A 57,671-nucleotide genomic window follows, 5' to 3' on the forward strand; every position below is an offset into this window, starting at 1 on the left:
AGTCGCCTGCACATTGGTTCGTCTTGTTCAGTTTTCAAAGGTCTTTGTCGCCCCTCAAGCGACAACTATCTTAGTATATCATCTCCTTTGACTCTTGTCAATACCTTTTTTCATCTTTTTTTATTTTCTTAAACTTTTTCTTCCAATTTGAAAGTTCTAAAATGAAGTTGGCCACTCCGAGTGTATGAAAAACATCTCAAAGAGATATACTTGTAGTTCACCACAAACACAAGGAGATTCTTTAAGATGCCTACTCATTATACCCAAAAAGGCAAGCGCTTAACAATAGCTGAGCGCCGTTTAATTGAAAAATGGAAGGACGAGGGAAAATCAAATCGTCAAATCGCTCTCTTGCTTGGAAAAGCACCTCAAACTATTCATAATGACATCAAGCGTGAGCTGGTTCGCCAACAAGTACGCAAGGGAAAGTTTGAACTGCTCTATTCTGCAGATACTGCTCAAAGTCGTTACGAATCAGCTAGAAAGAAGTCTGTCCGAAAGTGTCGACTTGATAAGGCTACCAAGGAGAAAATCTTGCACTATATCAAGCAGAAATACTCTCCCGAAATGATGATCAATGCAAAAAAAGTCAATGTCCCCATATCTACCATCTACTACTGGATTCATCATGGACAGCTAGGACTGACCTACAAGGACTTGATTTACCCCAGAAAGCCAAAAACTGAAAAGAAGAGAGCTAGTCCACGGTTTAAACCTGCTGGGAAATAGTCTATTGAGGAACGACCTGAAATCATCAACCAACGTCTTGAAAATGGGCATTATGAGATTGATACCGTCATTCTGAACAAGCAGAAAAATCAGTGCCTTCTCACCCTCACTGACCTCAGAAGTCGGCACCAGTTCATCCAACTAATCTCTGACAAAACCGCTCCATCGGTCAATCAAGCTATCACTGCACTTATGGAAACTAATACCATCAAATTCATCACGGCTGATAATGGAACGGAGTTTAATAGACTAGCTGAGGTATTTCCACAGGACAACATCTATTACGCGCACCCTTACTCCTCACGGGAAATAGGAACAAACGAGAATCAGTACAGACTTATCAGACGATGGCTTCCTAAGGGAGTTAAGAAAATAACCTACAAACAAGTCACTTTCATCGAAAATTGGATTAATAACGATCCTAAGAAAGTTTTAAACTACAAGTCACCTCAGATTTTTTTGTTGACTCGCTAACTTCTACTTGAATTTTAGCCTTTTTATAACCTTTGAAAAGGGAAAATCCTGACTTATCTTAATCGCTATAGTCCTTTAAGTGGGCTCTTAATTCTCGAATCATGGCTTGGCGGCCTTTGAACCGTTCATCGGCTAGTAAGCGCTCGTACTGCTCCTGTTTCTCTAGGCTCAGTTGAGCTTGATAGCTCTTTAGCTGGTCTCGGAGAATCACCAATTCATCCAGATATAGTTCTTTTAGGCTGAGCTTGTGACCAATCTCGCTCACTTCTTCATAAGCTTGACGATCAAGTTTGCGTTTTTGACTTTCCTGCTTACGGAGGATGCCCAAGATATGATTACGAAACTTGGTCTTATAGTAAACATAAAGCTGATGATCTTCTTCTACTAGCTGCGGATAGCGACTCACCAACTGATAAAGCACCAACATGCCCTCTTGTTCCCAATCGCTTAATTCCCACAGGTGGACATAATATTCCCTCCGACACTTCAGCACAATTCCTCTCACCTTGGCATATAACTCCTTGAACTCCATTTCCTTCTCCTTCCTTTTACTTACCTTTTAAGGATAACATGAAGGAGAACCCTTTGGTTTTCTTCTATCTATTTTTTATCTTAGTGCATCTCTTTTGGGTCTCGTGAACAGCATCCCTGTCACTTCAGATGTCTTCTGAGGCTGTTCAGCGGATAAAATTAAAGAGTTTGGGACAAAAAGATTTCAATTTTTAAAAATCTTAATTATTTCCCAATTGTCAAGTCAAGTGCAACAAAGTTGTTCCTCTGATTAAGTAAGTATCTTTCAAACTGTTTGAGTTAGCTCAAACAACTTTTTTGCGGACTGATAGCCATGGATTCGTCTAGGTCTTTCATTGATAGCCTTTGTATAGTCCTCTAAAAGTGTCGGATTTAGTTTTTTTAGTGAGGATCCTTTGGGAATGAACTCTCTTAATAATCCATTGAAATTCTCATTTGTGCCTCGTTCATAAGATGAATAGGCATGTGCAAAATAAACATCTAATCCCTCTATCTTACTCAATGATGAAAATTCGTTTCCATTATCTGCAGTTATGGACTTAATGGGATAAAGTTTCATACACTCTAAGACTGCTTGATTGACATACTCTGCTTTCTTTTCCACGAGTTTCTTTGTGACAGCATAGCGTGTTTGTCGTTCTACCAATGTTAAAATAGAAGGTTCTCCTGTTGTCTTTCCACCCAGAACAGAATCGATTTCCCAATCTCCAAAACGGGAACGATTATTAATCTCTTCTGGTCTTTCTTCAATTGATTTTCCTAGATGTTTCTTGGTAGAGGGACGCTTGTTAAATTTCTTACGGATCCGCACTGCTCTTGGTAAATCAATAACCTTAATCTCTAACAAACCTTGATGGATATAGTTATAGAGCGTCTTGGTTGAAGGAACAACTGCATCTACATGTTGGAATCTATAGGTATGAACAAAGGTATCCACGCTATGCACCCTTGGTTTCTCTAGCATTCCGATAACGGTTATGGGCAGCATCTGCATAATAGTGTTGGTAGTAGACCTTCTGCCCATTGACTTTTTTCAATTGTGTTATGGAACCACGATTAATTTCACGAGTAATAGTAGAGCGATTTCTCCCCAGTCTACGAGCAATTTCAGCAGGTTTGAGTCCTACGCTTAAATAAGCTTCAATTTCTCCTCGCTCAGCTTCAGATAAGTGCTTGTAGGATTGATTTGTGGTAGAATAATTTGTGGACATGTTCATCTTCCTTTATACTGTTTTTCGCAACTCTAGTATATCAGATGAACATGTCTTCTGTGTTGCACTTCATTTTACAACAGGGCAATCTTAATTATTAAGCCCTTCAAATCTATAATTAAATGCGAAAAGCGAACAAAGCAGAATTCTGATTACCAGAAAACTAGTTTTGTTCGCTTTTTATATTTGAGGTTGGACTTTTGTCCCAGCCTCTTTAACATTTTAATTTATTCTGGTTTTTGCTCTTCCATTTGAGATTTCACTTCATCATAGCTCAAAGCATGTGAAGAACTTGCATTTGGTTCATCAGGCATTTCGCCAGTTTCATATAATGATTTGATTTGATGACTATCAAGTGTTTCGTATTTAAGAAGAGCTTCCGCAATTAATTTATGCTTTTCGCGATTTGATTGGATAATTTCTGCTGCTTTGTTGCGCGCTTCATTAAGCAAATTACGAACTTCTTCATCAATTTCATATGCAGTTTGCTCTGAAATTGATTTTTGTGGGCTCGCAGCGCCAAACATCGCATGGTTTCCTTCATATTGAACCGGACCGAGTTTTTCACTCATACCATACTCTGTTACCATCGCACGTGCCATTTGTGTAGCTTGTTCAAAGTCATTTGAAGCACCTGTAGTTTGGACGTTAAAAATAATTTCTTCAGCAACACGTCCCCCCATAAGTCCTGCCAATTGCTCTTTCATATCTTCTTTAGATAAAAGAGTCTGATCTTCTTTCGGAAGAGCAATCATATATCCACCTGCACGACCACGAGGTACAATGGTTACCTTGTGAACGACACGTGCATTTGATAAAACAAGACCAACAATCGTATGTCCTGCCTCATGATAAGCGACAATTTGCCGATCACGTTGTGAAACTGTCTTATCTTTTTTAGACGGTCCTGCAATAACACGATCTTCTGCTTCATCTATATCGGAAGCATCAATAACTTTCTTATTTCGACGCGCTGCGACAAGAGCCGCTTCATTTAACACATTTTCCAAATCAGCACCAACAAAACCAGGCGTTTGTTGAGCAACTAGTTTTAAGTCAACATCTTCAGCAAGAGGTTTATTTCTAGCATGAACACGAAGGATAGCTTCACGACCTTTTACATCTGGTTGCCCAACAAGAACTTTACGGTCAAATCGACCAGGACGCAGAAGCGCCGGATCTAGCACATCACTACGGTTTGTTGCTGCAATAACAATAATTCCCTCATTACCTTCAAAACCATCCATCTCAATCAGAAGTTGATTAAGGGTTTGTTCGCGTTCATCGTTTCCTCCGCCAAGTCCAACTCCACGTTGACGACCAACAGCATCAATTTCATCAATAAAAATAATCGCTGGGGCTGCTTTTTTTGCATCTTCAAAAAGAGAGCGAACACGGCTAGCACCGACACCGACAAACATTTCAACGAAATCTGAACCTGAAATACTAAAGAATGGAACTCCTGCTTCTCCAGCAACAGCTTTAGCAAGAAGGGTTTTACCAGTTCCTGGAGGACCTTCAAGAAGAACACCAGCTGGTATACGAGCTCCTAGTTTTGTATAACGTTTAGGATCTTTTAAAAATTCAACAACTTCAACTAATTCTTGTTTTTCTTCTTCCGCACCTGCTACATCAGAAAAACGTACTTTTATATCTTCTTTGTTTGTCGCACGCGCTTTATTACGTCCAAAGCTCATGGCTCCACGCGCTCCACCGCCTCCACCTTGATTCATCATAGAGAACAGGAAGAAAGCAAAGATGGCAAATGGCACCAGAGTTGTCAGCACTTGAATCCAAACACCACTTGAACTTTCACGTTTAATGGTGATTTCAGTTCCTTTATCTGAAGCTAATTTTTGTAATTCAGCTACCGTTAAGTCTGAAGGTAGAATAACACTAGTAAAGCGACTTACAGAGGTAGAAGAAGGAGTAAAAAACTGAATACCACTATTATCCTTTACCTTCTTTTCTTTCTTATAAGTACCTGCAACTTCAATAACACTACCATTTGGCTGATAGCTAATATCCTTTACATTTCCATTTCTAATTTCTTTAACTAACTCAGTATAGTTAATTTGTTGACTGCGACCTACAGAACTTCCAGCTGAAAAATACTGAAAACCTGTAATAACAACAACAATGATTAAAATATATAGGAAAGGATTTTTTATAAAACCATTATTTTGTTTATTTTTCATCTATCTATCAATATACCTTTTTATTTTGTATAAACTTCTTCTTTTAAAACCCCTACATATGGTAGATTTCGATAGTTTTCATCAAAATCTAGACCATAACCAACTACAAATTCATTTGGAATTGTAAAACATGTGTAATCCGCTTCAATATCAACTTTTCGTCCTGCCGGCTTGTCTAAAAGTGTAGCAATTTTAACAGATGCAGCATTTTTTTCTTTAAATAATTCACAAAGACTTTTCAATGTTTTTCCCGTATCAATAATATCTTCGACAAAAAGAATATGACGTCCAGCAATATCTTGATCAATATCTTTAATAATATTGATAACACCACTGCTAGATGTTCCACCATGATAGCTTGACACTAACATAAAATCCATTTCAATATGGGTATCAACATGCTTTATCAACTCTGCCATAAAAGGAATGGAACCTTTTAGAATTCCTACAAAAATAGGATTTTTCCCTGCATAATCACTAGTTAATTGAGCTCCTAGATTTTGTGCTGCTGCCACGATCTCATCATGTGAAACCAAAACTTTCTTAATATCTTGTTCTAGCATCTTCTTTACCTATCTAAATTTTGAATATAAAGTTTGTTATACATTATATCATTTTTTTGACTCTTACTCAAATCACATGTTACGATTCCAGCAATTGCTAAGATTTCCCCGTTTTGTTCAATAACAATAGCATTTTTTCTTTGATCTATAGGAATTTTTTGATCAATAAAATACCGACGAAGCTTTTTATGGTGTTGATTCAAAATAATTTCATCTTGTTCTTTTCTATGTCGAAGTAAAATTTCTGTTTCACGTGAAACAAACACTTCTTGGATGTTTTTTCCATGAAGTTCTTTTCCAAAAGAAAAGCGATAATGACCATATTCCACAATATCGTTATATTTTAACAAAATTGAATCCACTTTTAAATCAGACTGTGGACTGATTTTACGAATCTCAAAGGAATCATAATTTTTATAGAGTTCGTAACCCGCTTTAAGTGGTTGCTGATAATTAGATTGCTTGTTCAAGATTGCTAAAATATCAGAAAAATGTGCTTTACTGAGCTGCAAATCAGGAAATTTCTTTAAATAAGCCTGTAGCAAAAAACTTTGCACAGAGTAAGGTTGAGATTGAAATTCCTGCAGATTCGTCGCTACAATATTTTTAGTTAAATATGCTAATGCATCTTGCATTTGAGAAATTTCTGTTCCCAATTCTATTAAATGCTTCCTGAACTGCGGATTTTCTTGTTCTAACAATGGAAAATACTCATTTCGAATTCGATTGCGCAAATAATGGTTCTCTTGATTTGTCCAATCCTCAAAATGAAAAATAGGAGGGAAATTTGATTTTTGAAAAGAAAGCAACGGTCTTATCAATTCTCCATTTGCAAATTTTTGTTTTTCTTTCATTCCTGAAATATGACATAAACGGCTGCCACGAAGAATTCTCATAAAAATCGTTTCTGCTTGGTCATCAGCATGGTGTGCTGTCACCAAAGCTGTGCAATTTTCTTCTAACATAATTTTTTTGAAAAAAGCATAGCGAAAATCACGCGCTTTTTGTTCTGAGAATGGTCCAGAAAAACTTGATGTAAAAATGCTTACACCAAGTTTCGTTGCTATTTTTTTTAGTTCTTCTTCCTCAAAATCAGATTCTTCTCTCACTCCATGATTAACATGAGCAAGGTAAATTTCTATTTCTAGTTTTTCACGATATTTATAAAGCCAGTCAAGCAAAGTCATAGAATCTAGTCCACCAGAAATAGCAAGTAAAACTTTTCTATGATGTCTGAAATAGCCTTTTTTTTGCACCATTTGAAAAAATTGTTGTTCTATCATTTTAAAACCTCATAAATATCATCTGCAATTTTAGAAATGGTGTCATAATCAGCATGATTTGTAAAAATAGACAGAACAAAAGGAGAATTAGCATAAACAATTGCAACATCATGCTTAAAATCATAAGCATCCCCAATTTTATGAGCCACTTTTACATTTATATTTTTAGAAATACGTTGCTCATCAAAATTTGTTTGTGATAGTGCATTGATAATGTCCCCATTTTGTTCATAGATAGCTTCCATCACATTTCCTGCCATCCTTGCTGAAGCATCGCGTTTTTCCACATCCCATTTTTTCCCAGCAATTTGCTCAATTGTTGCTTGATAAGTGCTGTCTGATTGATTAGTAATATAATATCCTAAAATATTTGTAGCTGCATTATCTGATTCTTTTGCAATATGGTTCATCAAATCCTGAATGCTGTAGGACTTATTATCTGATTTTTTAGAAATGCTTCCACTACCTTCTGTATCATAAGCACCTGAATAGTCATTTACAGCAGGAATATATTTTAAACCAGAAGATGATTTGTATTTTCCTTCATTTAATTGCTTCTGAGCGTAATAAAGAATAGGAAGTTTTGCCACACTAGCAGAATACATTTCCAAATCTGGGTTTATACCAGCAGTTTTTCCAGAATCTAATTGTTTTACATAGATCGAATAGTCTGCTTTATTGTACTTGCTTGTTAAAATATCTTGAACTTTATCCATACGATTATCTGTATCAGATAAGTATTCCATATCAATCCAACCTTTGCCTTCAACATAAGCATATTTTCCTGATGTCGTCTCAGCAAGTTGAGTAATTTTCACTGGATGATAAGGTAATAAATTCGTCTTAACTTCTTTTGTTCCATTTATAAAAGGTTGATTGTAAACTACAAATGATGGTCTAAGCCACATTGTTTGAGAAACATCTGCACTAGATTGGACAATATCATCATAAATCATTCGTTTATCGGCAGGAACAAATTGCCCATTTGCGAGTTTAAAAACTGGGAGTCCTTGTTCATTGACTTGTAAGTCAGAAAGTTTAATTGATGTATTCGGAGTTAAACTCCCAGCAACTTTTTCTAAATTTAAGGACGTATAAGTTGAAATTTGCTCATAAACATTTGGATTGGTTGGAAGATCCGTGTAGTAGTTACTGTAGGTCGTACTAGTAATTTCATACTGTTGCTTTGCAGTCAATTCGACATCTTGTTCCGTACTTACTACTACTTTTGCAGTAAAAAATGCTGGCAACAATAATAGAAATAGCAACTTACGCATGCTCTCCCCTTTCCTTTTTAGTCTCTTCTAATTTTAATGCCTGATTCTTTCTGGATAATTCTTCTAATTTTTCATCAGAAAACTCCAAAAATTGTTCAATCGTTTTTAATAAATTTTCCATCCTTACTGTGGCAACAATCCTGGGATTGTATAGATATATTCCCCTTGTTTAGAATAATAATATTTAGCACGTGCATATTTAGCAGCATATTCTTCATCTTTTAATTTATTAGCAAAAGCTTTTTGAGATTCTTTTTCGTTGCTTATTTCTTCGTATCTCTTTTGTAGATGCATCAATTGTGTTCGACGTTCTAATAAATTTCGATAGCTTTGAACCAAATTAAATGTCGGTAAAATAAACAATAAGATGACTAAAATCAACACCCAACCCATAAAGCGATTCTTTTTTCTTCTTTCTTGCTCTAAATAACGGCGATGTTGGTTTTCATCTTGTATATAGCGATTATTTAATTGAACAATATTTCTAGCCATCTACTTCTACCTTTGTTTCTTTTATAATTTCGTACATTTTAGTGGCATCTTCTTTTTTAGTACTGTCTTTCATTTCTAGAACACGAACTAATAAAATTTTATTTCCAAAACGAATCTCTATTTCATCATTGATTTTTAAATCTGTTGAACTTTTAGCTAAAATTCCATTTACTTTAATTCTTCCTTTATCGGCCACCTCTTTAGCAATAGGACGACGTTTTATAATACGGGATACTTTTAAATATTTATCTAATCTCATAAAGTTACCTCAATTTATTATTTTACCATTTTTTAAGAAAATATTATAGATGAAAGCGAAACTTTACAAAATTGTAAAGTTAGCAATTTTTCTTTTGATTTTTAATTTCTACTAATTTTTCTGAAAACTGCAAAAGTCCTTCTAAAATTTCATAATCTTTTTTATTTTTTACATCAAATATAACTTCAATCAATCCCTTATTTTCTGAAATTCTTGCTTTTAAATTTGTCACAGAAAGAGCTTCAAAGTAATCTTGAGTTAAGAAAAACTGTTGAGAAACTTTTTCAAATCGGACAATCACAGATTGTTGCTTTTTTTCAACAAGCTGGACAAAAGCTTGATCTAAATAAGACTTTACAAGGCCAATTTCTAATAAAAAGGCAACAACATCTGGATATTCTCCAAAACGATCTATCAATTCATTCTGTAATTCTTCATAATTTACACGATTGTCAATCTCGCGAATACGTTTGTAAATCTCAATTTTCTGCCTTTCATCAGCAATATAATCACTAGGAAGATAGGCATCAATCTGCAAATTAATTTCAGCATTTCCTTTTTGCCGTCTTTTTTCTTTGCCTTGTTTTTTAGCAATAGCCTCTTCTAATAATTGAGAATACATCTCAAATCCAACAGAATCAATAAAACCAGATTGTGAACTTCCTAAAATATTTCCAGCACCACGAATAGATAAATCTCGCATAGCAATTTTAAAACCAGAGCCTAATTCTGTAAATCCTTTTATAGTTTCCAAACGTTTTTCAGAAATTTCTGTTAAAACCTTGTCTGGACGATACATGAGATAGGCATAAGCAATACGATTATTACGACCAATACGCCCTCTTAATTGATATAAAGTTGACAATCCCATATGATCTGCATTTTCAATAAAAAGAGTATTAACATTAGGAATATCAACACCAGTTTCAATAATAGTCGTTGTCACCAAAATATCATATTCCCCATTGATAAAATCAAGTAAAGTATTTTCAAGAAGAATTTCACTCATTTGACCATGTACATATCCAATAGAAGCTTCTGGAATCAATTCTTTCAATTCTGAAACTTTTTGCTCCATTGTGTCAACTTTATTGTAAAGATAGTAAACCTGTCCTCCTCGATCCATTTCTCTTAAAACTGCATCTCGAATAACTGTTGCATTATTTTCTAAAACATAAGTTTGAACTGGGTAGCGATTTGTTGGAGGAGTTTCAATAACTGATAAATCACGTATACCTAACATAGACATATGGAGTGTACGAGGAATAGGGGTCGCCGTCAAAGTTAAAACATCAACTTTTGTTTTCAACTCTTTTAATTTTTCTTTATGCTTAACTCCAAAACGTTGCTCCTCATCAATAACAATGAGTCCTAAATCAGCAAATACAATATCTTTTGACAGGAGACGATGCGTTCCAATAATAATATCCACCTGCCCTTTTTTTAATTTTTCTAAAATTATTTTTTGTTCTGATTTACTTTTAAAACGACTTAATACTTCAATGTTGATAGGAAAATCGTTAAAACGCTCCTTAAAGTTCGTATAGTGCTGTTGAGCTAAAACCGTAGTGGGAACTAAAATTACCACTTGTTTATGATCATTTACTGCTTTAAAAGCAGCTCTCATAGCTACTTCCGTCTTCCCAAAACCAACATCCCCAACTAAAAGACGGTCCATAGGATGATCACTTTCCATGTCTTTTTTAACTTCTTTTATAGAACGCAACTGATCTTCTGTTTCTACATAAGGAAAATCATTATCAAATTCTTGCTGATAAGAATCATCACTAGAAAACGCAAATCCCTTTAATTGACTTCTCTCTGCGTAAAGTTTAATTAAATCCTCAGCAATGTCTTCAACTTGATGTTGTACTCTCTGTTTAGTTTTTTGAAAACGTCCATCATTTAATTTATTGATCTTAGGAGCTTTACCATCACTCGCAACATATTTAGAAAGAAGCTGAATCTGATCAACAGGAATAGAAATACGATCTGCATTTTGATATTGAATAGTGAGATAATCACGATGAATTCCTGAAATTTCAATCGTCTCAATTCCTAAATATCGCCCAATTCCATGAACATTATGAACAACATAATCTCCCTTTTCCAGCTCATTATAATTTTTCAAACGTTCAGCGTTAGAAATATTCTGTCTACGAACTTTTCGTTTTACTTTTTTTTGCAGAATTTCATACTCTGTAATCAAAACAATTTTTTCATCTACAAAATTAAATCCTTGAACTAAATGCCCTTCTACTAATTGAACAGCATGTTCATGAATTTTAGTATCATTAACATAATCAAGTGGAATTTCATATTCTTGTAAACTTTTATGTAAACTTTGTAAAGTCAATAAAGAATTTGATTGTATAATAACTGTGTAGTTAGATTTTTTATAGCGACTGATTTCTTCTTTCAAAAGCTGAAATTGACTAAAAAATTCCTGCATAGGATACTGATTAAATTGATAAAGAGAATCAAATTTTAAATTTCCCAGTCCTTTATGAAAATTGGAAAAGAAGGTAGCTGGTTTATACTTTCTAAATATTGAATAAACATCTACAAAATAAGATTGATTTTCAACTGCCTTACTATTTTGTAAATCTTCTGTCAATAAATTTGCTGTTTCTAATTGAAACTGAGCATATCTATTCATAATTTTTTGAAAATCATCAAAGAAAATTGGGCTATGTTTTGGAAGATAATCAAGAATTGTCCATTCATTTTGATAAAAATAAGACAATAATTTTCTAATATCAGTATGTTGAATTTGTTCTTTTGTACTAGCTAAAATCTCCTCTAAATAAGATTTTGAAGTTGAATCTACAGTTTTTTCTATAAGATTTTCTATTTTTTTCTGTGCACTTTTATAATCTGCTTTAGTAAATATGATATCTGTAGCAGGATGAATATGCACATGTTCTACATTTTGAATAGAAATTTGATTTTCAGGATTAAATAGACGAATACCATCAACTTCATCACCAAAAAATTCAACCCGAAAAGGCATTTGACTAGAGCGCTCAAAAATATCTAAAATATCACCACGAAGACTAAACTCCCCTTGTTTCAATACTTGTGATACTTGCTTATAACCTGAATTTAGCAATTGAGAAATCAAATCTTTCAACTCATATTCTTGCCCTATTTTTAAATCAATATAAGCTGAATTGAAATTAACAGGATTGGGTAAAAATAGTTGACTAGCTGCCACATTAACTATCAAAAATCCTGATTGTTGAGAATCTAATAAAAAATCTAGAGCTTCCAAACGAGAAAAAATCTTTTCTTGAGAAGAAAAAACAAACTCAGCTAACGGAGTATCATCTGCAAGAAATGTATAGACCCTCTCTTCTCCCACCAAGCCAATCAGATCACTAGAAAGTCTTTCTGCTTCACTATAAGTAGACGTTAAAATCAAAATTTTGTGATTCTCCTCTACACAAGAGGCCATTGTAATAGCCTTAGTTGAAGATGACAAACCCATTAATAACTGCCGAGTTGATTTATTTAGATTTCTTTGCCAATCAACTATTTGTTTATTTTGATTAAATAACTCAATAATATCCATCTTTTTATCCATTGTATTGTTGCATTGTTTGTTCAAAATTATTAGAATGTAAATAATAATTTACAGCACTGTCAACTTTGTCAAGTATATTTAAAATTATAGCATAGTCTCCTTTTGAAAATTTTCCTAACACATGGTGAATAATGGTTATATTATTTTCGGGACGACCAATACCAATTTTAATTCGTTTAAATTCTTGGGTTCCTATATGTTTTATAATTGATTTGATGCCATTGTGACCACCAGCTGATCCTTTTGCTCTAAGTCGTATTTTTCCTACTTCCATATCTAAGTCATCATAGATAACCACTAAATCTTCAATATCTAGACCATAATAAGATAAAAGAGCATGAACAGCCTTTCCACTCTCATTCATAAAGGTCGTTGGTTTGACAAAATACACTTTCTCACCATAAAAAAATGTAGAAGCTATTTCTGCTTGAAAAATTTTATCAGTTGTAAACTTTAAATTTTGTTCTTTACACATTTTGTCAATTAGCATAAATCCGACATTATGTCTTGTTTCAAAATATTTTTCTCCAGGATTTCCCAAACCTACAATCATCTTTACCATTTTTTACCTCTAAAAAGACCAAAAGGGTTGGAAAAGTTTTTCCAACCTCGTTTATATTTAGTTTACAATGCTTTACACATTAAATCTAAATTCCATAATATCGCCATCTTGAACGATATATTCTTTTCCTTCTTCACGCAGTCGTCCTGCTTCTTTGACTGCTTTTTCACTTCCATATTTCACTAAATCATCATAAGACATGGTTACAGCACGAATGAAGCCTTTCTCAAAGTCTGAGTGAATAATGCCAGCTGCTTGTGGTGCTTTCATGCCACATTTAAATGTCCAAGCTCGAACTTCTTTTTCTCCTGCTGTAAAATAAGTTCCAAGTCCTAATAAATGATAAGCTGCTCTGGTTAATTTGTCAACCCCAGATTCGTTCAAGCCCATTGCTTCAAGAAATTCAGCTTTATCTTCATCATCTAGCTCAGAAATTTCTTCTTCAGCACGCGCAGATATAACCACTACCTCTGCATTTTCAGTTGCTGCAAACTTGCGAATTTGTTGAACATACTCAATATTATCCGGATCTGCTACCTCGTCTTCACCAACATTCGCAACATAAAGCACTGGTTTTGTAGTCAATAAAAATAATTTTTTGACAATCTTTTGTTCTTCCTCATCAAATTCAATGGTACGAGCTGATAAACCATTTTCTAAAACTGGTTTGATTTTTTGCAAAACATGAAACTCAGCTACTGAATCTTTGTCTTTTTGCGTTCGAGCAACTTTTTCTACACGTGTGTAGCGTTTATTGATACTTTCTAAATCTGCTAAAATCAACTCAAGATTAATTGTTTCAATATCAGCCATTGGGTCAACAAAACTTGACTCACGTCCTTGTTCCCGCATAACATTTTCATCATCAAAAGCCCGAACCACATGAACAATGGCATCAACTTCACGAATGTTAGCCAAAAATTTATTTCCAAGACCTTCTCCTTTTGAAGCTCCTTTTACAATCCCTGCAATATCTGTAAACTCAAAAGTTGTTGGCACTTTTTTCTGTGGTTTGATAAGCTCTGTTAATTTATCCAAACGAGCATCTGGAACTTCTACCCGTCCAACATTAGGGTCAATCGTCGCAAAGGGGTAGTTAGCTGCCTCTGCTCCTGCTTTTGTAATTGCATTAAATAAAGTGGATTTTCCAACATTAGGCAATCCCACAATTCCTGCTGTTAAAGCCATTTCGCTCTTCCTTTCACCTTTTCAATTCAATAAACCATTATATCATATTTACCACTATTTGACTTATAACTTAATCATTTTTGTAAAATGTTGTATTTTCCCAATAAAAATATTATAATTTTATTGAGGTATAGGAGGTAATGCCATGAAAAAAAGATATTTAAAACAATTATTGGTTGGTTTTGTTACAGTTTTTTCGCTCATCACTCTCATTGCATGCGGATCTCAAGAAAAAAAGATGTCATTTCAAAGAATTGATCAAAATTTGCAATACGACTTACGTTTAACCTATTATTATAAAGGAGATATTGTAACAAAACAAACTACTAATTCATTTTGGTCTTATAAAACCTTAGGAGCTACTAAAAAAGAAGATGTTAAAGACAGAATTGATAAAGCTTCTCAAATGTATCAAAATATTGAGGGAATTAAAGAAAAAGTCACTTATGAAGAAAAGGGAGTTAAGGAAACTGTAGAAATTAACTTTAATAAAGTAGACTTTGATAAATTAGCAACCTTACCTGGAATGTATACAGATAAGAATACGAGAAAAAGTAAAAAAGTTAGTATGAAAGCTAGTAAAGAACTCTTAACAAGTAAAGGTTTTAAAGAAATTACAGACGGTAAATTTGAAAAATTAAAATAAGATTATGAAAAGGTGCTAAGAAATCAATTTCCTAGCACTTTTTTTAGTTTTCGTTCAAAATCATATCGGCTCATCATCACGATATGTTGGCAATTTGTACAGCGAATTTTAATATCCGCACCCACTCGAATAATTTCCCAACGATTTGCTTTTTTGCCTGTAGATTTAATCGTACAAGCATGTGGTTTTTTCATTTCAACAAAATTTCCTACATCATACATTAGTTTGTTCTCACTGGTGTAATCAATTGAATAAAGTTCTCTGTATCTTCATTTGGAACTAAAGTAAATGGACGTACAGCCGAAATAAAGCTGATTGTAACTTTTTCACTATTAATAGCTTTCAATGAATCAATTAAATACGTTGGATTAAAACTGATGGTTAAATCTTGACCTGATATACTTTCAGTATCAATTTCTTCATTTACACGGCCAACTTCAGGAGAGTTCACATGTGCACTAACTACACCATTTATAATTTCTAATTTAACTGTTCCATTTTGAGTTGCATTTGAAAGAAGGCGTGCGCGTTCCATTGCATAACGAAGGTTATTTTTATCAAATGTTACGATACTAGTAAATTCTGTTGGAATTAAACGGTCGGTATCAGGATAATTTCCCTCTAACAGCCGAGTGTAGAAGCTAATATTTTCACTTCTAAAGAGCAATTGATTATTTGTGAAGTAAATCTCTACTGTTTCAATATCATCCGTAAAAACGGCTGAAAATTCGCGTAGAGAACGACTAGGAATAACAACATCAAAATTATCCCCATTTTTTTCTAAAACAATCTTCTTTTGACTCATCCGATGAGAGTCTGTTGCAACCGTCTTTAAATTTTTATTTTCTGTTAAAACAAAATGAACCCCCGTTAAAATCGGGCGACTTTCTTGTGTACTAGCTGCAAAAGCTGTCTCGTTAATAATATTTTTAAGAACACTTGTTTCAAGCACCAAAGGATTACTTGCTGAAATTTCTTGAATACGAGGGTATTGATCTGCATCTTTTCCTTTTAAGGTAATTTCTGATTTGCCACTAGTTAAAACAATTTGCTTTTGCTCAATTTCTTTAAAATCAAGTGTAACATCAGGAAGACTTGATACAACATTGATAAAAAAAGTTGCTTCAAGCAAAATGGAGCCTGAAGAGGTCACTAAAAGCCCTGCATTTTCGTTTTTAATTGAAATAAAATTTTCAATAGAGATTTGCCCATTTGAACCAATTAATGTAATTCCTTCATTTGTAACATCAATTTTTACTGTAGAAAGAATTGGAATAGCATTTTTAAGACTAATAGCGCGTTTGGTTGTATTTAAAGCTTGTAAAAATAAATTTTTATTGATTGAAAAGTTAATCATAGAAACTCCTTTTATTATTTTATGATTATTAAGTTAATAGTAATAGTAGTTTGTGTGAAACTTGTGGAAAAGCTTCCTAATCAGCGATAGAGCACAAAAATAGGCTTGTTTATAAATTGTGAATAACTTTAACATTTTTTTGCAATTATCCACAGTTATCTGATTTTATTTTTTATATTTTCTATTTCTAATCGAAGATTATCATCCGTTTCGAGCATTGTTTTAATTTTCCCATGAGCATGTATGACCGTTGTATGATCTTTACCGCCAAATTCTCTTCCAATTTTTGGAAGACTATTATCGGTTAATTCACGGGCCAAATACATAGCTACTTGTCTAGCAAGGACAATATTTTGAACCCGACGACTTCCTTTCATTTCTTTAACGCTGACTCCATAGAAATTTCCAACTTCTGTTTGGATTTTATCAATTGGAATAACTAAAATTTGACTTGCATCTTGTTTTCGAGCTCGAATAGCTTCAGCAGCAGCGTCAATTGTAATTTCTTTCAGATTTTTTACTCTAGCCATAAGAGAAATATCATTTAGAGCACCTTCTAAATCTCGCACATTTGAATCAAATTGACCTGCTAGATATTCTAAGGTATCATTTGGAAAAATGTAATCTAAATCTTCTATCTTATTGCGTAAAATGGCGATTCTTGTTTCAAAATCAGGTGGAGTAATGTTTTGAGTTAATCCCCATTTGAAGCGCGTGACTAAACGTTCTTCAAGATTATCCAGATGATCAGGACTTCGGTCGCTTGTTAAAACAATTTGTTTATTATCTCCGTGCAAAGCATTAAAGGTATTGAAAAATTCTTCTTGAGTAGAAACTTTTTTTCCTCCTAAAGATTGAATGTCATCAATCAATAAAAGATCGAGGCTTCGATAAGTTCTCTTAAAGCTTTCCATTTCCCCTAATCGAAGATGTTCTAAAAAGTCGTTGATAAAAGTCTCAGCAGGAATGTATTTCACTCTAGCATCAGGAATATTTTCTAAAATTTGATTTCCAATTGCATTTAGTAAATGGGTTTTTCCTAATCCTGGTCCACCATAGATAAACAATGGATTATAAGTTGTTGCTAAATTTTCAGAAACAGCGAGTGCCGCCGATAGAGCCCAAACATTTCCATCGCCTTGAACAAAATTATCAAATGTATATTTTGCTTTTAACCCGGTTTCAATGGGAGGAAGGCTTGGTTTAACTACTGAATGATTTGTATTTGTTGATTGAGTAACTTCATCATTTTCCTCTTGAAAGATATAGTGTACGGTAATTTGGTCATTATAAATTTCAAACCCTGCAGTAATGATGACATCTGCTAAATTTTGATCCCAAAATAATTGTTTGACAGGACTGTCAAGAAGTACAGTAGCTTGAAAATTTTCAACTTTCATTAACCGAGCTCCTGAAACAAAATAATCATATGTATTTTTTTTGATCTGTTTTTGAGCCAATTCTAAAACACGCGCCCAAAAATTAGCTTCTTGTGACATAAGAAACCTCCTTCCTTGCTAATAAATCTTCGTTATATTTAATTATCCATAGAAGTTATTTTAACATAAAACGCAAAAGTTTTCCACAATCTGTGGAAATAAATTCACATTGTTCTTTGGAGTTTTCCACAAATTGTGAATAAAGCAGTTTTTCTGTGATTTATTAAGGTTTTCTTATAAAATAAGAGTGGATAACTCTGTGACTTGAAAGAATAAAAATAACAGCCTTATTTAAAGCTGTCAATAATTCTTTGATATTCTTCTAGGTTTGAAAAATGAATACAAATTTTCCCTGATTGAGATTGTTTAGAAAATTGAAGAGAAATCTCTGTACCAAATATCTTTTTTAATCTTTTTTCTTCCTCTTTGAGGAAGAGATGATGTTTATTTTTTGTTACAGTTTTTGTCTGTTGGGAATGCAATTGTTTTTCTAACTGCCGAACAGAAAGGCCTTGAGATAATATTTTATCAAACCACTGATTTTGCTCTTTTTCTGAGAGATTGATGAGCAGACGAGCGTGTCCTTGAGAAATATTTCCTTCTTTTATCGCTTCGATAATATTGAGAGGTAAATTTAATAACCGAACAGAATTTGTAATATAAGGACGTGATTTTCCCATAGTCAGAGCGATCTCTTTATGTGTCAACCCTTTGTCAATCAAATATTGATAAGATTGTGCTTCTTCTATAGGATTTAAATCTTCTCGTTGTAAATTTTCAATGATAGCTTGCTTCATCATTTCATCATCTGTTACTTCTTTTATAATAGCTGGTATATTTGTTAAGCCTGCTAATTTAGCAGCTTTAAAACGCCTTTCACCAGCTAGCAATTCATAACCAATTATCGGAGATTTTCGTACAATAATGGGCTGAATAATCCCATGTTCTTTTATAGAATTAGCAAGCTCAGTAATTTTTTCTTCTGAAAATTCTTTTCTTGGTTGATAAGGATTAGTTTGAATGTCCTTAAGTGCAATATATTGATATTTTTCCATGTTTATATAGAATAACACACCTTTACAATTCTGTAAAGATGTGTTAATAAAGTGTCAATTATTTGAATCTAAATCTTTTGTAGATTTTGTAAGCTTAATGGTAGTAGTAGTTTCTTTTCCATCACGATAGAAAGTGATTTTTATGTTGTCACCAATTGAATGTTTGTATAAAGCGGATTGTAAATCACTTGTTGAAGAAATTTCTTTATCATCTACTTTTGTAATCACATCATATTTTTGAAGTTTTCCTTCAGCTGGCATTCCAGATTGAGCTGAACGTACGATAACTCCACTAGTTATTTTTGATGGGAGTTTTAAACGTGATAGATCTGAACTAGACAGATTAGTGATGTCAATCATTTGGATTCCTAGAGCTGGTCGTGTAACAGTTCCATTTGCTTCTAACTGGTTAATAATGTTTATAACATCATTAGATGGAATAGCAAATCCTAATCCTTCAACCGAAGTTCCGCCGTTGTTAGCTATTTTACTTGAAGTAATACCAATTACTTGCCCTTGGATATTCACAAGTGGTCCACCAGAGTTCCCTGGGTTGATAGCTGTGTCTGTTTGAATAGCTTGTGTTGAAATCGTTTGTCCGTCTTCAGATTTTAGAGAAACATTACGATTTAAACTAGAAATAATTCCTTGAGTCACAGTATTAGCATAATTTGAACCAAGTGGACTTCCAATTGCAATAGCTGTCTCACCAACAGTCAATTTGCTAGAATCTCCAAATTCAGCAACTGATTTTACTTTATCAGCACTGATGCGAACAACGGAGATATCAGAATAAGTATCTGACCCTACAATTTCTCCAGGAACTTTATTACCATCTGCTAAACGAATGTCAACTTTTTTAGCACCACTGATAACGTGGGTATTGGTTACTAAGTAAGCGTATTTTCCATCTTTTTTATAAATAACTCCAGATCCTTCGCTAGCTACTTGTTGAGAATTATCATTGTTATTATTTGAATCATCATTTCCAAACACACTGTTTTGTGAATTATTATTAGCATAGGTAATAACGGATACAACAGCATCTTTTACTTTACTCACAGCTTGTGTTGTGGAATTTGTATTTTTATAAGCAGTAGTAACTTGATTAACTTTAGTCGTTGTAGAGCTATTTGTTGATAATTTAGATGAAGTTAAGTTTCCAAGTAAACCACCAATAAAACCTATAGCTAAGACCATGAAAAGCAATAACAATTTTTTTGTGAAATTTGAAGAGTTTTTCATATCTTCCTCCTAGTTATTTCAATTACTGAAAGTATAAAGAATTTAACTTAATTATAGCTTAAATGTTTTATCTTTTCCACAAATTGTGGATAACTTTTAAAATCTGTGATTTTCTAAGTCATTTATAAGGTAATTTATTTTTTATCCTGTGAATAAGGTGTGAAATAATTGTGGATATGGTAGAATAGAGATATGAAAATAAAACTTGTAACTGTTGGAAAATTAAAAGAAAAATACCTTAAAGATGGAATAGCAGAGTATGTAAAACGTTTAGGGCGCTTTACTAAATTTGATATGATTGAACTTCCAGATGAAAAAACACCTGATAAGGCAAGTCACTTAGAAAATCAACAAATTCTTGACAAAGAAGGAACTCGTATCTTATCGAAAATTAATGATAAAGAATTTGTGATTGCTTTAGCTATTGAAGGGCAACAATTTCCGTCAGAAGAATTCAGTAAGAGATTAAGCGATGTGACTGTTCGTGGATTTTCGGATATTACTTTTGTGATTGGTGGGAGTCTTGGTCTGTCTACTGCTGTCAAAAAAAGGGCTAATTTGCTGATGAGTTTTGGAAAATTGACACTTCCTCATCAGTTAATGCGATTAGTTTTAGTAGAACAAATTTATCGATCGTTTATGATTCAACAAGGAAGTCCCTATCATAAGTAATCTTGACGTCATAGGCTTTTTTTGTTAAAATGATAGAGCATTGGTCTCATAGCTCAGCTGGATAGAGCATTCGCCTTCTAAGCGAACGGTCGCAGGTTCGAATCCTGCTGGGATCATATAAGAAAAGGGCACGGGAAAGCGTGCCTTTTTCTATAACTGAATAAAGAAGTCTTTTGAGATGTAAAAATGTGTCGTTTAGAGTTTTTTTCAATTTATTTATGAAGATTTTGTATAATTACCTTGTAAGATTTCTTACAAAAAACAAACATTAAGGAGAAATTATGAAAAAGTTGTTTGCTAAAAAAGAGGTAGTAAAAAAGGAAGTTGTAGAATTTAAAGAACTGAATGATGAGCAGTTAGATAAAATCATTGGTGGGGATAGTCGAATCAGAATGGGATTTGATTTTTCAAAACTTTTTGGTAAATAATTATTTAGGAGAATAATATTGTGAAAATAGAATTTATACATTGGATTATTTTCTCAATTATAGAAGCTGTTTCTGTTGTATACTGCTATAAGAAAATAAGTAGAGTGAATAAAGTGAATATTCACTTTACTTTGTTGTGTTTAGGAATTGTATTTTTAACTGATTTCACTACTTTAATACATTATTCCATTAGATATATGATGTTTTTTATTCAACCATTATTTTTTTATTTATATTTTTTTAAAGTAAAAAAAGTTAAAAAACATCTTTCTGTATTTTTAGCACTATTTTTATCTTTAGCTGTGTCAAGTTCTGAAACCTTCTTTTCAGTCATTATTTCTTCTGTTACAGGTGATAAGTTTGTTGATAGATACTGGGGATTGTTTTATATTTTTATCAATATCATTTCTTTAGTTTTTATTTTAAAAGCAATTGATTATTTTAAGTTTAATTTTAAATATTTTAAAAAGGCGGATTTTAAAGAGAATATTGTGCAGTTAAACTTTTATCTCTTATTTATTCATTTTTTATTAAATTTGTCGCATTGGCTTAGTAATATGAAAAATTTAAATAGTTTTTCTAGTATGATTGCTACAATTTGCTTTTTAATGTTTATGTCAACTTTATTCTACTTACAATCTATTCGCGAAAAGTATGAAAAAGAAGAACAAATTAAACAGAAAGAACGAGAACAACTACAATTACAAAAATATACAGATGAAATAGTGAGTCTGTATAATGAAATTCGAGGCTTTCGGCATGATTATGGCGGAATGTTGGCAAGCTTCCAATCGGCCATTCATACAGGTAATATAAAAGAAGTAGAACGAATTTATCAGGAGGTGCTAGTAAATGCTAATTTACAACTTCGTTCAGATAAATATACGTATTTTGATTTAAATAATGTTGGAGATTCAGCACTTAGAAGTGTTATGACGCAAACATTGTTTAAGGCACGAGATTACAATATAGAATTAACATTTGAAGTAAAAGATTTTGTTAAACCTTTGCCAATTAAATTGTTAGATTTGGTTAGAATGACAAGTGTTCTTTTGAATAATGCCATAGAAGGATCAGCAGAAAGTTATCAAAAAACGATGAATGTTTCTTTGGTGGATTTAGATACAGAAACAATCTTAGTCATTCAAAATTCACGTAAGAAAAGACCGCTAGATTTAGAAGAGATTTACCAAACTGATTTTTCAACAAAGGGTGAAGGACGCGGTTTAGGCTTAAGCAATATCAAAGAAATTATTAACAACTATGAAGGAATTATCCTCGATACTAAAATTGAGGATGAATATTTTACACAAGTAATGAGAGTGCGGAAAGAAGGTTTATAATGAAAGTATTAGTATTAGAAGATGAAATTTCACATCAAGTAAGAATGGAAACAACTTTGGCAGAGATTGCGAAAGAAATGGGAATTACAATAAAGGTTAAAGTAACTGGCAAAGTAAGAGAATTTAAAGAATATGTTGAAAATGATGAGGTGAATCAATTATATTTTTTAGATATTGATATCAAAGGAGAGGAAACAAAAGGTTTAGAAATAGCAAAATTTATACGTCATCACAATCCGTATGCTATTATTGTTTTTGTTACAACGAAATCAGAATTTGCTACTATGACCTTCAAATATAAGGTATCTGCACTGGATTTTGTTGATAAAAATTTGAGTGATGTTGCTTTTAAAAAACATATAAAAGACAGCATTGAGTATACAAAAGCGACATTGATTGAAAATAAAGATATGGTGGATTATTTTGAATATAGCTTTCGTGGCGGAGAGGTTAGAATGCCTTTTAATGACATTTTATATATTGAAACGACAGGTTCTTCTCATAAATTAAGAATTGTCGGTAAAAACTTTTTTAAAGAATTTTATGGTACTATTGCAGATATTCAAGAAAAAGATAAAGAAACAAGACGTTTCTTTTCACCTCATAAATCTTATCTAGTCAATATTGGAAACATCAAAGGTTATGACAAAAAAATGCGAGAAATAATTTTTTATGAAGATCATCGTTGTCCGATTACTCGAATGAAAATTGGAAAGTTAAAGGCTATTTTAGAGGAATTAAAAGGATAAATAGAATAGGCAAATGAAAATCCCAATTGTCAAGTCAAGTGCAACAAAGTTGTTCCTCTGATTAAGTAAGTATCTTTCAAACTGTTTGAGTTAGCTCAAACAACTTTTTTGCGGACTGATAGCCATGGATTCGTCTAGGTCTTTCATTGATAGCCTTTGTATAGTCCTCTAAAAGTGTCGGATTTAGTTTTTTTAGTGAGGATCCTTTGGGAATGAACTCTCTTAATAATCCATTGAAATTCTCATTTGTGCCTCGTTCATAAGATGAATAGGCATGTGCAAAATAAACATCTAATCCCTCTATCTTACTCAATGATGAAAATTCGTTTCCATTATCTGCAGTTATGGACTTAATGGGATAAAGTTTCATACACTCTAAGACTGCTTGATTGACATACTCTGCTTTCTTTTCCACGAGTTTCTTTGTGACAGCATAGCGTGTTTGTCGTTCTACCAATGTTAAAATAGAAGGTTCTCCTGTTGTCTTTCCACCCAGAACAGAATCGATTTCCCAATCTCCAAAACGGGAACGATTATTAATCTCTTCTGGTCTTTCTTCAATTGATTTTCCTAGATGTTTCTTGGTAGAGGGACGCTTGTTAAATTTCTTACGGATCCGCACTGCTCTTGGTAAATCAATAACCTTAATCTCTAACAAACCTTGATGGATATAGTTATAGAGCGTCTTGGTTGAAGGAACAACTGCATCTACATGTTGGAATCTATAGGTATGAACAAAGGTATCCACGCTATGCACCCTTGGTTTCTCTAGCATTCCGATAACGGTTATGGGCAGCATCTGCATAATAGTGTTGGTAGTAGACCTTCTGCCCATTGACTTTTTTCAATTGTGTTATGGAACCACGATTAATTTCACGAGTAATAGTAGAGCGATTTCTCCCCAGTCTACGAGCAATTTCAGCAGGTTTGAGTCCTACGCTTAAATAAGCTTCAATTTCTCCTCGCTCAGCTTCAGATAAGTGCTTGTAGGATTGATTTGTGGTAGAATAATTTGTGGACATGTTCATCTTCCTTTATACTGTTTTTCGCAACTCTAGTATATCAGATGAACATGTCTTCTGTATTGCACTTCATTTTACAACAGGGCAGGCAAATGAAATAGCAAATATAGTTAAATTTTTAAATAAAAACTATTGACAAAGTTTTCCAAACTGGTATAATAGTATATGTTCTGTGAAAGAACATATATGGTCCGTTGGTCAAGGGGTTAAGACACCGCCTTTTCACGGCGGTAACACGGGTTCGAATCCCGTACGGACTATATCATCCGGCATAGCTCAGTTGGTAGTAGCGCATGACTGTTAATCATGATGTCGTAGGTTCGAGTCCTACTGCCGGAGCTACTAAGCATTCTTTAGGAATGCTTTTTTTACATTGTAAAAATATAATAAAAACCAAACTGTTTTCTTGTGCAGTTTGGTTTTTCAATTATAACGATTTTTTCTTACGTATCTTATTGTAAATTATAAATAACGCGATTCCAGATAAAAATGCTATACTACCTTCTTTAAGACCATTTGGGATAAATGTCAGTTTTATTTTTCCAGCGCCTTTTTTGACATCAATTTTCATAAAGCCATTTTGTGCTCTTGAAATTTTAATTGATTTTCCGTTTTGTGTGGCAGTCCAACCTTTATCATAAGGAATTGTGAAGAATAAAGAACTATCTCGTTGAGCTTGATAATGTGCTGTTATTGTATTATGTTTTGTTGTCACAGATACTTTTTGTCGTTGAATCTTGTTTATCGCTTGTTGAAAATGACTGGTGTCAAGCTTATAAAATTCAGGACTATCAAATGAAACTTTTGAATTATCTGGGAAAGATATTTTAACGGTTATGATTTGTTTTTGCTTAAAATAACCAAGATTAAAAAATGGAAAGACATTGTTGGTACCATAATGCATTTTTTGATTGTTATTTACAGTTATGTCAACTGATTTTTGGTTATCATTTGAGAAAGTTAAGTTTGGCAGAGTTAAATAAACTTGACTATTTGCTGGAACTTCTAAAGTGTAAGTGATGCTGGCAAAAGAGTCATAACTTTCTTTATCTACTTCTGCAGCTATTCTATTTCCAACTTTCTTAACATTATGATTACTTGTAGGAGGTAATCTGTGATAGTATTTTAAATTTAATCCAGAAAGCTGATTGAGAAAACGAGTTTGATTATCTAATGTTAAGTGATTAAACTTTACATCTCTGTAAATTGAATTTGTTAAAAATACTAGCGAATTAGCATTCTTATTTTCATAAAGTGTTAAATTATCTTTCGTTTTAATGGAAGTAAAGCCATATTTTTGAGGATTGTTTGTTGAAATATTATATTTTACACCCAATAAACTATCCATAAGGATACTATTGTTTTGGTAACGTAAATTTAAATTAGTTCCAGATGACTTAAAACCTAATTTATCAAGAATAGAACTAGCTGCGGTATTGCGAACAGAAGAAAATTGAGAGATACCATTATAATTGTATTTCATACTGTCATTTCCGGTTTGAATAGCTAATTTTTCAGTTCTAAAGAAATTGGAATTTTTCTTTTTACTGTATTTGACGAGTGAATCAATAGCTGTTAAATCTTGTTCATAAGCATTTCTACTTGCAAAGACCCATTCTTTTGCAATTCCTTCCATTTGATAAAAACTATTTAAACTTAGTTCAAAGCAAACAAACAATAAAGTAGAAATAGTAAATATTTTAACAGAGATATATTTTTTTGTATAAGCCCAAGAAATTAAAAGATAAGCGACTAAAAATTCTAATGTTAAGATGAAATTAACAGAACCTAAAAATTTATAATGCTTCTCAAAAATAAAAGTAGCAATAAAACCAAGTCCTAAGATAGAAAAACTGGCTAGAATGTTTGTCAATTTAATTTCTTTTAGACGCTCCAAGCTTTCAGCAGCTAAGAAAATAATGACAATAGAAAAAGTCCAAGAGTAACGATGTAGGAACATATTTGGCGTGTGCATACCTTGCCAAAGCAGATCCAAAGGCTGTAAGTAAAAACTAGCTACTAAGAATATAATTAAAATAACATAGGAAAGTTTCACGTGAAACTTAATAGACTTTAAAGTGAAGAAGAGAATTGCTAGTAATAATGGAACAAGCCCAACATAAATCATCGGAATAGATCCATATTTAGTTGTGTCAAAAGCTCCAATAAAGTTTTTGGCAAAGATATCCAAATACCAACTTTTTTCAGTCAGTAAGGTTGTTACTTTTGTTAATTTCTCACCATGCGTTTTTAAATCTAGAGAAGTTGGTAGAATCATAATGAGACTAGTTATCCCAGCTGAAATTGACACAACTGTAAAGTCTATGAAAGATTTAATCCTAATTTTAAAATCCCATGAAGTTTGAACAAAGAACCACAATACAAGAAAGATCGCCATCATATACCCAAAATAATAATTTTGAATAAAAAGAATTGACAAAGCTGTAAAGTAAAGAACACGTCTTTTTTGAGTAATCAACTGATGTAAACCAAGTAAAATAAGTGGAATAATAATGAAGACATCTAACCAAGTTTTTATTTCAAGTTGACTAACTGCAAAACTCATTAAAGAATAGGATGTTGACAGTATTAAAATATAATAAGGAAAAATTTTTTTGAATATATTTTTAATGCTTATGAAACAAGTCAATCCCATCAAACCAAACTTTATCAGAGTAAATAAATATACTTCATCTGGCATATTTTTTAGATTGAAAAAATAAACTAAAGGTGATAAAAAACTCCCTAGATAATAGCTAGATAAGGCATAAAAGTTCAAACCGAGTCCACTTGTAAACGTATAAAAGATGTTATCTGTACCATGCAAAATATTCCTTAAAGTGACATCAAAAATAACATATTGATGAAATCCGTCTCCTAATAGCGGAGAAGTGTCACTTTTCCAATAGATTCCATTTATAAGGTAAGTTATAAACAGAATCAAAAATGGAATAAAAAAGGCTATCAAATAATAATTTTTGAAGAGTTTTTTGATTTTTTTCATAAGCTATCGTAAAATACTAAAATTTAAGGAACTGAATCTTTCATCAGCTCCTATTTTTTGAAAAGTTTAATCTTTCCAAAGACTATTGACTTTTTCTTGTACTTCTTGATTTTCTAAAAATTCATCATAGGTTTCGTCAATACGATCAATGACACCATTTTTAGAAAGAACAATAATGTGATTAGCAAGTGTCTGGATAAATTCATGATCGTGGCTAGCAAAAATAATAGATTCTTTAAAGTTTTTCAGACCGTCATTTAGGCTAGAAATAGATTCTAAGTCTAAGTGATTGGTTGGATCATCTAGTACTAAAACGTTTGATTTGAGCAACATGAGCTTTGACAGCATGACACGAACCTTTTCACCACCTGACAAGACGTTGACAGACTTGTTAACCTCATCACCAGAGAAAAGCATGCGACCTAGAAATCCTCGAAGGAAGGTGTTGTCATCTTCTTCTTTACTTGCAAATTGACGGAGCCAGTCAAGAATAGATTCACCGCTGGCAAAATCTTTGCTATTGTCTTTTGGTAAATAAGATTGACTAGTTGTAATACCCCACTTGACAGTTCCTTCATAGTCAATATCTCCCATAATAGCTCGAATCAAAGCGGTTGTTTGAATGTCATTTTGTCCAATCAAGGCTGTCTTGTCACCCGGACGCAAGATAAAGCTGATGTTGTCAAGGATGACTTCGCCGTCAATCTTGACAGAAAGGTTTTCGACTGTCAAGAGGTCATTTCCGATTTCGCGTTCGGCTTTGAAGTTAATAAATGGATATTTACGGCTTGATGGGACAATTTCTTCCAGCTCAATTTTGTCAAGCATTTTTTTACGAGAAGTTGCTTGCTTAGATTTTGAAGCATTAGCAGAGAAGCGAGCAACAAATTCTTGCAGTTGCTTGATTTTTTCTTCAGCTTTAGCATTACGATCTGCTAAGAGTTTAGCAGCTAACTCACTAGATTCTTTCCAGAAATCATAGTTACCAACATAGAGTTTGATTTTACCGAAGTCCAAATCAGCCATGTGTGTACATATTTTATTGAGGAAGTGACGGTCGTGGGATACAACGATAACGGTATTTTCAAAATCAACCAAAAAATCTTCTAACCAAGAGATAGATTGAATGTCAAGACCGTTGGTCGGTTCGTCTAGCAGCAGAACATCTGGTTGACCAAATAGAGCTTTTGCAAGGAGTACTTTTACTTTATCTCCATTGGATAATTCACTCATATTTTGATAGTGAAGATTTTCTGGGATATTCAAGTTCTGGAGGAGTTGAGAGGCTTCACTTTCAGCCTCCCAACCACCTAACTCAGCAAATTCACCTTCTAATTCAGCTGCTCGGACACCGTCTTTATCAGAAAAATCAGGTTTCATGTAAATGGCATCTTTTTCTTTCATAATGTTATAAAGATGCTCATTTCCCATGATAACTACATCAATCACTCGTTCTTCTTCATAATCAAAGTGATTTTGCCGAAGGACTGAGAGACGTTCGTCTGGTCCGAGTGAGATATTTCCAGTCGTTGGTTCGATATCTCCAGCTAGGATTTTTAAAAAAGTTGATTTTCCTGCACCATTAGCACCAATTAAACCATAAGTATTTCCTTTTGTAAATTTGATATTCACATCATCAAATAATTTTCGATCACTAAAGCGTAGTGAGACATCTGATACTGTAAGCAATAATTTTCTCCTAATTCTGTAATTAGTTTCATTTTACTAGAAAATTTGACTTTTTTCAAATGATTCGGGGATAAAATATGACATTTTAGAATATTGATAAGTAAGAGAAATTTCAAAAATTTATAATGAATTTAGAATATTTTTAGGAGGAGAAAAATGAAAATTTTATTGGTAAATGGTTATCAAAAACATGATTTTTGTAAAGGAGAATTAAATTTTAGTTTGTATAATATTATGTTGGATAAATTACGTCACAATCATGATGTGCAATTATCTTCTGTTGAAAATTATAATATTATAGATGAACGAAATAAATTTTTGTGGGCAGATTTGATTATTTTTCAATTTCCTATTTATTGGTTTAATGTACCTGGAAAGTTGAAATTATATATGGATGAAGTCTTTGAATATGGTCAATTTTATTCGTTTGCAGATGTTTATGGTCAAGGTGGTTTGATGAAAGGAAAAGAATATATCCTATCCACTACTTGGAATGCACCAGAAGAAGTTTTTAATAATCCATCTACATTTTTTGATGGAAAAAATGTAGATGATATTTTAATCTCATTTCATAAGACCATGGAATTTTGTGGTTTAAAGAAAAGAAAAACACTATCTTTTCATAATGTTGTAAAAAATCCTCAATTTGAATCTTACAAACAGATAGTGGAAGATTATTTTTTAAAAGAGTTGTAAATAGTGTAAAGGGGGTGTAAAGTGTTAGTTGTTTTTAATTTTAAAAATCAGATGTCAATCAAGCAACAATTAGAATTGTTAGAGAAGTTCAATCAACCAATAAGCAAGCAGCATCAATTGATTATAGCTCCTATCATACCAAATTATAATGATTATCATTTTGACATTGCAGTTCAAAATTTGTCAATTAAAGGAAGAAATGTAGGTGATTTATCGCCTCAACATTTAAAACATTACAATATAAATTATGCTTTTGTAGGTCATTTAGAAAGGCAAAAGTATTTAAATGAAACAACAAGAATGATTCGCTCAAAGATTGACAATGCTTTACAGAAAGATATTATTCCTATTATTTGTGTAGGAAATCATGAAAATCCTATTTTTGAATGCGCAACATATTTAGATGATCTAGATCTTCAGGATAAACATATTATTGTAGCTTACGAAATATTGAGTGCAACATTAAAAGGAAAAAAAGATTATTCCTTTATAGATGTTGAAGAAAGTTTTCAAGATTTAAAAGATTATTTGGATAATTTAAGTGTAAAGTTTGGGTTTACATATCAGTTGATTTTTGGTGGTGGTGTAAACTGTGAAGATATTGAACAGATTTTAACTATTGGATTTGATGGGATTCTTATTGGAGATAGAATTGAAAGTTTGGTTGAAACCTACCAATACTTACTAAAAGATACTCTTGTATTGATGTAGAAAGACAAGGAGAAGAAAAAATGAAATCAATTTTAGTAACAGGTGGAGCTGGATATATTGGATCTCATACTGTAAAGGCACTTTTAGATGCTGATTATGATGTGCATGTTTTGGATAATCTAGCATCAGGTGTCAGGGATGCGGTGGATGTAAGAGCGCACTTTAAAGAACTGGATGTTTATGATGAGCTGGCATTAAAAGATTATTTACAATCTCATAAAATTGATGCTGTATTGCACTGTGCAGGGGAAATCGTTGTTAGTGAAAGTATTGAAAATCCTAGTAAATATTTTGCAGCAAATGTAGCTGGTATGAATCGTGTGTTAAAAGTATTATCAGAAGTAGGAATTGATAAAATTATATTTTCTTCTACAGCTTCAGTTTATGGCAATAATTGTATGGATAAACCTGCAAATGAAGATACGCTATTAAATCCAGTAAATCCTTATGCAGAGACAAAACTGATGGGAGAACGCATGATTTATTGGATGGCCAACCGTTATAGTTGGAAATATGTCATTTTTCGTTATTTTAATGTTGCTGGTGCTGCTATGGATACTTCAAATGGTTTGAGGGTTAAAAATCCGACACATATTATCCCTAATATTAATAAAACGGCTCTTGGACAAAATGATGCTTTAAAAATTTATGGCGATGATTATGAAACGCGAGATGGCTCATGCATTCGTGATTATATTCATGTTTTAGATTTAGCGCAGGCACATGTAAAGGGATTTGACTATTTGTTTACAGATTCGTCAACTTCACAGATTTTCAATTTAGGAACAGAACAAGGTTATACTGTCAAGGAAATTTACAATACTGCAGAGCAAATTTTACAGCAAAAAATTCCTCATGAAATTGTGGCACGTCGTTCTGGTGATCCAGCAAGTGTGTTAGCAAATGCTTCTAAAGCAAAAGAATTTTTAAATTGGCAAGCAACTTATTCTTTGAAAGATATTATATTATCTGATTATAAATGGCGTGTGAAAGCTGGTAATTCAATTGTCAAATAATTTTAAGAAGTGTAGAAATAGTTTCTACACATTTTTCTTGAAAATGGTATAATATTATCAAGAAAATTCAAGGAGAATGTGATGTCAAAACCTATTATTTTAACAGGAGATCGTCCAACAGGAAAATTACATATTGGTCATTATGTAGGAAGTTTGCGAAATCGTGTTTTATTACAAGATGAAGGAAAATATGAATTATTTGTATTTTTAGCTGATCAGCAAGCCTTGACAGATCATGCTAAGGATCCTAAGACAATTGTAGAGTCAATTGGAAATGTAGCATTAGACTATTTAGCTGCTGGATTAGATCCTGAAAAGACAACTATTTTTATTCAAAGTCAAATTCCTGAGTTGTCAGAGTTGTCAATGTATTATATGAATTTGGTGTCATTAGCGCGTTTGGAACGTAACCCAACTGTCAAGTCAGAAATTGCTCAAAAAGGATTCGGTGAAAGTATTCCAACTGGTTTTTTAGTTTATCCAATTGCACAAGCAGCAGATATTACTGCTTTTAAAGCGAATTATGTTCCAGTAGGAAATGATCAGAAACCAATGATTGAACAAACTCGTGAAATTGTACGTTCTTTTAACCATACTTATAATTGTGATGTCTTGGTAGAGCCTGAGGGCATTTATCCTCAAAATGAATTAGCAGGACGTTTGCCGGGGCTTGACGGGAATGCAAAAATGTCTAAATCTTTAAATAATGGCATCTATTTATCTGATGATATGGATACTTTACAAAAGAAAGTGATGAGCATGTATACTGATCCTGACCATATCAAGATTGAAGATCCTGGTAAAATTGAAGGCAATATGGTTTTTCATTATTTAGATGTGTTTAGTCGTCCAGAAGATGCGCAAGAAATTACAGCAATGAAGGAACACTATCAACGAGGTGGACTGGGAGATGTGAAAACAAAACGCTATTTATTGGAAATTTTAGAGCGTGAGTTAGGACCAATTCGTGAACGTCGTGTTGAATTTTCAAAAGATATGGGAGCAGTCTACACTATGCTACAAAAAGGTAGCGAAAAAGCACGTCAAGTAGCTAGTCAGACTCTTTCTGATGTAAAATCTGCTATGGGAATTAATTATTTCAAATAAATTAAGAAAGACTGTCACTAAAAGTGATGGTTTTTTAGATAATAGTGATTGACAAATACAGATAGAATGGTATCATATTAACAATAAATACGAGCTGTGCTCAATCAATAAAGAAAAGAGGAATTGTGGATGTCTAACTGGGACACTAAATTTTTGAAAAAAGGTTTTACTTTTGATGATGTATTACTCATTCCTGCAGAGAGTCATGTTTTGCCAAATGATGCGAATTTACAAACAAAATTGGCTAAAAATTTGACACTCAATATTCCAATTATCACCGCAGCAATGGATACTGTTACAGAAAGTAAAATGGCCATTGCTATTGCTCGTGCTGGAGGTCTTGGTGTTATTCACAAAAATATGTCTATTGAGCAACAAGCAGATGAAGTTCGGAAAGTTAAACGATCAGAAAATGGGGTTATCATTGATCCATTCTTCTTGACTCCGACTCATACGGTATCAGATGCAGAAGAATTGATGGAACGTTATCGTATCAGTGGTGTTCCTGTTGTTGAAACGCTTGAAAATCGCAAATTAGTTGGGATTATTACAAATCGTGATATGCGATTTATTACGGATTATAATCAACCTATCTCAGCGCATATGACGAGTAAAAATCTAGTAACTGCTCCTGTTGGGACAGACCTTAAAACGGCAGAGCGGATACTTCATGAGCATCGTATTGAAAAATTGCCATTGGTTGATGACTACGGTCGTTTATCTGGTCTGATTACAATTAAAGATATTGAAAAAGTAATTGAATTTCCAAATGCAGCTAAAGATGAATATGGTCGTCTTTTGGTTGCTGGTGCAGTAGGAGTTACTTCTGATACATTTGAGCGTGCAGAAGCTTTATTTGAAGCAGGTGCAGATGCTATTGTCATTGATACAGCACATGGACATTCAGCGGGAGTACTTCGGAAGATTGCTGAGATTCGTGAACATTTTCCAGAACGAACGTTGATTGCAGGAAATATTGCTACTGCAGAAGGTGCACGTGCGTTATACGATGCTGGAGTTGATGTTGTGAAAGTCGGAATCGGTCCAGGGTCAATTTGTACCACTCGTGTCATTGCTGGAGTTGGTGTACCTCAAGTGACGGCAATTTATGATGCTGCACAAGTTGCGCGTGAATACGGGAAAACAATTATTGCAGACGGAGGTATTCAGTATTCAGGAGATATTGTGAAGGCACTGGCTGCGGGAGGAAATGCGGTCATGCTCGGTTCAATGTTTGCTGGTACAGATGAGGCGCCAGGTGAAACGGAAATTTTCCAGGGTCGTAAGTTTAAAACTTATCGCGGAATGGGTTCGATTGCAGCTATGAAGAAAGGGTCAAGCGATCGTTATTTCCAAGGTTCTGTCAATGAGGCGAACAAGCTAGTTCCAGAAGGAATTGAAGGTCGTGTAGCTTATAAAGGTGCAGCAGCAGATATCGTTTTCCAAATGATTGGAGGAGTTCGTTCTGGTATGGGATATTGTGGAGCAGCCAATCTCCAAGAACTACATGACAAAGCTCAATTTATTGAAATGAGTGGAGCTGGTTTGAAAGAAAGCCACCCTCATGATGTTCAAATTACGAATGAAGCTCCAAACTATTCTGTACAATGAGATTTATTATAAAAGCTCTGCAGTAGATAATGCAGAGCTTTTATAATTAACACACTTTACAAACGTGTAAAGCGTGTTAATATCTAGTTTACACCTTATCTTCAGTTAAATGTCCTTCATGAATTGAGAAAATTTTAATATTAGAAGGCACATTTTGTAGATGTTCTAGAGTTGTTGTTGTCATAAATGTTTGGATATTTTGAGAAATAGTTTCAAGTAAATTAAGTTGACGACTATTGTCAAGTTCACTCATAACATCGTCAAGTAGAAGAATTGGTTTTTCTTTAGTAACAGTTTCCATGAGCTCAATTTCTGCCAGTTTGAGAGATAAAACCACACTTCGATGTTGTCCTTGACTACCAAAATTGGCATTCATGTCATTGATACAAAAAGCAATATCATCTCGATGGGGACCAACTCCAGTATTTTTTTTAAATAAATCTCTACTACGGCTTTGCTTTAATGCAATTTGGAAGGATTCTTTTAACTTATTGGAATCTGAAAGTGGAACAGAAGAGCAGTACTTAATGGTTAAGTTTTCTAAATGACTTGAGAGTTCCAAATGTTTTTGTTGACCAAAGTGCTCTAATTTTTTGAGAAATTCTATCCGATGCTGCATAACACGACAACCAAATTCCACTAGTTGATCATCTAAAACTGCTAAAAAAGTCTCATCTATTGTTTTTGCTGTTTTTAAATAAGTATTTCTTTGTTTTAAAACATGGTGGTAATGTGATAAATCAGATAAATAGATTGGCTTAATTTGCCCCAATTCTATATCAATAAATTTTCGTCTAAGGGCTGGAGCTCCTTTAATCAACTGTAAATCTTCTGGAGCAAATAAAACAACATTCATATTTCCAACATAATCAGATAGTTTGCTTTGTTTTAGATGATTAACCTTTGTAATTCTTCCTTTAGGTGTCAAGTCAATCTCTAAAGAGATTTTTCCAGTTCGCTTGACAAGTTGTCCAGATATTTTTAGGGTGTCTTTGGAGAAATAAATTAAATCTTTGTCTGAACGAGTTCGATGACTTCGTGTCAATGCAAGAAAATAGATAGCTTCCAAGATATTTGTTTTTCCTTGAGCATTTTGGCCTAGAAAAATATTGAGACCAGAATGAAAATCTATTTCAGTTGCTTCATAATTACGAAAATGTTGAATTTGTAACTTTTTTAACCACATATTAAATACCCGGGAAGCGGATAGGAGCCTTTTTATCCGATTTATTGGTTCTCAGACTTGTTGTCGATTTACTTTTTTTGATACTTTTGTTCATTTCTTTTACAAGGGTGGCAACTCGTCTTTTTTCTAAAAGCTCTTTTTCATGCTCCCCCCTTTCCTCTTCATTTGGTGCAGTCAGCAGTATTTCTAATTTTTGATTTGGAAGAGTAATAGTATCGCCAATGCGAATTTTCTTTCCGCGGCGAGTTTCGAGCTCTCCATTAAAATAAACTTGATTTTCTTGAAGAAAACTTTTAATAGCACCACCACTTTGAATGATTCCGACTTCTTTTAATAAAGCTTGTAGAGTGATGTAGTCATCAAATAATTTATATTTCATAATTAACCTCGATCTTTGTTATTATATCATAATTAGATGAAAAGATGATATTAGAATTATCACAATCACACCATTAAGAAAACGTTTTAAGTTGAAAGAATAAAGCTTGAAGGAGAAATTAGGAGTCGTTTCGTGATATAATAGAAGTCAATATTAAAAGAACATGAGGGACACTATGGAGCTGGTTTCTGGAGTAGATCTCCATTTTATAACATCCAAAAAATTTAAAACGAATCGAATAAAAATGAGGTTTTCAGCTCCGATGTCTACGGATACGATAGCGGGGCGCGTGCTGGTTGCAAGTATGCTTGAAACAGCTAATGAAATCTATCCAACTTCGCAGATTTTTCGTGAACGATTAGCAACTCTTTATGGTGCTAACTTTTCAACGGGATTATCACGCAGAGGACTAATACATTACGTGGATTTAAATATCTCTTTTGTTAGCGATGCATTTTTAAGTCGAAAAAATACACTAACAGGAGAGATACTTGATTTTTTAAAGGATAGCTTGTTAAAACCTTTAGCGAATGAAGGAGCTTTTAATCAGGCTGTTTTTGAAATTGAAAAAAAGAATGTACTCAATGATTTAAAAGCTGAAATTGAAGATCATTTTTATCACGCACATCAAGAGCTGAATAAATTATTTTATACAGAAAAGGAAATGCAAACTCCTCGTTTAGCTACGCTAGACTTAGTTGACAAGGAAACATCAGAAAGTAGTTTTGCTATTTTTCAAAAAATGCTTCAAAATGATAAAATTGATATCTTTTTTATGGGTGATTTTAATGAGATTGAAGTCTGTGAACATATAAAAATTTTAGGTTTACAGCCTCGTCAACTTAGTTTACAACTGCATTATCATCAGGAATTTTCGAATGTTTTAAAAGAATCATTGGAGCGAAAAGATGCTCATCAATCTATTGTTGAATTAGGATATCATTTTTCTACTCAATATGGTGATAAGACTCATATCCCTCTTATTGTATTGAACGGACTTTTAGGTGGCTTTGCTCATTCAAAATTATTTGTTAATGTTCGGGAAAAAGAGGGTCTAGCTTATACAATTTCAAGTAGTATTGATATTTTTTCGGGTATGATGCGTATTTATGCTGGAATTGATAGGAAAAATCGAACAAAAACAGTGAGTTTAATTTATCGACAAATTGCAGATTTAAAAAAAGGGCATTTTACTGATGAGGAGTTAAATCAGACCAAAAAAATGCTACGAAATGCGATGCTCCTTTCTTTAGATAGGCAAAATACGTTGATAGAACAAGCTTATATGGCATCTGTTTTGCAGAAAACATTTATGCCAATTGCTGTTTGGCTAAATGCTTTAGAAGCAGTCAGCCGAGAAGATATCATTGTTGCTGCAACACAACTCAGGCTACAAGCGATTTATTTTATGGAAGGAAAATAATGCAAACTTTAAAAATGGAGAGAAAGGATTATCCAGCAGTTGGAGAAGCAGTCTATCAGACTACTTTACGAAATGGTCTAAAAGTATTTCTTTTACCCAAACGAGATTTCAATGAAACTTATGGGATTATGACAGCAAATTTTGGCTCAATTGATACTTCTTTTATTCCGCGTGGTTCTAATCAAGCTGTTCAATACCCTGCAGGAGTTGCACATTTTTTGGAACATAAATTATTTGAGGATGAAAATGGTCAAGATCTTTTACAACAATTCGTTGAATTAGGTGCTGAGAGCAATGCCTTTACAAGTTTTACTAAGACCAGTTATCTTTTTTCGGCGACGGACAATGTTTTAGAAAATGTGAGATTGTTGCAAAGTTTACTAGAAAATGCTTATTTCACAGAAGAATCTGTTCAACGTGAACAGGGAATTATCCAGCAAGAAATTGATATGTACAAAGACAATCCAGATTATTGCCTGTTTTTTCACACTTTAGCAAATCTTTATCCAGACACTCCATTGGCAGAAGATATTGCAGGAAGCGTTGAATCAATCGCGGAAATAACCGTTGAGGATTTGGATGAAAACTTTGAAACCTTTTACCATCCATCTAATATGAGTTTACTGCTGATTGGTAATTTTGACCTAGAAAAGACCATTGCTGTTATTCAGGAGCAACACGAATCTTTGAAGGAGATTGATGAAGAAAGTTTGATTAGATGTTTTCCCCTTGCGTTAAATCCTGTTATTTCTACTGGGAGTGTTCGAATGGAAGTGGCGAGTTCTAAACTTGCAATCGGATTACGTGGAAATCAATCGTTAGCGGAAGTTGATTTATTTCGTTATAAAATTGGTTTAAAACTGCTATTTGCAATGATGTTTGGCTGGACATCTAAAAGATTTCAAACGCTTTATGAGGCTGGAAAAATAGACAACTCATTATCGTTAGAAGTTGAAGTAGAAAAAGATTTTCACTTTGTGATGTTAACAATGGATACTAGTGAGCCAGTTGCTCTGTCTCACCAATTTCGTTCTGCGATTCGTGATTTTGAAAAAGACCCTGATGTAACAGAAGAGCATCTTGATATTATAAAAAGTGAAATGTTTGGTGATTTTTTACATGGACTGAACTCATTAGAATATATTGCTACTCAATACGAAACCTTTTCAGAAGGGGATAATCTATTTGATTTACCAAAAATATTACAGACAATTAGTTTAGTTGATGTGATTGAAATAGGACATCATTTTATTGATTCTTGTGAAATGATTGATTTTACTATTTTTCCAAAATAATTTCATGTTTTGGTGAAATTTGGTAAAATAGTGTTTAATAGAAAGAAGGCTAGTGTGTATGAGAAAGAAAACAATCGGTGAAGTCCTGAGGTTAGCTCGTATTAATCAAGGAATGAGCCTGGAAGATTTACAAAAGAAAACAGATATTCAGTTAGAGCTACTGGAAGCTATGGAAGCTGATGATTTTGATCGTCTTCCCAGTCCCTTCTATGCTCGTTCTTTTCTAAGAAAATATGCTTGGGCTGTTGATTTAGATGAGCGAATTATTCTTGATGCTTATGAAGAAGGAAACATGATTACTTATGATGAAGTGGATGTTGATGAGGAAGAGAATTTTAGAAGTCGAAGAACAAAAAAACAACAAACTTCTTTTTTACCATTATTTTATCTGACGATTCTTGCATTAGCTATTTTATCTTTTGTTAGTTATTATGTTTGGACATACGTTCACCATAACTCATTAACAACCCCTCCTTCATCAAGTTATAGTGTTGTAAACAAACAGACAACTACTTCTTCTAGTTCGACTAGTGAGGCAACTTCTAGTGAATCTTCTGGCAGTTCAAATACAAATTTGACTGTATCAGGAAATGGTAACAACTTGACAGCAACCTTGACAGGTGCAACCACCTCTGTCAATTTAAAACTATCAGTTACTGATGCAACTAGTTGGGTAAGTGTTACAGGTACAGACTTAGAAGGTGGGGCAACATTAAGTCCTGAGAATCAAAGTGTGTCAACTACAATCTCTCCAGGGACCACTTCAACAATTACTCTTGGTGTAGTTCAAGGTGTGACCATTACAATTGATAATCAACAGATTGATACGTCAGGCTTGACAAGTTTGACAGGTACAATTACACTTATAATAAACAATTAAGGAAAAGAAAATGAAAAAAGAAAATATTCCTAATGCTTTAACTTTGTTACGGATTGCTTTAATTCCAATTTTTATTTTAGTACTATCCTTGGGTCACTCTGTTGGAATGCATGTCTTTGCAGCGATTATTTTTGCAGTAGCCAGCATTACAGATTATTTGGATGGATATTTGGCTCGTAAATGGAAGGTTGTAACAAATTTTGGGAAATTTGCTGATCCGATGGCAGATAAGTTATTGGTCATGTCAGCTTTTATTATGTTGATTGAAATGAATATAGCACCTGCTTGGGTTGTTGCAGTTATCATCTGTCGTGAGTTAGCTGTGACAGGTTTGCGGCTATTGTTGGTTGAAACTGGAGGGACAGTCTTAGCTGCTGCTATGCCAGGGAAAATAAAAACATTTACGCAGATGTTTTCCATTATTTTTCTGTTATTGCACTGGACACTGCTAGGACAAGTTTTGCTATATATTGCATTGATTTTTACGATTTATTCGGGTTATGACTACTTCAAAGGAAGTGCCTATCTTTTTAAAGATACATTTAGATAATATGAAAAATATCATTGAAGTTCAGCATTTAAAGTATAAATACGATCATCATGCAGATGATTATATTCTCAAGGATGTGACGTTTCACGTGAAACAAGGAGAGTGGCTGTCTATTGTGGGGCATAATGGCAGTGGCAAGTCTACGACGATTCGTTTAATAGATGGTTTGTTGGAGGCAGAAAGTGGCGAGATTATCATTGATGGAGATAAATTAACTCTTGAAAATGTATGGGAAAAGCGCCAGCATATTGGGATGGTTTTTCAAAATCCGGATAATCAATTTGTGGGGGCGACTGTTGAGGATGATGTTGCCTTTGGTTTGGAAAATCAAGGAATGGATTACCAAATAATGTTTGACAGAGTTCAAGAAGCATTAGACATTGTTGGAATGCAAGATTTTAAAGAGCGTGAACCTGCAAGACTTTCAGGTGGGCAAAAGCAGCGCGTGGCTATTGCTGGTGTGGTTGCTTTGCGTCCTGACATCATTATTTTAGATGAAGCAACTAGTATGTTGGATCCGGAAGGGCGTTTAGAGTTGATCCAGACAGTTAAAAAGATTAAAGATCGACATGGAATGACTGTTATTTCTATCACGCATGATTTGGATGAGGTGGCTCTTAGTGACCGAGTTTTGGTGATGAAGGAAGGTCAGGTGGAATCAACCGGCACACCAAGTGAGCTTTTCTCACGAGCGGATTTAGAAGATTTAGGTTTAGACGAACCTTTTACAAATCAAGTAAAGGAAACTTTGCTGAATTCAGGCTTTCAATTGCCAGAGCGCTATTTAACAGAAAAAGAATTGCAGGATTATTTATGGGAATCACTTTAGAAAATGTAAGTTATACTTATCAAGCAGGCACTCCCTTTGAGGGTCCTGCCCTTTTTGAAGTCAATTTAGAAATAAAAGATGGCTCATATACTGCTTTTGTTGGTCATACAGGTAGTGGAAAATCAACTATTTTACAATTGCTGAATGGGCTTTTAGTCCCGACTGAAGGAAGTGTCGTGATTGATGATGTCAAAATTACTTCCACATCTGTAAATAAAGATATTAAACAAGTACGTAAAAAGGTAGGCCTAGTTTTTCAGTTTGCTGAAAGTCAGATTTTTGATGAGACCGTTTTAAAAGATGTTGCTTTTGGTCCACAAAATTTTGGAGTATCAAAAGAAGATGCTGAACGTTTAGCACGTGAAAAATTAACTCTTGTCGGAATTTCAGAAGAATTATTTGAACGAAGCCCGTTTGAACTGTCTGGGGGACAAATGCGTCGAGTAGCCATAGCTGGTATCCTAGCCATGGAGCCAGATATTCTTGTATTGGATGAGCCAACAGCAGGCTTAGATCCTGCTGGACGAAAAGAATTGATGAGTTTATTTAAACGATTACATGAAGCAGGAATGACCATTGTTTTGGTAACGCATTTGATGGATGATGTCGCTAATTTTGCAGATACGGTTTATGTGATGGAAAAAGGAAGATTAGTCAAAAGCGGAGAGCCTCGGCAAGTTTTTCAAGATGTAGCATTTATGGAAAGTATTCAACTAGGAGTCCCCAAAATTACAAAATTTGTACAAGAATTAAAAAATAGAGGGTTAACTCTTCCGTATTTACCTATCACCATAGAAGAATTTAAGGAGTTACTACATGGATAGTATGATTTTGGGGCGATATGTTTCTGGAAATTCAATCATTCATCGATTAGATCCTCGCAGTAAACTTTTGTCAATATTTTTCTTTATTTTAATTATTTTTTTGGCAAATAATATTGTAACCAATGGACTACTATTCGTCTTTACAATGGTATTAGTTGGACTTTCCAAAATTCCTTTAGGCTTTTTCCTTAAAGGATTAAGATCTATGGTCTTTTTGATTGCTTTTACTACTTTGTTTCAACTACTTTTTACATCTGGTGGCACGACTTTATTTCAATTTGGCTTTATTAGAATTACTGAAGTAGGTCTGGCTCAGGCGGGTATCATTTTTAGTCGTTTTCTTTTAATTATTATATTCTCTACTTTATTGACTTTAACAACAATGCCACTTAGTTTGGCAGACGCAGTTGAATCATTATTGCAGCCTTTAGTAGCATTAAAGGTACCCGTTCATGAAATAGGCTTGATGTTATCAATGAGTTTACGTTTCGTTCCTACTTTGATGGATGATACGACACGGATTATGAATGCTCAAAGGGCGCGTGGGGTTGATTTTGGTGAAGGAAATATTGTTCAAAAAGTAAAATCAATTATTCCGATTTTAATTCCGTTATTTGCTTCTAGCTTTAAACGTGCAGATGCTTTGGCAACTGCTATGGAAGCGAGAGGTTATCAAGGTGGTGTAGGAAGAAGTCGTTATCGTCAATTGAGGTGGAAAAAAGCGGATACCCTTTCTATTTTTATTATGTTTGCCTTAGGTTTGATGTTATTTTTCTTAAAAAGTTAAAAACTTATATTATTGTTAGCTAAAAAACGCCTTGAAGGGCGTTTTTTGCGTATAAAATCAATATTTCTGTAATCTTTGTAATACAATTATAAGATTAGAGTAATATTTTATGTGTAATATAGTATTATACGAAAAAAGGAGAAATTGATATATACATGAATACAAAATCAATGAAATGGACTTTATCAGGACTTTTTACGGCAGTTGCTTTTTTTGCAACGGGAGCTATTGCAAGTGCTGAATCTTATACTGTTAAATCAGGTGACACTTTATCAGAAATCGCTAAAGAAAAAAATACATCAGTTGAAAAAATTGTTGAGCTCAATAAAATTGAAAATCCTGACTTGATTAAAGTTGGGCAAATTTTAGAACTTGATGAAGAGAAAAATTCAGAAGTTTCAACAGAAACTACAACAGAAGAAGCTGTAACTTATGAAGATGTGACATATAACGCACCTGTTGCTTCCACTACCTATTCGCAACCGGCTGCAAACACTTCTTCAAATGTTGTTCTTCCTAATGGAAATACTGCTGGTGCTACGGGATCTTATGCAGCTGCTCGTATGGCAGAATTGACAGGTGTCCCAGCATCAACTTGGGAACATATCATTGCTCGTGAGTCAAACGGACAAGTAAATGCTTATAACCCATCAGGAGCTAGTGGTCTTTTCCAAACAATGCCAGGTTGGGGGTCAACAGCAACAGTAGATGATCAGATTCAATCTGCTTACCGTGCTTATAATGCTCAAGGTCTTTCAGCTTGGAACTATTAAGCAAAATTTTATGATAAATGAGTAAACAAAAAGACGAATCATTGAGTAAAAAATGATTCGTCTTTTTCTATGAGTGATTGGCTTAGCAAACATAGTTGTTTGTTTTAGAATCTTTGATTGTATATTGTAAAGATGGTTTACAATTCATGTAAAGTATTATTTACCAAAGCTGTTAAAATTTTCTGAGGCGAATCTGAGATAAAATCTGCCCCATTGTCAGTTAATTCTTTCTTATTTCCAAATCCCCACAGAACTCCTAAAGTAGCAATTCCGACTGATTTTCCACCAATCATATCAAATTTTGTATCCCCAACAATGATAGATTGCTTAAGATTAGCATGAGAATTATTTAAAGCACGAGTTATAACATCTGCTTTATGATAAGAATTTGGAAGAGAGCCGAAGATACCATTGAAATGTTTATCAATTTCTAGGTATTGTGCCATTTTATGAGCCATTGGTTCATTTTTACTAGTGGTAATATAGACATGGTAATCCGAATGTTCTAATTCTAACAACAGTTCTTTTATACCTTTGTAAAGTTGAGCTTCAAAAACACCATCATTTTTATAGTATTCTCTAAAGAAAGCAATAGCTTGATTGACGTTGGTCTCTGGCACTACAGAAGCGAAACTAACTTCTAAAGGTGGTCCAATGAAAGTATCCAGCTCTTTACTATCAGGGGCTTTGATATTTAGTGAAGTAAATGCGTGCTGGAAAGCATTCTTGATTCCTACAGAACTGTCAACAAGTGTTCCATCTAAATCGAAAAAAATATATTTAAAATTTTGCATAGTCTAAATTCATGTTTACAGAGTTGTAAACTTTTTCCTTTTTTAGAGAAAATTATTCTCCAAAAATTTTTTTGGACAATCTACGACCAGTAGGTGTAGCTGCCAATCCACCTTCAGCAGTCTCACGGAAGGCAGTTGGCATACTTGCTCCAACTTGATACATAGCGTCAATCACTTCGTCAACGGGAATTTTTGATTCAATACCTGCTAAAGCCATATCAGCGGCAATGAAAGCGTAGCTAGCTCCCATAGCATTTCGTTTGACACAGGGAACTTCTACTAATCCTGCAACGGGGTCACAGATTAATCCAAGCATATTCTTAATCACAAAACAAATCGCCTGGCTGGCTTGAAATGGGGTACCACCTGCTGCCAAAACAAGTGCTGCTGAACTCATGGCTGAGGCTGATCCAACTTCTGCTTGACAGCCCCCTTCAGCTCCTGAAATAGAAGCATTATTAGCGATGACTAGACCAAAAGCTCCAGCTGTTAATAAAAAGTCTAGTTGTTGTTTTTCAGTAAGGCTTAATTTTTCGATAGCAGATGTAAGGACAGCGGGTAAACAACCAGCACTTCCTGCTGTCGGTGTTGCACAGACCAACCCCATTTTAGCATTGTATTCATTGACAGCAATAGCATTTTTAGCTGCCGTCAAGACAGTATAGTCCGAAAGAGTTTTTCCTGATTGAATATATTTGTGGAGTTTGGCTGCATCGCCACCTGTTAAACCACTCCGAGATTTACTTTCATCTAATCCCATAACGACAGAAGCTTTCATAACTTCTAGATTTCTAGTCATCAAGCGTAAGACTTCATCTTGTTCACGACCTGTCAGTTCGTATTCAGTAGCAATCATAAGTTCGGCAACACTACCCTGAAAGTCTAAATCTGCTTGCTCCACTAATTCTTTGATTGAATAAAACATAAACTCTCCTATTTAAAGAAATTGACATTATGAAGTTTAGGAATTTTCCTGATTTCCTCAATAGCTCTTTCACAGCTGCGACTGTCAACTTCAATGATCATAATTGCTTTTTCACCTGCTTTTTCTCTTGTGACATTCATCTGTGCGATATTGATGTTATAACGAGAAAGTGCTTCAGTAACATGAGCAATCATTCCAGGTACGTCCTGGTGAACGATAATGATTGTTGGAGTGTTCATGCTGAGTGAAACAGAAAAACCATTTAATTCAGTTACCTGAATATTTCCACCACCAATAGAAATACCAGTAACACTAATCGTTTTGTGGTCGTTTTTTACGGTGATTTTAGCTGTATTTGGGTGTGGAGCATTGCTATCTTTTTGAATAGTCCAGACAATTTTAATCCCTCTTTTATGAGCAATTTCTAGGCTATTTGGAATATCAGAGTCATCTGTATCCATTCCGAGAATCCCAGCTACAAGAGCCAGGTCTGTACCATGTCCCCGATAAGTTTTCGCAAAAGAATTAAATAGTTGGAATTCAACTTCTGTTGGTTCGTCATCAAAGATAGACGATACAATTTTTCCGATACGAACAGCTCCTGCAGTATGACTACTAGATGGACCAATCATAACAGGTCCAATAATATCAAAAACAGATTGAAATTTTAGTGAGTTCATTGTAATTCCTTATAAGTTCATTAGCTTCATTATATCAAAATTCAGTATTTTTTGTTTGATAAAATAGATGTGATATAAATTCTAGACCATCTTTAAGGTCACTTTTCTTATAGTAACCTTAAAGCAAAGAAATATAGGGTGAATTTTAGTCTCTCTTCAATTTGCCTGTAATATTTTTAATGAAAGGTAAAAACAATAGTAATAATTAAGGTATATGATAGTTCTATCACAGAAAAGGAGAATTTAAATGATTTTGAATTTAAAGAATACAAATAAAAAAATGAAAGTAGGTTTAATGAGCTTAGCAGCAACAGCGCTGTTCTTTCTTCCTACACTTGCAAACGCGGATAGTTATACAGTGAAATCTGGAGATACACTTTCAGCTATTGCTGTATCACATAATACAACAGTTGATAAAATTGCTCAGAAGAATAAAATTAGCAATATTCATCTGATTAGTGTTGGGCAGGTATTGGAGTTAGATGACACCGATACAAGTACTGCAACTGCGGAGTCAAGTAATTCTGCAACTACCACATCTGGTCTGAGTGCTGAAGATGCAGCTGCAAAAGAATGGATTGCGCAAAAAGAATCAAGTGGCAGTTATACAGCCCAAAATGGACAATATTATGGTCGTTACCAATTGAGTTTATCTTACTTAAATGGTGACTTGTCAGCAGAAAATCAAGAAAAAGTAGCTGATGCTTATGTAGCAGGTCGTTATGGTTCTTGGTCAGCTGCAAAGACTTTCTGGTTAGCAAATGGCTGGTATTGATGAATACAAAAAATGATTGAGGTTGGGACAAAATGTCTCAACCTTTTTGTGATGAAAGCAAGACTTTAATATAGTAGTTTACGACTAAAAGCACCATTTTCAGACTGTAGATAGAGGCTGAAAGTTGCTCACTAGATTCGCCCTTTTGATAGAATCTCTATTGTTTCATTCACTGATTTAATAGTTTATCCACTGAATTTTTAGTTTACAGTAGTGTAAAGTTATTGATGTCTGGTTATTGAAATTTGTTCTTAAGGTTATTTCGTGTTATAATAAACCTTGCTCTAAGCGACCTTCAATCGTTGAAAGCAAAACACGACCTTCAATCGTGAAATAACGAAAAGATGGGAGAACACTATGAGTGATCATTCTAAAACACGTGTCGTTGTCGGAATGAGTGGCGGTGTGGATTCGTCAGTTACGGCTCTTTTGTTAAAGGAGCAGGGCTATGACGTGATCGGCATTTTCATGAAAAATTGGGACGACACTGACGAAAATGGGGTCTGTACGGCTACAGAGGACTATAAAGACGTAGCAGCTGTGGCAGACCAAATTGGCATTCCCTATTATTCTGTCAACTTTGAAAAAGAGTATTGGGATCGCGTTTTTGAATATTTCTTAGCTGAATATCGAGCTGGTAGAACCCCGAATCCAGATGTCATGTGCAACAAAGAAATTAAGTTCAAAGCTTTTTTGGACTATGCTATGACATTGGGAGCGGATTATGTGGCAACAGGTCACTATGCGCGTGCAAAGCGCGATGAAGACGGAATTGTTCATATGCTGCGAGGAGTGGATAATGGCAAAGACCAGACTTATTTCCTTAGTCAGTTATCACAAGAGCAGCTGCAAAAAACGATGTTCCCGTTGGGACATTTAGAAAAGTCTGAAGTTCGAGCTATTGCAGAGAAAGCAGGATTAGCTACTGCTAAGAAAAAAGATTCAACTGGCATCTGCTTTATTGGTGAGAAAAACTTTAAAGAATTCCTAGGAAACTATTTACCGGCTCAACCTGGTCGCATGATGACAGTTTATGGTCGAGATATGGGTGAACATGCTGGTTTAATGTATTATACAATTGGTCAGCGTGGTGGCCTTGGCATTGGTGGTCAGCATGGCGGGGATAATGAACCTTGGTTTGTAGTGGGTAAGGATCTCAGTCAAAATATTCTTTATGTTGGTCAAGGTTTTTACCATGACAACTTGATGTCAACGAGTCTTGACGCTAGTCAAGTACATTTTACAAGAGAAATGCCAGCTGAGTTTACTATGGAATGTACAGCTAAGTTTCGTTATCGTCAGCCAGATTCTAAGGTTACAGTAACTGTAAAGGGTGACAAGGCAATTGTCAACTTTGCAGAACCTCAACGTGCTATTACACCTGGACAAGCCGTTGTATTTTATGATGAAGAAGAGTGTCTTGGTGGTGGCTTGATTGACAATGCCTATAAAGATGGTAAACTTCAACAGTATATTTAGATTGACATTTTTTAGCAATCTGCTAAAATGGATATAGCAATAACTATGATGGTCAAAGCTCATGGATGTTGCAGGCTTTTTGTCCTGCACTTCTAGAGGTTTGACTTTTTTGGTGAAAAAATAAGGAAAGAAAAGATGACACACAATTTTACTGAAAGTTATGATATTGTCGTAATTGGCGCAGGGCATGCGGGTGTTGAGGCTTCGTTAGCAGCAAGCCGGATGGGCTGTAAAGTTTTGCTTGCGACAATCAATATTGAAATGCTAGCTTTTATGCCTTGTAATCCGTCTATTGGAGGATCTGCTAAGGGGATCGTTGTACGTGAAGTGGATGCTCTAGGTGGAGAGATGGCTAAGAATATAGATAAAACTTATATTCAAATGAAGATGCTCAATACTGGGAAAGGTCCAGCAGTTCGTGCTCTTCGTGCGCAAGCAGATAAGGAACTTTATTCTAAAGAAATGCGCAAGACGGTTCAACATCAAGAAAATCTCACTTTGCGTCAAACTATTATAGATGAGATTCTAGTTGAGAACGGGAAAGTCGTTGGTGTGAAAACAGCCACGCACCAAGAGTTTGCTGCACAGGCAGTTGTCGTAACAACCGGTACAGCTCTGCGTGGAGAAATTATTATTGGAGATTTGAAGTATTCTTCTGGTCCTAATCATAGTTTAGCTGCAATTAACTTAGCAGACAATTTACGTGATTTAGGGTTTGAAATTGGGCGTTTTAAAACAGGGACTCCACCACGTGTGAAAGCCTCTTCTATCAATTATGAAGAAACGGATATTCAGCCTGGAGATGAAAAAGCGAACCACTTTTCCTATACTTCTCACGATGAGGATTACCTCAAAGATCAGATTCCTTGTTGGCTAACTTATACTAATGGAAGAAGTCATGAAATTATTCAAAACAACCTTTACCGTGCACCAATGTTTTCAGGAATGGTGAAAGGTGTAGGACCACGTTACTGCCCGTCAATTGAAGACAAAATTGTTCGTTTTGCAGATAAAGAGCGTCACCAACTTTTCTTGGAGCCAGAAGGGCGAGATACAGAAGAAGTTTATATTCAGGGGTTGTCAACGAGTTTGCCAGAAGATGTTCAAAAAGATTTAGTGCATTCTATTAAAGGACTTGAAAATGCTGAATTGATGCGAACTGGCTATGCGATTGAATACGATATGATTATGCCACATCAGCTTCGCGCCACTCTAGAAACTAAGAAAATCTCAGGTTTGTTTACAGCTGGACAAACGAATGGGACGTCTGGTTATGAAGAAGCAGCGGGACAAGGCATTGTTGCAGGAATCAATTCAGCTCTGAAAGTTCAAGGAAAGCCAGAACTGATTTTGAAACGCAGTGATGGTTATATTGGGGTCATGATTGATGACTTGGTCACCAAGGGAACGGTGGAGCCGTATCGTCTTTTGACAAGCCGTGCTGAATATCGTCTCATTTTACGACACGACAATGCGGATATGCGATTGACTGAAATTGGACGCAGGGTAGGATTGGTTGATGATGAGCGCTGGCTGCGTTTTGAAATTAAGAAGAATCAATATGAAACTGAAATGAAGCGCTTGAGCACTATTAAATTAAAGCCAATTAAAGAAACGAATGAAATGGTTGAAAAATTAGGCTTTAAACCATTGACAGATGCAGTTACAGCGAAAGAATTTTTGCGTCGTCCAGAAGTTTCATATGAAGATGTTATCAATTTTATTGGTCCAGCAGCTGAAGTTTTAGATGAAAAGATTATTGAATTGATTGAGACTGAAGTCAAATATGAAGGCTATATTTCTAAGGCGTTGGATCAGGTTGAGAAGATGAAACGAATGGAAGAAAAACGGATACCAGCAAACATTGACTGGGATGATATTGATTCCATTGCAACAGAAGCTCGTCAGAAATTTAAGAAAATAAACCCAGAAACAATTGGTCAAGCTAGTCGGATTTCAGGTGTCAATCCAGCGGATATTTCGATTTTGATGGTTTATTTGGAAGGTAAATCACGAAGTATCTCAAAAAATCAAGAAAAAGCAAAAAAATAAATGATGAAGATGCTTGTTCACATTTCTGAGCAAGTGTTTTTTCGTCAATAATACTTGACAAAGCTGTAAACTACCAGAGAAATAAAGCTAATTTAATGGGAAAATCAGGTATTCTGTTCTGTAAAGTAATCAAAGGGATGCAGGAAGATTTAATTTTTTCTAATGTTTGACGGTATTATTTGGCTTGTTTTAATAAGGGAAAACTCGCTTTTTTAGAGCTTTTGTGGTAAAATGGCGGTTAAGAGGTTTGTGATGAAAAAATTTCGTTTTACTCCAATTCATTTTGTAATCATGGGCGTTATTTCCTTTGGAATTTTAGCTATTTTATTACGAGTTTTTGGTAGCAGCATTCTGATGTTGTCTGCGCTTTTTTTGGTGCTTGCTCTTTTGATTTTTCTATTGATTTACCAACAAAAAAGTTATGAAATTGATGAAGTGGAACAAATCCAGTATGTGAATGATCAAGCAGAAAATAGTTTGGCATCATTGCTTGAAAGAATGCCGGTTGGTGTTGTAAAAGTTGATCAAACATCTGGAAATGTAGAATGGTTTAATCCTTACGCAGAGTTGATTCTTACCAATGAAGACGGTGAATTTGATGTGGACTTGTTGCAAAAAATTACCAAAACACCATCTGAGGGTGCTGGATCGTATGCAACAATTGGGGATACAAAATATTCGGTCTACTTAGATCATGCTTCAAGTGTGTTTTACTTTTTTGATGCTTCTAGTGAGTATGAGGCTACTTCAGAATTAGTAACGACAAGGCCAGTTATTGGTATTATTTCAGTCGATAATTATGATGATTTAGAGGATGTTGTCTCAGATTCAGATATTAGCCACATTAATAGCTTTATCGCAAATTTTGTCTCTGAATTTGCAGAAAAATATGCCATGTTTTCTCGTCGTGTGGGAATGGATCGTTTCTATATTTTTACGGATTACACGGTGCTAGATCGGTTAATGCAAAATAAGTTTGCAGTTATTGATCAGTTTAGGGAAGAAGCTAAAAAGCGGGAAATTCCTCTCACATTGAGTATGGGCTTCTCTTATGGTGATAGTAATCATGAGCAGATTGGTAAAGTGGCTCTCTTAAACTTGAATCTTGCTGAAGTTCGTGGTGGTGATCAGGCTGTTGTCAAAGAAAATGATGAGTCAAAGAATCCTGTTTACTTTGGTGGTGGCTCAGCTGCATCGGTGAAACGGACACGTACTCGCACGCGAGCTATGATGACTGCTATTTCGGATAAGATTAAAAGTGTGGACCAAGTTTTTGTAGTTGGACACAAAAATTTGGATATGGATGCGCTTGGTTCTGCTGTGGGAATGCAAGTATTTGCTAGTAATATTATTGATCAGACCTATGCTGTTTATGATCCTCATCAAATGGCTGCGGATATTGAGCGAGCAGTTCGCAGGCTGCAGGATGAAGGGGAGACCAACCTTCTTTCGGTCGCTGATGCGATGACAATGGTGACCAATCGTTCTCTGTTGATTATGGTGGATCATTCAAAAACAGCTCTGACCTTATCAAAAGAGTTTTATGATTTGTTTAACCAAATTATTGTCATTGATCACCACAGAAGAGATCAAGATTTTCCGGAAAATGCTGTTATCACTTATATCGAAAGTGGAGCAAGCAGTGCCTGTGAATTGGTAACAGAGTTGATTCAATTTCAAAATTCTAAGACAAGACGCTTGAGTAAAATGCAGGCTAGTGTGTTGATGGCTGGGATTATGCTGGATACGAAGAAGTTTTCTTCTCGTGTAACGAGTCGGACGTTTGATGTAGCGAGCTATTTGCGCACGCGCGGAAGTGATAGCGTAGCCATTCAAGATATTTCTGCCACAGACTTTGATGAGTACCGTGAAGTGAATGAGCTAATTTTAAATGGTAAGAAAATCTTGCCAAATGTACTTGTAGCCACTGGAGCAGAAGAAAAATGCTATGATACAGTTGTTATTAGTAAAGCTGCAGATGCTATGCTAGCTATGTCAGGGATTGAAGCTAGTTTTGTTGTCAGCAAAAACAAACAAAATAGTATATCGATATCTGCTCGTAGTCGTAGTAAAATCAATGTCCAACGTATCATGGAAGAACTGGGCGGCGGCGGTCATTTTAATTTGGCGGCAGCGCAAATTCCTAACCAGACAATTGCTCAGGTGGTTCATAGCCTGAATGAAATTATTGTTCGTGAAGTACTAAAAGATAAGGAGTTAAAGAAATGAAAGTAATTTTTTTAGCAGATGTTAAAGGAAAAGGAAAAAGGGGCGAGATTAAAGAGGTGCCAACTGGTTATGCACAGAACTTTTTGATTAAGAAAAATCTTGCAAAAGAGGCGACTGCAGCAGCTATCGGCGAGCTTCGCGGAAAACAAAAATCAGAAGAAAAAGCACACGCTGAAATGCTAGCTGAAGCGCAAGCCATTAAGGAAAAGTTGGAAGCAGAAAGTACAATTGTCGAATTTACTGAAAAAGTGGGACCAGATGGACGGACTTTTGGTTCTATTACCAGTAAAAAAATTGCTGAAGAGTTGCAGAAGCAATTTGGAATTAAGATTGATAAACGATTGATTCAAGTCAAGAGTCCTATTCGTTCTGTTGGTTTGATTGATGTGCCAGTGAAAATTTATCAAGATGTGACGAGTGTGATTAACTTACGTGTAAAAGAAGGTTAATTGAAGAATATTTTTTGAGAGAGGAGGTCTTATGGCAGATATTGATGAATTGCGAGCACAACCGCAGGATATTTTAGCAGAGCAATCTGTTTTAGGTGCGATTTTTATTGATGAAAGTAAGCTAGTGTTTGTTCGTGAATATATCGAGCCAACTGACTTCTTTAAATATGCTAATCGGTTAATTTTTAAAGCGATGGTTGACTTGGCAGATCGAGGTGATGCCATTGATGCGACAACTGTTCGTAATATTTTGGACAGTCAGGGTGATTTGCAAAATATCGGTGGCTTGTCTTACTTGGTTGAAGTGGTCAATTCAGTGCCGACTTCTGCCAATGCTGAATATTATGCTAAGATTGTAGCAGAAAAAGCTGTTTTGCGCCGGTTGATTTCGCGGCTGACAGACTCTATCAATCTAGCTTATGATGGCTCTAGTCCTGCAGATGAAATCATTGCTGGGGCTGAAAAAGCGCTGATCGATGTTAGTGAAAATGCTAGTCGAAGTGGCTTTAAAAATATTAAAGAGATTTTGAATCTTAATTTTGGTAGCTTGGAAACGCGGTCTCAGCAAACTTCTGATATTACAGGGATTGCGACAGGTTATCAAGACTTGGATCACATGACTACGGGTTTGCATGAAGAAGAGTTAATCATCGTGGCAGCTCGTCCAGCGGTTGGTAAAACAGCTTTTGCTCTCAATATTGCTCAAAATATTGGAACAAAGCTAGATAAAACAGTCGCTATCTTTTCTTTAGAAATGGGGGCAGAAAGCCTAGTAGACCGAATGCTGGCAGCAGAGGGGTTAATTGAATCGCATTCAATCCGTACAGGGCAATTGACGGAGGAGGAATGGAGGAAGTATGCAATTGCACAAGGAAATCTAGCAGAAGCTAGTATTTATATTGACGATACACCAGGAATTCGGATTACAGAAATTCGTTCGCGTGCTCGAAAATTAGCGCAAGAAACAGGAAATCTTGGATTGATCTTGATTGACTACTTGCAGTTGATTACAGGGACTGGTCGAGAAAATCGTCAGCAGGAAGTTTCTGAAATCTCTCGTCAATTAAAGATTTTGGCAAAAGAGTTGAAAGTGCCAGTCATTGCGCTGAGCCAATTGTCACGGAGTGTGGAACAGCGTCAGGACAAACGGCCTGTTTTGTCAGACATTCGTGAGTCGGGTTCTATTGAGCAGGATGCAGATATTGTTGCATTTTTATATCGAGATGACTACTATGAACGCGGCGGTGAAGAACCTGAAGGGCTTCCAAACAACAAGGTTGAAGTGATTATCGAAAAGAACCGTAGCGGTGCGCGTGGTACGGTAGAATTGATTTTCCAAAAAGAATACAATAAGTTTTCAAGTATTTCCAAGAGAGAGGAATAAACAATGAGTGATGCATTTACAGATGTTGCAAAAATGAGAAAAATTAAAGAAGAAATCAAAGCCCATGAGGGCAAAATGGTAGAAATGACTCTTGAAAATGGTCGTAAACGTCAAAAAAATAAGCAAGGGCGCTTGATTGAAGTTTATCCTTCTTTGTTTATCGTTGAATATACAAGTAATGGAGGTCAACCGGGTGAGATTGAAAATACTTATGTCGAATCTTATACTTATTCAGATATTTTAACAGAGAAAAATCTCATTCATTATTTGGATTGAGAATAAATTTGTTTTAATGGCGAAAAACTGCTTTGATGTGATGTAGCTGGAGTGAAAAATGATTAAAAATCTAGTTTTTGATTTTGGCAATGTTTTAATTGAATGGAATCCCGCTAAGATTTTAGCTACTTTTGTAGAAGATGAAGAGGACCGGAAGTGCGTCAAAGCTGCTATTTTTGATTCGGGGTTCTGGGCTCAGACAGATACTGGACAATTAACTTTGGAAGTAGCCATTCAGGCAGCTCAAACATTGCTAGATAGTTCTTACTCTGCTACTGTTGAAGCCATTTTTACTCATTGGTATGAGATAGTGGATGTTTATCATCAGCTACAAGAGAAAATTTTTGAATGGGCTCAGCTGGGATATGGCATTTATATTTTGTCTACTACAAGTGAGATATTTTATGCAGTTGAAAATGCAGGTTTATTACCGATGACGAAAGTGTTGACTGGTAAAATCCTTTCTTACGAAGTAGGGTGTGCAAAGCCAGATAAAAGTATCTATCAAAAGTTACTAGCTCAATACGCATTACAAGCTAATCAATGTGTGTTTATAGATGATCTACAGGTTAATTTAGATGTCGCTAAAAGTCTAGGATTTGAAACTATTTTAGCAACATCTGAACAGCAAAATATAATTGCGATAGAAGAATTGTTGAAAAAGAAAGGTTATTTTCATAGAAAGAAATAATCTGGTAAAATCCGTCTTTACAGATAGGATTTTTTTTGATATAATGGCTTTTGTGTGAAATAGCAGCAGGAGAGCATGAAGCTCGTCAACAGAACATTAGCTATAAAAGTAGCCTTGGCTGTTTAGGCGAAAATGTTCTGCACGAATCAGGGCTTTCTAAGTGACTATTTCCTCAAATTATTATTTTTACAGGAGGACATGTTTATGTCACGTTATACAGGACCATCTTGGAAACAAGCTCGTCGTTTGGGTCTTTCACTTACAGGTACAGGTAAAGAATTGGCACGTCGTAACTACGTACCAGGTCAACATGGACCAAACAACCGTAGTAAATTGTCAGAATACGGTTTGCAATTGGCTGAAAAACAAAAACTTCGCTTCACTTATGGTGTAGGTGAAAAACAATTCCGTAACTTGTTCGTACAAGCAACTAAAATCAAAGGCGGAATCCTTGGTTTTAACTTCATGCTTCTTTTGGAACGCCGTTTGGATAACGTTGTTTATCGTCTTGGACTTGCAACAACTCGTCGTCAAGCTCGTCAATTCGTAAACCATGGTCATATCCTTGTTGACGGAAAACGTGTAGATATTCCTAGCTACCGCGTATCTGTTGGACAAGTGATTTCAGTTCGTGAAAAGTCACTTAAAGTACCTGCAATCCTTGAAGCAGTTGAAGCAACTCTTGGACGTCCGGCATTCGTATCGTTTGATGCTGAGAAATTAGAAGGTTCATTGACTCGCCTTCCAGAACGCGATGAAATCAACCCAGAAATCAACGAAGCACTTGTCGTTGAATACTACAACAAACAACTTTAATCAATGGATTATCAGAAGTTGGGATTTCCCCAGCTTCTTTTTTGTTATAAAGATTACGAAAAAAGTCCTAGAGACCTTGTGTGTGCTACTAGGGCAGGTATAGGAAATATTCTAATACAGCATTTTTAAAAGGAAATCTGCCATTTGTTCGGGGCTTTCTTTTTTTCCTCTGGAAATCCACATTTGACAGACACCAAAAAAGGCATTTGTGAGATAAACATAACTGTACTCTTTTTCTAATTGACTCAGCAATTTGCTATTGAAGTGATCTTGTAGGTCTTCAGCTAGCATAATTTGGAATTTATGGCGTAAAAAAGTTTGGATTTCTTTGGTCCCGTTTTCTGTCAATAGGGCAGAAAGGAGAGATTCACGTGTGAGAAAATCAAAAACTTCTATAATGGCACTGCGCTTATCTTGGGCATACTTATCAAAAATGTATTCTAACTTATGAAAAAGTTTTTGCTGATAATGCTCAATCATGTCATATTTATCTTTGTAGTGTGTATAAAAACTGCTGCGACTGATACCAGCCGTTTTTGTCAATTTGACAGTGCTAATCTGATCGAATGATTCGTGTTCCAGTAGCTCTACCATAGCGTTTTCAATAATCATTTTTGTTTTTTGACGTTTGTTACTTTCTACCATTTTACCTTCCTCTTTTGAACAATTTTATACAACGTGTCTAAAAATGAAATTTTTCTCTTGTGAAAAATTTCAGAAACTGTATAATCTATTATATCAAATATTTAGACAATGTGTATAAAAATATTTCAAAAATTAAAATTTTTATACAGAGTGTCTAAGATAGAGGAGAAAAAATGTTCAAAGAATGGAAAGCAATTTTCAAAAAACCAATTTTTGTGATTGTCATGATTGGTGTTTCCTTGATTCCTGCTCTTTATAATGTAATCTTTTTGAGCTCCATGTGGAATCCTTATGGTAAAGTTTCAGAATTGCCAGTAGCGGTTGTGAATAAAGACCAACATGCAACATTTAACAACAACACCTTATCTGTTGGCGATGATATGGTGAAAAATCTTAAAAAGAATGATGCTTTGGACTTTCATTTTGTATCTGAAGGAAAGGCTAAGAAGGGCTTGGAGAAAGGTGATTATTATATGATAATCACGCTTCCAAGTGATTTGTCTCAAAAGGCTGCTAGTATTCTGGATAATAAGCCGCAAAAGATGCAGATTGATTATCAAACATCTAGCGGACACAGCTTTATTGCCAGCAAGATGAGTGACTCAGCTATGACGCGGCTTCAACAAACTGTCGCTAACAATGTGACAAATACATACACGACATCTCTCTTCAAGAGTATGAATAGCTTGAGGAAAGGCATGACAACAGCTGCTTCTGGTAGTGGTCAACTCGCTTCTGGCGGTCAACAATTAAAAGACGGTAGTCAAACCTTGACAGATAATTTGAATACTTTATCTAGCTCTAGCATGACGTTTGCAGACGGCGCTAATACATTGACGACAGGTTTGGGGACCTATACGCTTGGGGTGCGTCAGCTGTCAGACGGAATTGGTACGCTATCGACACGCCTTTCAGCTTATACGTCAGGTGTCGGTCAATTGGCTTCTGGGTCAGATACGCTTTCAAAAGGTCTGACAGACTATACAAATGCTGTTGGTCAATTAGCTTCTGGGTCAGATATATTATCAAAAGGTCTGATAGACTATACAAATGCTGTTGGTCAATTGGCTGACGGCTCAGGGCAATTATCAGATGGCTTAACTACCTATACCAATGGTGTGGCCAATCTTGCAGGTGGCGCAAATCAATTAAACAGTCAATCGCAAAACTTATTGGCTGGTGTTAATCAATTGAGTGCTTCTAATGAAGAAATTCAAAAATTATCAAGCGGTGCGCATCAATTAGCTACGGGTCTGAACACGTTAATGACGACTGTTCAACAATCTGGCATGACTGCTGAACAAGTTCAAAAGCTACAGGATTTGCAAGCAGGTTTAACTGCTGTGCAAACCGCTCTTTCAACTGGATCAGACTTGTCAGCTGCCAAAGCAAGCATGACAACTGCTT

At 34.7% G+C, this 57,671-nt stretch carries 52 protein-coding genes, 3 tRNA genes and 3 pseudogenes (1 of these 58 running past the window's edge); 32 read left to right on the top strand and 26 right to left on the bottom strand.

Translation table 11 applies throughout. The annotated features are described in order from the left end of the window. The first annotated feature begins 246 nt into the window (after positions 1-246). Positions 247-1,203: pseudogene (locus ACOMA9_RS05205) on the top strand (IS30 family transposase). A gap of 58 nt (positions 1,204-1,261) precedes the next feature. On the opposite strand, the gene ACOMA9_RS05210 reads toward ACOMA9_RS05205, so the two are convergent. The 12 genes and pseudogenes from ACOMA9_RS05210 to ychF all read right to left on the bottom strand — a co-directional run bounded on the left by ACOMA9_RS05210 (position 1,262) and on the right by ychF (position 14,353). Then, positions 1,262-1,735 (bottom strand): sigma-70 family RNA polymerase sigma factor, encoded by a 474-nt coding sequence (locus tag ACOMA9_RS05210; RefSeq protein WP_151380592.1) that lies wholly within the window; start codon positions 1,733-1,735, stop codon positions 1,262-1,264. Positions 1,736-1,999: 264 nt separating this feature from the next. Next, positions 2,000-2,945 (bottom strand): annotated as a pseudogene (locus ACOMA9_RS05215) (IS30 family transposase). Between the two features lie 227 nt (positions 2,946-3,172). Next, positions 3,173-5,143, bottom strand: a complete 1,971-nt coding sequence (gene ftsH, locus ACOMA9_RS05220) for an ATP-dependent zinc metalloprotease FtsH (protein WP_003029496.1) — start codon at positions 5,141-5,143, stop codon at positions 3,173-3,175. A 20-nt stretch (positions 5,144-5,163) separates the two neighbouring features. Continuing rightward, positions 5,164-5,706, bottom strand: a complete 543-nt coding sequence (gene hpt, locus ACOMA9_RS05225) for a hypoxanthine phosphoribosyltransferase (protein WP_106083025.1) — start codon at positions 5,704-5,706, stop codon at positions 5,164-5,166. A gap of 5 nt (positions 5,707-5,711) precedes the next feature. Beyond that, entirely contained in the window at positions 5,712-6,989 is a 1,278-nt protein-coding gene (gene tilS, locus ACOMA9_RS05230) for a tRNA lysidine(34) synthetase TilS (RefSeq protein ID WP_247905346.1), read from the bottom strand. Continuing rightward, positions 6,986-8,266: a serine hydrolase gene (locus ACOMA9_RS05235; RefSeq protein WP_151380561.1), complete on the bottom strand. Its 1,281-nt coding sequence runs from the start codon at positions 8,264-8,266 to the stop codon at positions 6,986-6,988. The genes tilS and ACOMA9_RS05235 overlap by 4 nt, the downstream gene beginning before the upstream one ends. After that, positions 8,259-8,387 (bottom strand): SP_0009 family protein, encoded by a 129-nt coding sequence (locus ACOMA9_RS05240; RefSeq protein ID WP_003026834.1) that lies wholly within the window; start codon positions 8,385-8,387, stop codon positions 8,259-8,261. Before ACOMA9_RS05240 ends, ACOMA9_RS05235 begins: the two co-directional genes overlap by 8 nt. Before the next feature lie 2 nt (positions 8,388-8,389). Continuing rightward, a complete protein-coding gene (locus tag ACOMA9_RS05245) occupies positions 8,390-8,758 on the bottom strand; it encodes a septum formation initiator family protein (RefSeq protein ID WP_003029503.1) in 369 nt (122 codons plus the stop codon). After that, positions 8,751-9,017 (bottom strand): RNA-binding S4 domain-containing protein, encoded by a 267-nt coding sequence (locus ACOMA9_RS05250; protein WP_003029504.1) that lies wholly within the window; start codon positions 9,015-9,017, stop codon positions 8,751-8,753. The genes ACOMA9_RS05245 and ACOMA9_RS05250 overlap by 8 nt, the downstream gene beginning before the upstream one ends. Positions 9,018-9,096: 79 nt before the next feature. Beyond that, entirely contained in the window at positions 9,097-12,603 is a 3,507-nt protein-coding gene (mfd, locus tag ACOMA9_RS05255) for a transcription-repair coupling factor (RefSeq protein WP_330945134.1), read from the bottom strand. Beyond that, entirely contained in the window at positions 12,596-13,165 is a 570-nt protein-coding gene (gene pth / locus ACOMA9_RS05260) for an aminoacyl-tRNA hydrolase (protein ID WP_151380588.1), read from the bottom strand. Before pth ends, mfd begins: the two co-directional genes overlap by 8 nt. Before the next feature lie 72 nt (positions 13,166-13,237). Further along, positions 13,238-14,353 carry a redox-regulated ATPase YchF gene (gene ychF / locus ACOMA9_RS05265; protein WP_195323554.1) on the bottom strand — a complete coding sequence of 372 codons (1,116 nt, stop codon included), beginning with the start codon at positions 14,351-14,353 and terminating at the stop codon, positions 13,238-13,240. Between the two features lie 145 nt (positions 14,354-14,498). Here ychF and ACOMA9_RS05270 point away from each other — a divergent pair, with 145 nt between their 5' ends. After that, on the top strand, positions 14,499-14,999 hold the full coding sequence (locus tag ACOMA9_RS05270; protein ID WP_049533212.1) for a DUF1307 domain-containing protein: 501 nt from the start codon (positions 14,499-14,501) through the stop codon (positions 14,997-14,999). 23 nt (positions 15,000-15,022) lie between these two features. On the opposite strand, the gene ACOMA9_RS05275 is transcribed toward ACOMA9_RS05270, so the two are convergent. The 5 genes from ACOMA9_RS05275 to htrA all read right to left on the bottom strand — a co-directional run bounded on the left by ACOMA9_RS05275 (position 15,023) and on the right by htrA (position 20,095). Beyond that, the gene (locus ACOMA9_RS05275; RefSeq protein WP_022526716.1) at positions 15,023-15,220 is read right to left on the bottom strand and encodes a DUF951 domain-containing protein; all 198 of its coding nucleotides are present in this window, start codon (positions 15,218-15,220) and stop codon (positions 15,023-15,025) included. Then, positions 15,220-16,356, bottom strand: a complete 1,137-nt coding sequence (dnaN, locus tag ACOMA9_RS05280) for a DNA polymerase III subunit beta (RefSeq protein WP_059221678.1) — start codon at positions 16,354-16,356, stop codon at positions 15,220-15,222. Before dnaN ends, ACOMA9_RS05275 begins: the two co-directional genes overlap by 1 nt. Before the next feature lie 155 nt (positions 16,357-16,511). Then, the gene (gene dnaA / locus ACOMA9_RS05285) at positions 16,512-17,855 is read right to left on the bottom strand and encodes a chromosomal replication initiator protein DnaA (protein ID WP_049533213.1); all 1,344 of its coding nucleotides are present in this window, start codon (positions 17,853-17,855) and stop codon (positions 16,512-16,514) included. A 227-nt stretch (positions 17,856-18,082) separates the two neighbouring features. After that, the gene (locus tag ACOMA9_RS05290) at positions 18,083-18,850 is read right to left on the bottom strand and encodes a ParB/RepB/Spo0J family partition protein (protein WP_247906447.1); all 768 of its coding nucleotides are present in this window, start codon (positions 18,848-18,850) and stop codon (positions 18,083-18,085) included. A 54-nt stretch (positions 18,851-18,904) separates the two neighbouring features. Then, positions 18,905-20,095 (bottom strand): serine protease HtrA, encoded by a 1,191-nt coding sequence (gene htrA, locus ACOMA9_RS05295; RefSeq protein WP_247906448.1) that lies wholly within the window; start codon positions 20,093-20,095, stop codon positions 18,905-18,907. A 192-nt stretch (positions 20,096-20,287) separates the two neighbouring features. On the opposite strand from htrA, the gene rlmH reads away from it, so the two are divergent. The 5 genes from rlmH (at position 20,288) to comE (ending at position 23,287) form a co-directional block, all read left to right on the top strand. Next, positions 20,288-20,767, top strand: a complete 480-nt coding sequence (rlmH, locus tag ACOMA9_RS05300) for a 23S rRNA (pseudouridine(1915)-N(3))-methyltransferase RlmH (RefSeq protein ID WP_003040786.1) — start codon at positions 20,288-20,290, stop codon at positions 20,765-20,767. 42 nt (positions 20,768-20,809) lie between these two features. Next, positions 20,810-20,883 (top strand) — tRNA-Arg (locus tag ACOMA9_RS05305). A 165-nt stretch (positions 20,884-21,048) separates the two neighbouring features. Next, positions 21,049-21,195, top strand: coding sequence for a bacteriocin (locus tag ACOMA9_RS05310; protein ID WP_003029519.1), 147 nt, complete (start codon positions 21,049-21,051; stop codon positions 21,193-21,195). Positions 21,196-21,215: 20 nt separating this feature from the next. Next, complete coding sequence (locus ACOMA9_RS05315; RefSeq protein WP_220451750.1) at positions 21,216-22,538, top strand: sensor histidine kinase; 1,323 nt, start codon at positions 21,216-21,218, stop codon at positions 22,536-22,538. Beyond that, entirely contained in the window at positions 22,538-23,287 is a 750-nt protein-coding gene (comE, locus tag ACOMA9_RS05320; protein WP_003040601.1) for a competence system response regulator transcription factor ComE, read from the top strand. The genes ACOMA9_RS05315 and comE overlap by 1 nt, the downstream gene beginning before the upstream one ends. A 76-nt stretch (positions 23,288-23,363) precedes the next feature. On the opposite strand, the pseudogene ACOMA9_RS05325 reads toward comE, so the two are convergent. After that, positions 23,364-24,309 (bottom strand): annotated as a pseudogene (locus ACOMA9_RS05325) (IS30 family transposase). A gap of 188 nt (positions 24,310-24,497) precedes the next feature. Between ACOMA9_RS05325 and ACOMA9_RS05330 the strand changes: the two are divergent. Then, positions 24,498-24,569: transfer RNA gene (locus ACOMA9_RS05330), tRNA-Glu, on the top strand. A gap of 5 nt (positions 24,570-24,574) precedes the next feature. Next, positions 24,575-24,648 (top strand) — tRNA-Asn (locus ACOMA9_RS05335). A gap of 88 nt (positions 24,649-24,736) precedes the next feature. On the opposite strand, the gene ACOMA9_RS05340 is transcribed toward ACOMA9_RS05335, so the two are convergent. Together ACOMA9_RS05340 and ACOMA9_RS05345 are read right to left on the bottom strand one after the other, a co-directional pair. Then, the gene (locus ACOMA9_RS05340) at positions 24,737-27,313 is read right to left on the bottom strand and encodes a YfhO family protein (protein WP_421424820.1); all 2,577 of its coding nucleotides are present in this window, start codon (positions 27,311-27,313) and stop codon (positions 24,737-24,739) included. Positions 27,314-27,379: 66 nt separating this feature from the next. After that, positions 27,380-29,002 carry an ATP-binding cassette domain-containing protein gene (locus tag ACOMA9_RS05345; protein ID WP_247906450.1) on the bottom strand — a complete coding sequence of 541 codons (1,623 nt, stop codon included), beginning with the start codon at positions 29,000-29,002 and terminating at the stop codon, positions 27,380-27,382. A gap of 156 nt (positions 29,003-29,158) precedes the next feature. On the opposite strand from ACOMA9_RS05345, the gene ACOMA9_RS05350 reads away from it, so the two are divergent. From ACOMA9_RS05350 to guaB, 5 genes are all read left to right on the top strand, one after another. Beyond that, the gene (locus tag ACOMA9_RS05350) at positions 29,159-29,698 is read left to right on the top strand and encodes an NAD(P)H-dependent oxidoreductase (protein WP_247905352.1); all 540 of its coding nucleotides are present in this window, start codon (positions 29,159-29,161) and stop codon (positions 29,696-29,698) included. Between the two features lie 21 nt (positions 29,699-29,719). Then, entirely contained in the window at positions 29,720-30,409 is a 690-nt protein-coding gene (locus tag ACOMA9_RS05355; protein WP_247905353.1) for a triose-phosphate isomerase, read from the top strand. Positions 30,410-30,429: 20 nt separating this feature from the next. Beyond that, entirely contained in the window at positions 30,430-31,425 is a 996-nt protein-coding gene (gene galE, locus ACOMA9_RS05360; protein ID WP_003040770.1) for a UDP-glucose 4-epimerase GalE, read from the top strand. A gap of 81 nt (positions 31,426-31,506) precedes the next feature. Then, entirely contained in the window at positions 31,507-32,532 is a 1,026-nt protein-coding gene (gene trpS, locus ACOMA9_RS05365; RefSeq protein WP_421424825.1) for a tryptophan--tRNA ligase, read from the top strand. Positions 32,533-32,661: 129 nt separating this feature from the next. Next, the gene (gene guaB / locus ACOMA9_RS05370) at positions 32,662-34,143 is read left to right on the top strand and encodes an IMP dehydrogenase (RefSeq protein WP_126467999.1); all 1,482 of its coding nucleotides are present in this window, start codon (positions 32,662-32,664) and stop codon (positions 34,141-34,143) included. A gap of 88 nt (positions 34,144-34,231) precedes the next feature. Here the strand turns inward: guaB and recF are convergent, their stop codons facing one another. Both recF and yaaA read right to left on the bottom strand, forming a co-directional pair. Continuing rightward, positions 34,232-35,329 (bottom strand): DNA replication/repair protein RecF, encoded by a 1,098-nt coding sequence (gene recF, locus ACOMA9_RS05375; protein WP_330945138.1) that lies wholly within the window; start codon positions 35,327-35,329, stop codon positions 34,232-34,234. Position 35,330: 1 nt separating this feature from the next. Next, the gene (yaaA, locus tag ACOMA9_RS05380; protein ID WP_126408092.1) at positions 35,331-35,708 is read right to left on the bottom strand and encodes a S4 domain-containing protein YaaA; all 378 of its coding nucleotides are present in this window, start codon (positions 35,706-35,708) and stop codon (positions 35,331-35,333) included. Between the two features lie 175 nt (positions 35,709-35,883). Here yaaA and yfmF point away from each other — a divergent pair, with 175 nt between their 5' ends. The 8 genes from yfmF (at position 35,884) to ACOMA9_RS05420 (ending at position 43,069) form a co-directional block, all read left to right on the top strand. After that, a complete protein-coding gene (yfmF, locus tag ACOMA9_RS05385; RefSeq protein WP_330945139.1) occupies positions 35,884-37,131 on the top strand; it encodes an EF-P 5-aminopentanol modification-associated protein YfmF in 1,248 nt (415 codons plus the stop codon). Next, positions 37,131-38,426 carry an EF-P 5-aminopentanol modification-associated protein YfmH gene (yfmH, locus tag ACOMA9_RS05390; protein ID WP_247905357.1) on the top strand — a complete coding sequence of 432 codons (1,296 nt, stop codon included), beginning with the start codon at positions 37,131-37,133 and terminating at the stop codon, positions 38,424-38,426. Before yfmF ends, yfmH begins: the two co-directional genes overlap by 1 nt. 58 nt (positions 38,427-38,484) lie before the next feature. After that, positions 38,485-39,306: a cytoskeleton protein RodZ gene (gene rodZ, locus ACOMA9_RS05395; protein ID WP_151380472.1), complete on the top strand. Its 822-nt coding sequence runs from the start codon at positions 38,485-38,487 to the stop codon at positions 39,304-39,306. A 10-nt stretch (positions 39,307-39,316) separates the two neighbouring features. After that, positions 39,317-39,856, top strand: a complete 540-nt coding sequence (gene pgsA, locus ACOMA9_RS05400; protein WP_003027883.1) for a CDP-diacylglycerol--glycerol-3-phosphate 3-phosphatidyltransferase — start codon at positions 39,317-39,319, stop codon at positions 39,854-39,856. Between the two features lies 1 nt (position 39,857). Next, the gene (locus ACOMA9_RS05405; protein WP_247905358.1) at positions 39,858-40,685 is read left to right on the top strand and encodes an energy-coupling factor ABC transporter ATP-binding protein; all 828 of its coding nucleotides are present in this window, start codon (positions 39,858-39,860) and stop codon (positions 40,683-40,685) included. Continuing rightward, positions 40,670-41,509 carry an energy-coupling factor transporter ATPase gene (locus ACOMA9_RS05410; protein WP_247905359.1) on the top strand — a complete coding sequence of 280 codons (840 nt, stop codon included), beginning with the start codon at positions 40,670-40,672 and terminating at the stop codon, positions 41,507-41,509. The genes ACOMA9_RS05405 and ACOMA9_RS05410 overlap by 16 nt, the downstream gene beginning before the upstream one ends. After that, positions 41,502-42,296, top strand: coding sequence for an energy-coupling factor transporter transmembrane component T family protein (locus tag ACOMA9_RS05415; RefSeq protein WP_151380475.1), 795 nt, complete (start codon positions 41,502-41,504; stop codon positions 42,294-42,296). The genes ACOMA9_RS05410 and ACOMA9_RS05415 overlap by 8 nt, the downstream gene beginning before the upstream one ends. Before the next feature lie 155 nt (positions 42,297-42,451). Further along, a complete protein-coding gene (locus ACOMA9_RS05420) occupies positions 42,452-43,069 on the top strand; it encodes a LysM peptidoglycan-binding domain-containing protein (RefSeq protein ID WP_151380476.1) in 618 nt (205 codons plus the stop codon). Positions 43,070-43,206: 137 nt separating this feature from the next. Here the strand turns inward: ACOMA9_RS05420 and ACOMA9_RS05425 are convergent, their stop codons facing one another. The 3 genes from ACOMA9_RS05425 to sdaAB are packed head-to-tail and all read right to left on the bottom strand — an operon-like array spanning position 43,207 to position 45,468. Next, complete coding sequence (locus ACOMA9_RS05425; RefSeq protein ID WP_106083188.1) at positions 43,207-43,863, bottom strand: HAD hydrolase-like protein; 657 nt, start codon at positions 43,861-43,863, stop codon at positions 43,207-43,209. A gap of 52 nt (positions 43,864-43,915) precedes the next feature. Continuing rightward, entirely contained in the window at positions 43,916-44,788 is an 873-nt protein-coding gene (gene sdaAA / locus ACOMA9_RS05430; protein ID WP_106083189.1) for an L-serine ammonia-lyase, iron-sulfur-dependent, subunit alpha, read from the bottom strand. Positions 44,789-44,796: 8 nt separating this feature from the next. Next, positions 44,797-45,468, bottom strand: a complete 672-nt coding sequence (gene sdaAB, locus ACOMA9_RS05435) for an L-serine ammonia-lyase, iron-sulfur-dependent subunit beta (RefSeq protein WP_106083190.1) — start codon at positions 45,466-45,468, stop codon at positions 44,797-44,799. Between the two features lie 247 nt (positions 45,469-45,715). Here sdaAB and apf point away from each other — a divergent pair, with 247 nt between their 5' ends. The 9 genes from apf to rpsD all read left to right on the top strand — a co-directional run bounded on the left by apf (position 45,716) and on the right by rpsD (position 55,619). After that, on the top strand, positions 45,716-46,243 hold the full coding sequence (gene apf / locus ACOMA9_RS05440; protein WP_106083191.1) for an aggregation-promoting factor: 528 nt from the start codon (positions 45,716-45,718) through the stop codon (positions 46,241-46,243). A 333-nt stretch (positions 46,244-46,576) separates the two neighbouring features. Beyond that, a complete protein-coding gene (gene mnmA / locus ACOMA9_RS05445; protein ID WP_275655902.1) occupies positions 46,577-47,722 on the top strand; it encodes a tRNA 2-thiouridine(34) synthase MnmA in 1,146 nt (381 codons plus the stop codon). Positions 47,723-47,857: 135 nt separating this feature from the next. After that, positions 47,858-49,774 carry a tRNA uridine-5-carboxymethylaminomethyl(34) synthesis enzyme MnmG gene (gene mnmG / locus ACOMA9_RS05450; RefSeq protein WP_003027872.1) on the top strand — a complete coding sequence of 639 codons (1,917 nt, stop codon included), beginning with the start codon at positions 47,858-47,860 and terminating at the stop codon, positions 49,772-49,774. A gap of 252 nt (positions 49,775-50,026) precedes the next feature. Further along, complete coding sequence (locus tag ACOMA9_RS05455) at positions 50,027-52,003, top strand: DHH family phosphoesterase (RefSeq protein ID WP_037582552.1); 1,977 nt, start codon at positions 50,027-50,029, stop codon at positions 52,001-52,003. After that, positions 52,000-52,452, top strand: coding sequence for a 50S ribosomal protein L9 (rplI, locus tag ACOMA9_RS05460; protein ID WP_003027870.1), 453 nt, complete (start codon positions 52,000-52,002; stop codon positions 52,450-52,452). Before ACOMA9_RS05455 ends, rplI begins: the two co-directional genes overlap by 4 nt. A 31-nt stretch (positions 52,453-52,483) precedes the next feature. Then, positions 52,484-53,836, top strand: coding sequence for a replicative DNA helicase (dnaB, locus tag ACOMA9_RS05465; RefSeq protein WP_003027869.1), 1,353 nt, complete (start codon positions 52,484-52,486; stop codon positions 53,834-53,836). A 3-nt stretch (positions 53,837-53,839) separates the two neighbouring features. Beyond that, complete coding sequence (locus ACOMA9_RS05470; protein WP_003027868.1) at positions 53,840-54,112, top strand: Veg family protein; 273 nt, start codon at positions 53,840-53,842, stop codon at positions 54,110-54,112. Between the two features lie 58 nt (positions 54,113-54,170). Then, the gene (locus ACOMA9_RS05475) at positions 54,171-54,803 is read left to right on the top strand and encodes an HAD family hydrolase (protein ID WP_003027867.1); all 633 of its coding nucleotides are present in this window, start codon (positions 54,171-54,173) and stop codon (positions 54,801-54,803) included. A 204-nt stretch (positions 54,804-55,007) separates the two neighbouring features. After that, entirely contained in the window at positions 55,008-55,619 is a 612-nt protein-coding gene (gene rpsD, locus ACOMA9_RS05480; protein ID WP_003026749.1) for a 30S ribosomal protein S4, read from the top strand. A gap of 111 nt (positions 55,620-55,730) precedes the next feature. Here the strand turns inward: rpsD and ACOMA9_RS05485 are convergent, their stop codons facing one another. Beyond that, positions 55,731-56,264 (bottom strand): TetR/AcrR family transcriptional regulator, encoded by a 534-nt coding sequence (locus tag ACOMA9_RS05485; protein ID WP_049533147.1) that lies wholly within the window; start codon positions 56,262-56,264, stop codon positions 55,731-55,733. Between the two features lie 173 nt (positions 56,265-56,437). Between ACOMA9_RS05485 and ACOMA9_RS05490 the strand changes: the two genes are divergently transcribed. Beyond that, positions 56,438-57,671 carry the 5' end (the start) of a YhgE/Pip family protein gene (locus ACOMA9_RS05490; protein WP_421424836.1) on the top strand. The gene runs 1,565 nt beyond the window's last position, so only the first 1,234 of its 2,799 coding nucleotides appear in the window; it begins with the start codon at positions 56,438-56,440; its stop codon lies beyond the right edge, outside the window.

The organism is Streptococcus atopicus (assembly GCF_049166725.1).
Classification (GTDB): Bacteria; Bacillota; Bacilli; order Lactobacillales; family Streptococcaceae; genus Streptococcus; species Streptococcus hominis.

Bases quoted from the DNA above. Each gene is read 5' to 3' on its own strand.
- ACOMA9_RS05340 (WP_421424820.1), bottom strand. From the start codon at position 27,313: ATGAAAAAAATCAAAAAACTCTTCAAAAATTATTATTTGATAGCCTTT.
- mfd (WP_330945134.1), bottom strand. From the start codon at position 12,603: ATGGATAAAAAGATGGATATTATTGAGTTATTTAATCAAAATAAACAA.
- ACOMA9_RS05250 (WP_003029504.1), bottom strand. From the start codon at position 9,017: ATGAGATTAGATAAATATTTAAAAGTATCCCGTATTATAAAACGTCGT.
- yfmF (WP_330945139.1), top strand. From the start codon at position 35,884: ATGGAGCTGGTTTCTGGAGTAGATCTCCATTTTATAACATCCAAAAAA.
- htrA (WP_247906448.1), bottom strand. From the start codon at position 20,095: ATGAAAAACTCTTCAAATTTCACAAAAAAATTGTTATTGCTTTTCATG.
- hpt (WP_106083025.1), bottom strand. From the start codon at position 5,706: ATGCTAGAACAAGATATTAAGAAAGTTTTGGTTTCACATGATGAGATC.
- trpS (WP_421424825.1), top strand. From the start codon at position 31,507: ATGTCAAAACCTATTATTTTAACAGGAGATCGTCCAACAGGAAAATTA.
- yfmH (WP_247905357.1), top strand. From the start codon at position 37,131: ATGCAAACTTTAAAAATGGAGAGAAAGGATTATCCAGCAGTTGGAGAA.
- ACOMA9_RS05235 (WP_151380561.1), bottom strand. From the start codon at position 8,266: ATGCGTAAGTTGCTATTTCTATTATTGTTGCCAGCATTTTTTACTGCA.
- yaaA (WP_126408092.1), bottom strand. From the start codon at position 35,708: ATGAAATATAAATTATTTGATGACTACATCACTCTACAAGCTTTATTA.
- rplI (WP_003027870.1), top strand. From the start codon at position 52,000: ATGAAAGTAATTTTTTTAGCAGATGTTAAAGGAAAAGGAAAAAGGGGC.
- ACOMA9_RS05455 (WP_037582552.1), top strand. From the start codon at position 50,027: ATGAAAAAATTTCGTTTTACTCCAATTCATTTTGTAATCATGGGCGTT.
- ACOMA9_RS05470 (WP_003027868.1), top strand. From the start codon at position 53,840: ATGAGTGATGCATTTACAGATGTTGCAAAAATGAGAAAAATTAAAGAA.
- ACOMA9_RS05210 (WP_151380592.1), bottom strand. From the start codon at position 1,735: ATGGAGTTCAAGGAGTTATATGCCAAGGTGAGAGGAATTGTGCTGAAG.
- ACOMA9_RS05420 (WP_151380476.1), top strand. From the start codon at position 42,452: ATGAATACAAAATCAATGAAATGGACTTTATCAGGACTTTTTACGGCA.
- ACOMA9_RS05350 (WP_247905352.1), top strand. From the start codon at position 29,159: ATGAAAATTTTATTGGTAAATGGTTATCAAAAACATGATTTTTGTAAA.
- dnaA (WP_049533213.1), bottom strand. From the start codon at position 17,855: ATGTCACAAGAAGCTAATTTTTGGGCGCGTGTTTTAGAATTGGCTCAA.
- dnaB (WP_003027869.1), top strand. From the start codon at position 52,484: ATGGCAGATATTGATGAATTGCGAGCACAACCGCAGGATATTTTAGCA.
- pgsA (WP_003027883.1), top strand. From the start codon at position 39,317: ATGAAAAAAGAAAATATTCCTAATGCTTTAACTTTGTTACGGATTGCT.
- rpsD (WP_003026749.1), top strand. From the start codon at position 55,008: ATGTCACGTTATACAGGACCATCTTGGAAACAAGCTCGTCGTTTGGGT.
- ACOMA9_RS05410 (WP_247905359.1), top strand. From the start codon at position 40,670: ATGGGAATCACTTTAGAAAATGTAAGTTATACTTATCAAGCAGGCACT.
- ACOMA9_RS05310 (WP_003029519.1), top strand. From the start codon at position 21,049: ATGAAAAAGTTGTTTGCTAAAAAAGAGGTAGTAAAAAAGGAAGTTGTA.
- ACOMA9_RS05405 (WP_247905358.1), top strand. From the start codon at position 39,858: ATGAAAAATATCATTGAAGTTCAGCATTTAAAGTATAAATACGATCAT.
- recF (WP_330945138.1), bottom strand. From the start codon at position 35,329: ATGTGGTTAAAAAAGTTACAAATTCAACATTTTCGTAATTATGAAGCA.
- sdaAB (WP_106083190.1), bottom strand. From the start codon at position 45,468: ATGAACTCACTAAAATTTCAATCTGTTTTTGATATTATTGGACCTGTT.
- dnaN (WP_059221678.1), bottom strand. From the start codon at position 16,356: ATGATTAACTTTTCAATCAATAAAAATTTATTTTTACAAGCTTTAAAT.
- ACOMA9_RS05245 (WP_003029503.1), bottom strand. From the start codon at position 8,758: ATGGCTAGAAATATTGTTCAATTAAATAATCGCTATATACAAGATGAA.
- ACOMA9_RS05240 (WP_003026834.1), bottom strand. From the start codon at position 8,387: ATGGAAAATTTATTAAAAACGATTGAACAATTTTTGGAGTTTTCTGAT.
- guaB (WP_126467999.1), top strand. From the start codon at position 32,662: ATGTCTAACTGGGACACTAAATTTTTGAAAAAAGGTTTTACTTTTGAT.
- tilS (WP_247905346.1), bottom strand. From the start codon at position 6,989: ATGATAGAACAACAATTTTTTCAAATGGTGCAAAAAAAAGGCTATTTC.
- ACOMA9_RS05425 (WP_106083188.1), bottom strand. From the start codon at position 43,863: ATGCAAAATTTTAAATATATTTTTTTCGATTTAGATGGAACACTTGTT.
- ACOMA9_RS05475 (WP_003027867.1), top strand. From the start codon at position 54,171: ATGATTAAAAATCTAGTTTTTGATTTTGGCAATGTTTTAATTGAATGG.
- pth (WP_151380588.1), bottom strand. From the start codon at position 13,165: ATGGTAAAGATGATTGTAGGTTTGGGAAATCCTGGAGAAAAATATTTT.
- ychF (WP_195323554.1), bottom strand. From the start codon at position 14,353: ATGGCTTTAACAGCAGGAATTGTGGGATTGCCTAATGTTGGAAAATCC.
- ftsH (WP_003029496.1), bottom strand. From the start codon at position 5,143: ATGAAAAATAAACAAAATAATGGTTTTATAAAAAATCCTTTCCTATAT.
- sdaAA (WP_106083189.1), bottom strand. From the start codon at position 44,788: ATGTTTTATTCAATCAAAGAATTAGTGGAGCAAGCAGATTTAGACTTT.
- comE (WP_003040601.1), top strand. From the start codon at position 22,538: ATGAAAGTATTAGTATTAGAAGATGAAATTTCACATCAAGTAAGAATG.
- apf (WP_106083191.1), top strand. From the start codon at position 45,716: ATGATTTTGAATTTAAAGAATACAAATAAAAAAATGAAAGTAGGTTTA.
- rodZ (WP_151380472.1), top strand. From the start codon at position 38,485: ATGAGAAAGAAAACAATCGGTGAAGTCCTGAGGTTAGCTCGTATTAAT.
- rlmH (WP_003040786.1), top strand. From the start codon at position 20,288: ATGAAAATAAAACTTGTAACTGTTGGAAAATTAAAAGAAAAATACCTT.
- mnmG (WP_003027872.1), top strand. From the start codon at position 47,858: ATGACACACAATTTTACTGAAAGTTATGATATTGTCGTAATTGGCGCA.
- ACOMA9_RS05485 (WP_049533147.1), bottom strand. From the start codon at position 56,264: ATGGTAGAAAGTAACAAACGTCAAAAAACAAAAATGATTATTGAAAAC.
- ACOMA9_RS05290 (WP_247906447.1), bottom strand. From the start codon at position 18,850: ATGGAAAAATATCAATATATTGCACTTAAGGACATTCAAACTAATCCT.
- ACOMA9_RS05275 (WP_022526716.1), bottom strand. From the start codon at position 15,220: ATGTATGATGTAGGAAATTTTGTTGAAATGAAAAAACCACATGCTTGT.
- ACOMA9_RS05270 (WP_049533212.1), top strand. From the start codon at position 14,499: ATGAAAAAAAGATATTTAAAACAATTATTGGTTGGTTTTGTTACAGTT.
- ACOMA9_RS05415 (WP_151380475.1), top strand. From the start codon at position 41,502: ATGGATAGTATGATTTTGGGGCGATATGTTTCTGGAAATTCAATCATT.
- galE (WP_003040770.1), top strand. From the start codon at position 30,430: ATGAAATCAATTTTAGTAACAGGTGGAGCTGGATATATTGGATCTCAT.